The organism is Pseudomonas edaphica, assembly GCF_965277385.1.
Lineage (GTDB): Bacteria > Pseudomonadota > Gammaproteobacteria > Pseudomonadales > Pseudomonadaceae > Aquipseudomonas > Aquipseudomonas edaphica.
This window is the reverse complement of record NZ_OZ255725.1, coordinates 915,806-971,859: the sequence shown is the minus strand read 5'-3', so window position 1 is coordinate 971,859 and position 56,054 is coordinate 915,806. Positions and strand designations below refer to the sequence as shown.

53 protein-coding genes, 1 tRNA gene and 2 pseudogenes (2 of these 56 running past the window's edge) are annotated in these 56,054 nt (G+C 59.4%); 40 read left to right on the top strand and 16 right to left on the bottom strand.

The genetic code is table 11. The features are described 5' to 3' along the window. Nucleotides 1-1,456 carry the 5' portion of a GMC family oxidoreductase gene (locus ACQY47_RS03990; RefSeq protein ID WP_428555894.1) on the bottom strand. The gene continues 191 nt to the left of window position 1, outside the view, so only the first 1,456 of its 1,647 coding nucleotides appear in the window; the start codon lies at nucleotides 1,454-1,456; the stop codon falls past the left edge of the window. A gap of 215 nt (nucleotides 1,457-1,671) precedes the next feature. On the opposite strand from ACQY47_RS03990, the gene ACQY47_RS03985 reads away from it, so the two are divergent. Next, the gene (locus tag ACQY47_RS03985) at nucleotides 1,672-2,565 is read left to right on the top strand and encodes a LysR family transcriptional regulator (protein ID WP_428555891.1); all 894 of its coding nucleotides are present in this window, start codon (nucleotides 1,672-1,674) and stop codon (nucleotides 2,563-2,565) included. 135 nt (nucleotides 2,566-2,700) lie between these two features. On the opposite strand, the gene ACQY47_RS03980 is transcribed toward ACQY47_RS03985, so the two are convergent. The 4 genes from ACQY47_RS03980 to ACQY47_RS03965 form a co-directional block, all read right to left on the bottom strand. Continuing rightward, nucleotides 2,701-4,560: a DUF3857 domain-containing transglutaminase family protein gene (locus ACQY47_RS03980; protein ID WP_428557338.1), complete on the bottom strand. Its 1,860-nt coding sequence runs from the start codon at nucleotides 4,558-4,560 to the stop codon at nucleotides 2,701-2,703. Nucleotides 4,561-4,716: 156 nt separating this feature from the next. Beyond that, nucleotides 4,717-5,817, bottom strand: coding sequence for a DNA alkylation repair protein (locus ACQY47_RS03975; RefSeq protein ID WP_428555888.1), 1,101 nt, complete (start codon nucleotides 5,815-5,817; stop codon nucleotides 4,717-4,719). A 14-nt stretch (nucleotides 5,818-5,831) separates the two neighbouring features. After that, a complete protein-coding gene (locus ACQY47_RS03970) occupies nucleotides 5,832-7,178 on the bottom strand; it encodes a glutamine synthetase family protein (protein ID WP_428555885.1) in 1,347 nt (448 codons plus the stop codon). 11 nt (nucleotides 7,179-7,189) lie between these two features. After that, nucleotides 7,190-7,747 (bottom strand): helix-turn-helix domain-containing protein, encoded by a 558-nt coding sequence (locus tag ACQY47_RS03965; RefSeq protein ID WP_017135024.1) that lies wholly within the window; start codon nucleotides 7,745-7,747, stop codon nucleotides 7,190-7,192. A 741-nt stretch (nucleotides 7,748-8,488) separates the two neighbouring features. On the opposite strand from ACQY47_RS03965, the gene ACQY47_RS03960 reads away from it, so the two are divergent. After that, nucleotides 8,489-8,947 carry an REP-associated tyrosine transposase gene (locus tag ACQY47_RS03960; protein ID WP_428555880.1) on the top strand — a complete coding sequence of 153 codons (459 nt, stop codon included), beginning with the start codon at nucleotides 8,489-8,491 and terminating at the stop codon, nucleotides 8,945-8,947. A 119-nt stretch (nucleotides 8,948-9,066) separates the two neighbouring features. Continuing rightward, nucleotides 9,067-9,375: an RcnB family protein gene (locus tag ACQY47_RS03955; protein ID WP_017138987.1), complete on the top strand. Its 309-nt coding sequence runs from the start codon at nucleotides 9,067-9,069 to the stop codon at nucleotides 9,373-9,375. 119 nt (nucleotides 9,376-9,494) lie between these two features. Here the strand turns inward: ACQY47_RS03955 and ACQY47_RS03950 are convergent, their stop codons facing one another. The 3 genes from ACQY47_RS03950 to ACQY47_RS03940 all read right to left on the bottom strand — a co-directional run bounded on the left by ACQY47_RS03950 (nucleotide 9,495) and on the right by ACQY47_RS03940 (nucleotide 11,662). Then, complete coding sequence (locus ACQY47_RS03950) at nucleotides 9,495-9,767, bottom strand: DUF1652 domain-containing protein (RefSeq protein WP_017138988.1); 273 nt, start codon at nucleotides 9,765-9,767, stop codon at nucleotides 9,495-9,497. A gap of 14 nt (nucleotides 9,768-9,781) precedes the next feature. After that, nucleotides 9,782-10,033: a CsbD family protein gene (locus ACQY47_RS03945; RefSeq protein ID WP_064451786.1), complete on the bottom strand. Its 252-nt coding sequence runs from the start codon at nucleotides 10,031-10,033 to the stop codon at nucleotides 9,782-9,784. Nucleotides 10,034-10,165: 132 nt separating this feature from the next. After that, nucleotides 10,166-11,662, bottom strand: coding sequence for a PAS domain S-box protein (locus ACQY47_RS03940; protein ID WP_428555876.1), 1,497 nt, complete (start codon nucleotides 11,660-11,662; stop codon nucleotides 10,166-10,168). A 171-nt stretch (nucleotides 11,663-11,833) separates the two neighbouring features. Here ACQY47_RS03940 and ACQY47_RS03935 point away from each other — a divergent pair, with 171 nt between their 5' ends. From ACQY47_RS03935 to ACQY47_RS03900, 8 genes are all read left to right on the top strand, one after another. Beyond that, the gene (locus ACQY47_RS03935; RefSeq protein WP_428555873.1) at nucleotides 11,834-12,802 is read left to right on the top strand and encodes a hypothetical protein; all 969 of its coding nucleotides are present in this window, start codon (nucleotides 11,834-11,836) and stop codon (nucleotides 12,800-12,802) included. A 123-nt stretch (nucleotides 12,803-12,925) separates the two neighbouring features. Next, complete coding sequence (locus tag ACQY47_RS03930) at nucleotides 12,926-13,546, top strand: hypothetical protein (protein WP_017138992.1); 621 nt, start codon at nucleotides 12,926-12,928, stop codon at nucleotides 13,544-13,546. Between the two features lie 94 nt (nucleotides 13,547-13,640). Continuing rightward, nucleotides 13,641-13,985, top strand: a complete 345-nt coding sequence (locus ACQY47_RS03925) for an FKBP-type peptidyl-prolyl cis-trans isomerase (RefSeq protein ID WP_017138994.1) — start codon at nucleotides 13,641-13,643, stop codon at nucleotides 13,983-13,985. 13 nt (nucleotides 13,986-13,998) lie between these two features. Then, complete coding sequence (locus ACQY47_RS03920) at nucleotides 13,999-14,580, top strand: GNAT family N-acetyltransferase (protein WP_428555868.1); 582 nt, start codon at nucleotides 13,999-14,001, stop codon at nucleotides 14,578-14,580. Nucleotides 14,581-15,154: 574 nt separating this feature from the next. After that, on the top strand, nucleotides 15,155-15,871 hold the full coding sequence (locus ACQY47_RS03915) for an MgtC/SapB family protein (RefSeq protein ID WP_099547668.1): 717 nt from the start codon (nucleotides 15,155-15,157) through the stop codon (nucleotides 15,869-15,871). Between the two features lie 262 nt (nucleotides 15,872-16,133). After that, complete coding sequence (locus ACQY47_RS03910; RefSeq protein WP_026013841.1) at nucleotides 16,134-16,778, top strand: response regulator transcription factor; 645 nt, start codon at nucleotides 16,134-16,136, stop codon at nucleotides 16,776-16,778. A gap of 6 nt (nucleotides 16,779-16,784) precedes the next feature. Continuing rightward, entirely contained in the window at nucleotides 16,785-20,411 is a 3,627-nt protein-coding gene (locus ACQY47_RS03905; protein WP_428555864.1) for a transporter substrate-binding domain-containing protein, read from the top strand. A gap of 134 nt (nucleotides 20,412-20,545) precedes the next feature. Next, nucleotides 20,546-20,968: a hypothetical protein gene (locus ACQY47_RS03900; protein ID WP_017138999.1), complete on the top strand. Its 423-nt coding sequence runs from the start codon at nucleotides 20,546-20,548 to the stop codon at nucleotides 20,966-20,968. Here the strand turns inward: ACQY47_RS03900 and dkgB are convergent. Then, nucleotides 20,965-21,783, bottom strand: coding sequence for a 2,5-didehydrogluconate reductase DkgB (gene dkgB, locus ACQY47_RS03895; RefSeq protein WP_428555861.1), 819 nt, complete (start codon nucleotides 21,781-21,783; stop codon nucleotides 20,965-20,967). The two genes, ACQY47_RS03900 and dkgB, sit on opposite strands and share 4 nt — an antisense overlap. Before the next feature lie 275 nt (nucleotides 21,784-22,058). On the opposite strand from dkgB, the gene ACQY47_RS03890 reads away from it, so the two are divergent. Then, complete coding sequence (locus tag ACQY47_RS03890) at nucleotides 22,059-22,454, top strand: carboxymuconolactone decarboxylase family protein (protein ID WP_058420656.1); 396 nt, start codon at nucleotides 22,059-22,061, stop codon at nucleotides 22,452-22,454. A gap of 9 nt (nucleotides 22,455-22,463) precedes the next feature. Here ACQY47_RS03890 and ACQY47_RS03885 read toward each other — a convergent pair whose 3' ends face one another. The 3 genes from ACQY47_RS03885 to ACQY47_RS03875 form a co-directional block, all read right to left on the bottom strand. Then, a complete protein-coding gene (locus tag ACQY47_RS03885) occupies nucleotides 22,464-23,291 on the bottom strand; it encodes a hypothetical protein (protein WP_428555857.1) in 828 nt (275 codons plus the stop codon). A gap of 310 nt (nucleotides 23,292-23,601) precedes the next feature. Continuing rightward, nucleotides 23,602-24,180 carry a helix-turn-helix domain-containing protein gene (locus tag ACQY47_RS03880; RefSeq protein ID WP_138450335.1) on the bottom strand — a complete coding sequence of 193 codons (579 nt, stop codon included), beginning with the start codon at nucleotides 24,178-24,180 and terminating at the stop codon, nucleotides 23,602-23,604. Next, nucleotides 24,168-26,123: an FAD-dependent oxidoreductase gene (locus ACQY47_RS03875; RefSeq protein ID WP_428555853.1), complete on the bottom strand. Its 1,956-nt coding sequence runs from the start codon at nucleotides 26,121-26,123 to the stop codon at nucleotides 24,168-24,170. The genes ACQY47_RS03880 and ACQY47_RS03875 overlap by 13 nt, the downstream gene beginning before the upstream one ends. Before the next feature lie 132 nt (nucleotides 26,124-26,255). On the opposite strand from ACQY47_RS03875, the gene ACQY47_RS03870 reads away from it, so the two are divergent. From ACQY47_RS03870 to ACQY47_RS03820, 11 genes are all read left to right on the top strand, one after another. Continuing rightward, nucleotides 26,256-27,014: a class II aldolase/adducin family protein gene (locus ACQY47_RS03870; protein WP_428555850.1), complete on the top strand. Its 759-nt coding sequence runs from the start codon at nucleotides 26,256-26,258 to the stop codon at nucleotides 27,012-27,014. Between the two features lie 41 nt (nucleotides 27,015-27,055). Further along, nucleotides 27,056-27,694 carry a TetR family transcriptional regulator C-terminal domain-containing protein gene (locus tag ACQY47_RS03865; protein WP_058420659.1) on the top strand — a complete coding sequence of 213 codons (639 nt, stop codon included), beginning with the start codon at nucleotides 27,056-27,058 and terminating at the stop codon, nucleotides 27,692-27,694. Between the two features lie 150 nt (nucleotides 27,695-27,844). Continuing rightward, on the top strand, nucleotides 27,845-28,636 hold the full coding sequence (locus tag ACQY47_RS03860) for an enoyl-CoA hydratase/isomerase family protein (RefSeq protein ID WP_017139008.1): 792 nt from the start codon (nucleotides 27,845-27,847) through the stop codon (nucleotides 28,634-28,636). 31 nt (nucleotides 28,637-28,667) lie between these two features. Continuing rightward, entirely contained in the window at nucleotides 28,668-29,828 is a 1,161-nt protein-coding gene (locus ACQY47_RS03855; RefSeq protein ID WP_428555846.1) for an acyl-CoA dehydrogenase family protein, read from the top strand. A gap of 18 nt (nucleotides 29,829-29,846) precedes the next feature. After that, nucleotides 29,847-31,955: an acetate--CoA ligase family protein gene (locus ACQY47_RS03850; protein ID WP_428555843.1), complete on the top strand. Its 2,109-nt coding sequence runs from the start codon at nucleotides 29,847-29,849 to the stop codon at nucleotides 31,953-31,955. Continuing rightward, on the top strand, nucleotides 31,945-33,552 hold the full coding sequence (locus ACQY47_RS03845; protein WP_428555840.1) for a 5-guanidino-2-oxopentanoate decarboxylase: 1,608 nt from the start codon (nucleotides 31,945-31,947) through the stop codon (nucleotides 33,550-33,552). The genes ACQY47_RS03850 and ACQY47_RS03845 overlap by 11 nt, the downstream gene beginning before the upstream one ends. Nucleotides 33,553-33,571: 19 nt before the next feature. Further along, nucleotides 33,572-35,158, top strand: coding sequence for an ABC transporter substrate-binding protein (locus tag ACQY47_RS03840; protein ID WP_428555837.1), 1,587 nt, complete (start codon nucleotides 33,572-33,574; stop codon nucleotides 35,156-35,158). 149 nt (nucleotides 35,159-35,307) lie between these two features. Next, nucleotides 35,308-36,267, top strand: a complete 960-nt coding sequence (locus tag ACQY47_RS03835) for an ABC transporter permease (protein ID WP_428555834.1) — start codon at nucleotides 35,308-35,310, stop codon at nucleotides 36,265-36,267. 3 nt (nucleotides 36,268-36,270) lie between these two features. Beyond that, on the top strand, nucleotides 36,271-37,098 hold the full coding sequence (locus tag ACQY47_RS03830; protein ID WP_428555831.1) for an ABC transporter permease: 828 nt from the start codon (nucleotides 36,271-36,273) through the stop codon (nucleotides 37,096-37,098). Nucleotides 37,099-37,100: 2 nt separating this feature from the next. Beyond that, complete coding sequence (locus ACQY47_RS03825) at nucleotides 37,101-38,720, top strand: ABC transporter ATP-binding protein (RefSeq protein ID WP_428555829.1); 1,620 nt, start codon at nucleotides 37,101-37,103, stop codon at nucleotides 38,718-38,720. A gap of 9 nt (nucleotides 38,721-38,729) precedes the next feature. Further along, nucleotides 38,730-39,431 carry an NAD(P)H-dependent oxidoreductase gene (locus tag ACQY47_RS03820; protein WP_017139016.1) on the top strand — a complete coding sequence of 234 codons (702 nt, stop codon included), beginning with the start codon at nucleotides 38,730-38,732 and terminating at the stop codon, nucleotides 39,429-39,431. Nucleotides 39,432-39,551: 120 nt separating this feature from the next. Here ACQY47_RS03820 and ACQY47_RS03815 read toward each other — a convergent pair whose 3' ends face one another. Beyond that, nucleotides 39,552-40,631, bottom strand: coding sequence for a 3-deoxy-7-phosphoheptulonate synthase (locus tag ACQY47_RS03815; RefSeq protein WP_428555824.1), 1,080 nt, complete (start codon nucleotides 40,629-40,631; stop codon nucleotides 39,552-39,554). Between the two features lie 619 nt (nucleotides 40,632-41,250). On the opposite strand from ACQY47_RS03815, the gene ACQY47_RS03810 reads away from it, so the two are divergent. Continuing rightward, nucleotides 41,251-42,000, top strand: coding sequence for a carbon-nitrogen hydrolase family protein (locus tag ACQY47_RS03810; RefSeq protein WP_428555821.1), 750 nt, complete (start codon nucleotides 41,251-41,253; stop codon nucleotides 41,998-42,000). A gap of 1 nt (nucleotide 42,001) precedes the next feature. Further along, a complete protein-coding gene (locus ACQY47_RS03805; protein WP_099547684.1) occupies nucleotides 42,002-42,448 on the top strand; it encodes a GNAT family N-acetyltransferase in 447 nt (148 codons plus the stop codon). A gap of 35 nt (nucleotides 42,449-42,483) precedes the next feature. Here ACQY47_RS03805 and ACQY47_RS03800 read toward each other — a convergent pair whose 3' ends face one another. Beyond that, the gene (locus ACQY47_RS03800; protein WP_017139021.1) at nucleotides 42,484-42,723 is read right to left on the bottom strand and encodes a DNA-binding protein; all 240 of its coding nucleotides are present in this window, start codon (nucleotides 42,721-42,723) and stop codon (nucleotides 42,484-42,486) included. 81 nt (nucleotides 42,724-42,804) lie between these two features. Between ACQY47_RS03800 and ACQY47_RS03795 the strand changes: the two genes are divergently transcribed. The 10 genes and pseudogenes from ACQY47_RS03795 (at nucleotide 42,805) to ACQY47_RS03750 (ending at nucleotide 50,728) form a co-directional block, all read left to right on the top strand. Continuing rightward, on the top strand, nucleotides 42,805-43,170 hold the full coding sequence (locus ACQY47_RS03795) for a helix-turn-helix domain-containing protein (protein ID WP_099547685.1): 366 nt from the start codon (nucleotides 42,805-42,807) through the stop codon (nucleotides 43,168-43,170). 151 nt (nucleotides 43,171-43,321) lie between these two features. Next, a complete protein-coding gene (gene gacA, locus ACQY47_RS03790) occupies nucleotides 43,322-43,963 on the top strand; it encodes a response regulator transcription factor GacA (protein WP_003190387.1) in 642 nt (213 codons plus the stop codon). A 1-nt stretch (nucleotide 43,964) separates the two neighbouring features. Next, the gene (uvrC, locus tag ACQY47_RS03785) at nucleotides 43,965-45,788 is read left to right on the top strand and encodes an excinuclease ABC subunit UvrC (protein WP_428555816.1); all 1,824 of its coding nucleotides are present in this window, start codon (nucleotides 43,965-43,967) and stop codon (nucleotides 45,786-45,788) included. Nucleotides 45,789-45,820: 32 nt separating this feature from the next. Beyond that, nucleotides 45,821-46,381: a CDP-diacylglycerol--glycerol-3-phosphate 3-phosphatidyltransferase gene (gene pgsA / locus ACQY47_RS03780; RefSeq protein ID WP_099547687.1), complete on the top strand. Its 561-nt coding sequence runs from the start codon at nucleotides 45,821-45,823 to the stop codon at nucleotides 46,379-46,381. 63 nt (nucleotides 46,382-46,444) lie between these two features. After that, nucleotides 46,445-46,520 (top strand) — tRNA-Gly (locus ACQY47_RS03775). A 224-nt stretch (nucleotides 46,521-46,744) separates the two neighbouring features. Continuing rightward, a pseudogene (locus ACQY47_RS03770) lies at nucleotides 46,745-47,032 on the top strand (Arm DNA-binding domain-containing protein); the annotation flags it as partial. A 344-nt stretch (nucleotides 47,033-47,376) separates the two neighbouring features. Beyond that, nucleotides 47,377-48,048: a hypothetical protein gene (locus ACQY47_RS03765; protein ID WP_428555813.1), complete on the top strand. Its 672-nt coding sequence runs from the start codon at nucleotides 47,377-47,379 to the stop codon at nucleotides 48,046-48,048. Next, entirely contained in the window at nucleotides 48,041-48,748 is a 708-nt protein-coding gene (locus tag ACQY47_RS03760) for an RES family NAD+ phosphorylase (protein WP_428555810.1), read from the top strand. The genes ACQY47_RS03765 and ACQY47_RS03760 overlap by 8 nt, the downstream gene beginning before the upstream one ends. A gap of 536 nt (nucleotides 48,749-49,284) precedes the next feature. Continuing rightward, entirely contained in the window at nucleotides 49,285-50,274 is a 990-nt protein-coding gene (locus tag ACQY47_RS03755; protein ID WP_428555807.1) for a fimbrial protein, read from the top strand. Nucleotides 50,275-50,428: 154 nt separating this feature from the next. After that, a complete protein-coding gene (locus ACQY47_RS03750; RefSeq protein WP_428555804.1) occupies nucleotides 50,429-50,728 on the top strand; it encodes a hypothetical protein in 300 nt (99 codons plus the stop codon). A 70-nt stretch (nucleotides 50,729-50,798) separates the two neighbouring features. Here the strand turns inward: ACQY47_RS03750 and ACQY47_RS03745 are convergent. Further along, nucleotides 50,799-51,006, bottom strand: a pseudogene (locus ACQY47_RS03745) (hypothetical protein). A 741-nt stretch (nucleotides 51,007-51,747) separates the two neighbouring features. Between ACQY47_RS03745 and ACQY47_RS03740 the strand changes: the two are divergent. Both ACQY47_RS03740 and ACQY47_RS03735 read left to right on the top strand, forming a co-directional pair. Beyond that, on the top strand, nucleotides 51,748-52,104 hold the full coding sequence (locus ACQY47_RS03740) for a three component ABC system middle component (RefSeq protein WP_428555801.1): 357 nt from the start codon (nucleotides 51,748-51,750) through the stop codon (nucleotides 52,102-52,104). Between the two features lie 181 nt (nucleotides 52,105-52,285). After that, entirely contained in the window at nucleotides 52,286-52,630 is a 345-nt protein-coding gene (locus ACQY47_RS03735) for a hypothetical protein (RefSeq protein ID WP_428555798.1), read from the top strand. Nucleotides 52,631-52,703: 73 nt separating this feature from the next. Here ACQY47_RS03735 and ACQY47_RS03730 read toward each other — a convergent pair whose 3' ends face one another. Beyond that, the gene (locus tag ACQY47_RS03730) at nucleotides 52,704-53,459 is read right to left on the bottom strand and encodes a hypothetical protein (protein ID WP_428555795.1); all 756 of its coding nucleotides are present in this window, start codon (nucleotides 53,457-53,459) and stop codon (nucleotides 52,704-52,706) included. A gap of 241 nt (nucleotides 53,460-53,700) precedes the next feature. Here ACQY47_RS03730 and ACQY47_RS03725 point away from each other — a divergent pair, with 241 nt between their 5' ends. The 3 genes in view from ACQY47_RS03725 to ACQY47_RS03715 are tightly spaced (at most 4 nt apart) and all read left to right on the top strand, a layout consistent with a single transcriptional unit that may run on beyond the window. After that, on the top strand, nucleotides 53,701-54,624 hold the full coding sequence (locus ACQY47_RS03725) for an ABC transporter ATP-binding protein (protein WP_428555792.1): 924 nt from the start codon (nucleotides 53,701-53,703) through the stop codon (nucleotides 54,622-54,624). Then, the gene (locus ACQY47_RS03720) at nucleotides 54,621-55,355 is read left to right on the top strand and encodes a heme exporter protein CcmB (RefSeq protein WP_428555789.1); all 735 of its coding nucleotides are present in this window, start codon (nucleotides 54,621-54,623) and stop codon (nucleotides 55,353-55,355) included. The genes ACQY47_RS03725 and ACQY47_RS03720 overlap by 4 nt, the downstream gene beginning before the upstream one ends. Before the next feature lie 4 nt (nucleotides 55,356-55,359). Continuing rightward, nucleotides 55,360-56,054, top strand: partial view of a Gldg family protein gene (locus ACQY47_RS03715; protein WP_428555782.1) — the start only. It continues 1,135 nt past the right edge of the window; the window shows 695 of its 1,830 coding nt (coding positions 1-695); its start codon is at nucleotides 55,360-55,362; its stop codon lies beyond the right edge, outside the window.

Genomic DNA, 56,054 nt, shown 5'->3' with positions numbered 1-56,054 from the left:
CTGCATCTTGGTCATCGCCCATGCGGCAAGTGCCCACCGGGTGGAAAATCGTCGTGCCGATACGCGCGGCGGCTTCATGCAGTTGTTCTTCGGTTTGCAGCGCGTCGCCCGGCAGGTATTCCACCGGCTTGAACTGGCTCAAGGCCGGTGCGGCGACGATGCGGCGGGTCAGGCGGATCGCGTCGGCGGCCACGCGCAAATCTTCGGGATGGCTGAGGTAGTTGGGCCGTATCAGGGGTGCATCCGCCGGGTTGGCGGAGCGAATATCAATGCGGCCACGGCTTTGCGGGCGCAGGTCGCACACCGACGCGGTGAATGCCGGGAAGGCATGCAACGGCTCGCCAAAACGCTCCAGTGATAGCGGCTGCACGTGGTATTCAAGATTGGCCGTAGTCTGTTCCGGGCCGGAGCGGGCGAAGGCGCCAAGCTGGCTGGGCGCCATGGACAACGGGCCACTGCGGTCATACAGGTAGCGCAGGCCCATGCCCATTTTGCCCAACAGGGTGCCGGCGATCTGGTTCAAGGTGCGTGCGTTTTCCAGCTTGTAGATCAGGCGCAGTTGCAGGTGGTCCTGCAGGTTGCCACCGACACCCGGCAGTTCATGCAGCACGTTGATGCCCAATGGCTTGAGCACATGGGACGGGCCAATCCCCGAGCGTTGCAGGATACCCGGCGAGCCGACGGAACCGGCGCACAGGACGATTTCCTTGCGTGCCTTCCAGCTCAGTTGTAGCCCATGTTGACGCCCGACCACGGCCGAAGCGCGACCGTTTTCCAGCACTACACGGTCGACTTCCACTTCGGTCAGCACGGTGAGGTTGGGGCGCTGGCGGATCGGCTTGAGAAACGCCTTCGCCGCGTTCCAGCGCACCCCGGCCTTTTGGTTGACCTGGAAGTAGCCGCAGCCTTCATTGTCGCCCTGGTTGAAATCGCTGATCGGCGCGATACCACTCTGCGCCGCCGCATCGCGAAAGGCATCGAGGATCGGCCAGTGCAGGCGCTGTTGCTCCACGCGCCATTCACCGCCGTCGCTGTGAAATTCCGAGCCGCCGGCAAAATGGTTTTCGCTCTGTTTGAACAGTGGCAGCACGTCTTTCCAGGCCCAGCCGGGGTTGCCTGCGGCGGCCCAGCCGTCGTAATCCTGGGCTTGGCCGCGCATATAGATCATGCCGTTGATGGACGAGCAGCCGCCCAGCACTTTGCCGCGTGGGTAACTCAGTGCACGGCCTTGCAGGCCTTCCTGGGCTTCGGTCTTGAAGCACCAGTCGGTGCGTGGGTTGCCGATGCAGAACAGGTAACCGACGGGGATGTGGATCCAGGGGTAATTGTCGCGGCCACCGGCTTCGAGCAGCAGCACGCGGTGGGCGGGGTTGGCGGACAATCGATTAGCCAGCAGGCAGCCTGCGGGGCCGGCGCCTACGACGATGTAATCGTATTCAGCAGTTGCAATGGGCATCTGAGGTCTCGCTTGTTTTTCTTATTGGCCCCATCCTAGTTGTTAGTTTTCGTCTTAAAAATGTTAGTTTTTACCCAGCTGCTGTGCGTTTTTAAACAGCGGCACTTAAACCTCGAAGCAACGTTATGCCTGTGGCGAGCGAGCTTGCCACAGTAAGCGCCAGCCACAGGTGCCGGGCCAGGCATTAGAAGGTACATTTGTCCAAGGGAGGCGACATGTTCGACTGGAATGACCTGCGGTTTTTTCTTGAGTTGCAACGCAGCGGCCGCCTGCTCACCGCTGCACAGCGCCTGAAAACCACGCACGCTACCGTGGCCCGGCATATCGAGGCCATCGAGAAAAGCCTCGGCACCGCGCTGTTCGTGCAGCATGCCCAGGGTTACGAACTGACGCCTTCCGGTGAAGCCCTGCTCAAGCACGCCGAGGCCATGGAAAACGTCGCGTTGCTGGCCGAAGACGAACTCACCCATTCCGCTGCGCCGCTGGGCAAGATCCGCCTTGGCGTGGCTGAGGGGTTGGGCGTGATGTTCCTCGCCAGCCGCATGGGCGGGCTGTTCGAGCGTTATCCGGGGCTGGAAGTGGAACTGGTGGCGGTGCCGCGCTTTGTGAGCATTCTCAACCGCGAAGCGGAAATCAGCATCCACCTCGAACGCCCCAGCGTTGACCAACTCGTCACGCGCAAACTCACCGACTACCGCCTGGCGCTCTACGCCAGCCGGGCTTATCTTGAGCGCAACCCGCCGATTGAAAAACGCGAGGACCTCGCCGCCCATGCATGGATCGATTACGTGGATGACCTGCTGTTCAGCCAGGAACTCAAGTTCCTCAGCAGCTTTTGCCGCAACCCCAAAGTGGTGTTCCACAGCACCAGCGTGATTGCTCAACACCAGGCGGCGCGTTCGGGATTGGGCATTGCGGTGCTGCCGTGCTTTATGGCTGCTGGCGACCCGGACCTGGTGCCTTTGCTGCCGGCAGAAAGCATCCAGCGCAGCTACTGGATCAGCTCGCGCCGGGAGCTGCACAAGTCAGTGCGGTTGCGGGTGTTGTGGGATTATGTGATGGAGTTGTGTGCGCGCGAGCAAAGCTTGCTGTTAGGCGAAACCCACTGAAGAAACCGGATAAAAAAATGTGGGAGCTGGCTTGCCTGCGATGAGTCCCTGTCAGTCAACTTATTTGTTGAATGACACACTGCAATCGCAGGCAAGCCAGCTCCCACATTGGGTTTGTGTTGTGTCAGTGAGGGGTTAGAGCTTCACCACCTGATGCACCTGCTCAGCACACGCCCGCGCCTCGTCAATCATCTTGCCAAACGCTTCACTGGCGACTTCTGCATGGGGCAGCCAGCGTATCTTTTGGCTCAGGCGATAGTGATACTGCAGGCCGTTATCCATAAGCTTGCCGTCCAGATCCAGGTCATACCAGGGCGAGCGCACCTGGCAGCCGGGGATGGCTTTTTCCATCTGCCCACCGGTCAGCGTGAAACGGTAGTCGTAGGTTTCGGGGTTGCCCAGGTAAAGGTCGGCTTGTTGATCATGGCGACGGTAGTTGATGAAACCATCCCAACGGCCTTTGAGTGACTCGTCGGTGTAGACGTAGTCGTTCGCGAGCTTTTCCAGCGCGCGCTGGTCGTTCATGCTGGCGTTGACGGTGTAGCCGTCGTGCACCACGAAGGCGGTGGGTTGGCGGGTGATTTTACAGTCGCTGATTTCGTTGCCAAAGTTGCCGCAGATGTTCTGGTCGGTGGCGGTGGTGCCTTGCTGGCGGTCGGCGACGCTCATTTGCATCAGCGGCAGGCGGCTGAAGGTGATGGTGGCCTGGGTGGCGCCATTGCCTTGTTTGTCGAAGTGCACTTTTTTGTCCAGGCGCAGGGTAGTTTCCGGGCGTTCCAGCGGGATCTGTTCTTCGCGTACCTGGCCCTGAGCATCATTGACCAGCGCCCAGCGGTCTTGAATGTCGGGCATGGTCTGGCCGGGTGCGAACACCGGGTTGGTCGGGTCGAGCCACCAGACCTGGCCATCGACTTCGGCACGCACGATGGCGTGGTTCGCTGCATTGGTGCCGGGGATCAACAATGAGAACGCCACGTCGCCACGGCTGACCCAGGCGGTTTCGGCCTTGATGCCGCTGGCCTTGAGCATTGCGGTCAGCAGGATCGCCAGGTCTTTGCAGTCGCCATAACCATGCTGCTCGATTTCCGCCAGGTTGAACGGCACATAACCGCGCTCGGTAGCGCGCCAGTCGCCCAGGTAGCGGTAGTGGTCGTTGATGTGCTGCATCAGCGCTTCGACCTGTTGTGCCGGCGCCAGGTTGCGTGCGGCAGCTACGGCCGCGGCCGCTTGCGCCGGCAGGTTGGCGCCGAGGATCTGGTTGTAACGCTGGGCGAAATCACCGAAATACGCCTGGCGTTCCAGGGCGCTGCCCACTTCCAGGCGCGGGATGCGTTGCAGCGCGGCGCTGGAGGATTCGTTGATGTAATTGAGATAGGTCGGTTTTTTTTGCACCACGTCCAGGGTTTTGCCATTGGCAGATGCCGTTACTTTGAAACCGTCGAACAACTCACTGCGCCACTGGATCGGGCGCTCGGCGGTAAAGCGCGCCTTGACGTGGTCGCGCCGGAATGCGCTGGGGCCAAACATGATTGCGTAGTGAAACTGGGTCACCAACGGTTTGGCGGCGCGACGTTCGCGCACGGTGTAGCGAATTTGCGTGCCTACGCGCAGGTTCGGGAAGGCCAGCGAGGTTTGCTTGTAGCGGCTGAAGCCCTGGTCCGGGTTGGGCGCGGTGCGCGTGTCGATTTGCGCGGCGTCCAGCGCGACCGGCTTGGCGCCTGGTTGGGTGGATTGCGCGCTGATCACTTCAAAGGTGTCGCCTTCGGAGTAATCGAAGTCGATGCGCGAGAGCATTTCGCGGCCGCTGGGCTTGAGGATGGTGTAGTGCTGGGTTGTAGTGCAGTCGGTGCTGGCGTCGCGGTTGAAGTGGCAGTGCAGCTCGGTGTCGCTGGCCAGCGGGGCTTCGGCCATGGGTTGCAGGGCGGCACTGACACCGTGGGAAACCAGCCCCAGGCTCAGGGCAAGCAAGGGGCTTTGAAACGAAAAACGATACAAGCGGTACATTGGCGCCTCGGGTGACACAGTGGAACAACTACCCGATGGGTAGTGAGAAGGCGACAGATGATAATGGATCGCAACAACAAAAGCCAGGATTGTCTGACAATTAATGTGCCTGAAAGGCCCGTTCTAGAGCCTTTTAGTTGATTTTTGTCAGGGTTTTAGCAGTTCAAATTCGGCACTGGCGAGCTTTTCGCCGTTCACCAGCACATGCACCCAGTGCTTGCCTGCGTAATGCTTGCGCGTGGTCAACTCGCGAATATGTTGTTCGCGGCGGATGCTCTGATGTTCGCCCGCGCCCAGGGTAAATGCCTTGAGCTTGAACACTTTGGCCGCGCTGTGGCCGGCGCTTTTTACGTAGTCGATGGCGTAGTCGACCACCAGCTTCTGCGCGGCGGTGGCGGTGGATTCCAGACTGAACGACAGGTTGATCCGCTCGCCCAGGTTGATCACCGCCGGTGTGACTTTCAGGTGGTGAATGTTTACCTCGGCCTTGGTGCCGGCGCCCATGATCGTGAGTGCGCGGGTATTGCCTTGCTTGATCAGGCTGCGCAAGGCGTGCCGGGCGATCCAGGCCGTGTGCGGGTTGTCCAGGTTCCAGCCTTCGATCAGGCTGAGCACCCAGTCCGGGTGGTCCTTGGTGATGTCGTTGAGGTGGTTGGCCACCGACTTGCGCACATACAGGCTGCTGTCGGCCTTGAGGTTATCCAGGATCGAGGCGCACAGCTGCGGGTTGGCCTGCACCTGGGCCAAGCGAAAGGACCACGGCAGGCGAGGGCGCGAGCCTTCACTGGCGAGGCGACGCACGTGTTCGTTGGCGTCCAGCGACCACTGCTGCATCACGGCCAGGGTGCGTTCAAAGTCGTTCAACAAGAACGGGCGAATGGCGAACTCGGCCGAGCCAAACACGGTGAAATATTTGAGCGCGGCCATGGAGCGCTTGAAGTCACTTTGCCCGTAACTGGCCACGTAGTGCGGCAGAAACAGGCACACAAATGAACTGTTCAGTCGCGGAGCCAGCGCATGCAGCAGCTTGAGGGTTTGCGCGTAATCCAGTGGGATTACCGCATGCAGGCTCTCACTGACCCGCGCCATGCGCTGCATCACCGACAACTCGGCCAGCCCGGCTTTGGCGTGCTTTAGAAACCCTTTTGCATCAAAGGCCGGGTACACCGCTGTCATTTCACTGGCGATGTGTTGCAGGCGTTCGACGTTGAAGATTTCCTTGAGGGCCGGGGCGCTTTGGTCGGTCATCGGTGATTCCATGGCTAGAGAAACCAGCGGTATTCCCGCGCGTTGATCTCTTGTTGAAAGGCCAAGTGGTCCTGGCGTTTGTTTTCGCAGTACACGTCGACAAATTCGGCGCCCAGCTTATCGCGCAATACCGCTTGATGCTGCATGGCGCGCACGGCATCGAGCATTTCCAGGGGGAAGTCGGCGCCGCTGTTACGGTCCTCATTCAGCGGGGCGATGGGTTCTTGCCTGGCTTCAAGGCCATGCTCCAACCCTGCCAGGATCGCTGCCAGCACCAGGTAGGGGTTGGCATCGGCACTGGCCAGGCGGTGTTCGATGCGCAGGTTGCGCGGGTCGGAATCGGGAATACGCACGCACGCGTCGCGGTCTTCAAAGCCCCAGCTGGCACGCGTTGCCGCGTTCACGGTGCCACCCAAGCGGCGGAAGGCGTTGTGGTTGGGCGAGAAAATCGGCATGCAGTGCGGCAACAATTCCAGGCAACCGGCCACCGCGTGGCGCAGCGGTTGCTGCTGGTGCGCCGCGAGTAAATTATTGCCCGCGCCGTCATACAGGCTGACATGCACATGCATGCCGCTGCCGGGAAATTGCAGGTAAGGCTTGGCCATAAAGCTGGCGCGGTAGCCATGCTTGAGTGCCACGCCACGCGTGCTGCGGCAGAACAGCGCGGCCCAGTCGGCGGCGCGCAGGCCGTCGTCGCAGTGGCCGAAGTTGATCTCGAACTGGCCAGGGCCGAGTTCGGCGGTGATCACCGTGATGTCGATGCCTTGGGCCTGGGCGGTTTGCGCCATGTCGTCGAGCACTTCGCTGAAGCGCGACAACCGCTCGATGTGCAGGTTGGGCTGGTCGTCAGCGTCATCACTCAGCGGGTCGCGGGCAAATTGCGGCAGGCCGTCGTCGAGTTTTTTATCGAACAGGTAAAACTCCAGCTCAAACGCCACCACGGGGTGAATGCCCTTGTGCTGCAGGCGCTCCAGCACCTTGGCCAGGACTTCACGTGGTTCAAACTCGATGGGCGCTTCAGTGCCATCCGAGGTGATCAGCATCTGCCCCAGCGGTTGCGCTTCCCAGCTCACCGGCTTGAGCGTGCCCGGCACCAGGCGGCGATTGGCATCCGGGTCGCCGTCGTGAAAGCAGTAATCACCAATCTTGAACAGCCCGCCCTGGGCGCCCAGCAGCACGGCATTTTGCGGCAGCTTCAGCGGGCTGCCGGCGGCGACTTTTTCGAGCATCTCCACCGGGTAGCGCTTGCCGTAGAAGTGCCCGGGAATGTCCAGGGCGATCAGGTCGACGTAACGCACCTCGGGGTGGTTCTGGCGAAAGGTCCGTACTTCGGCCAGCAACGTGGAGGGTTGGCTTTTCACGGGTGTTGCTCCTAGTTGTAAACCCACAATACGCGGGCGGGCAGATCAGTCAGGTTGGCGTAGCGGCAATGGGCAAAACTGGCCAGGTGGAAGCTGTCGCCTTGGCCGAGGGTGACCGAATCGGCTTCACCTTCCACCCATAGCGTCAACTCGCCCTCCAGTACAAAACCGGCCTGTTCGGCGCGGTCGCTCATGGTGTGCTCGCCACTGTTGGCGCCGGGCGCCAACAGGCTGTCGAGCATCGAAAAGGCGCCGTGCATGCTTGGCGAAACCAGAATGTCGGTGATGCCATTGGCGTAATACACCGTGCGCCGCTCGTTGGGGCGTGTGACCCAGTCGACGGCCTTGGGTTTGGGCAGGCTGTAGAAGTAGGTGGTGGGCACATCCAGGGCGTGGCTGATGGCAGTCAGGTCGGCCACAGTAGGGCGTGACAGGCCGCGTTCGACTTGAGACAAAAAGCCCACCGAGCGCTCGATTTTTTGCGCGAGTTGGGCGAGCGTGAGTTTCTTGTGTTTGCGCAGATCGTGGATGAGCACAGCCAGGGCGTCGAGTTCTTGTTGTTGGTTCATGAAATTTATGTCGAGAAATTTCATGAAAAATTACACGGATTATTTCACGGTGGCAATGGGTGTGGCATAGCTTTTGTGGCGAGGGAGCTTGCTCCCGCTGGGCCGCGAAGCGGCCCCAATCGACCCACAGCGTTGGTTCAGGTATTACTCGGCCAGCCTTTTTGGGGCCGCTGCGCAGCCCAGCGGGAGCAAGCTCCCTCGCCACAGTGGGGGGCGTGACATAGTGGGAAACTGAATGGTCCGAGCCAGTTGCGGAGGGTGTTTTTTCAGCGCACACCTGCTGCCTAAGCTTTTGTGGCGAGGGAGCTTGCTCCCGCTGGGCAGCGAAGCGGCCCCAATCGATCCACCGCGTTGGTTCAGGCGGTACTCGGCCAGCCTTTTTGGGGCTGCTGCGCAGCCCAGCGGGAGCAAGCTCCCTCGCCACAGTGGGGGGCGTGACATAGTGGGAAACTGAATGGTCCAGGCCAGTGGTGGAGGGTGTTTTATCAGCGCACACCTGCTGCCTAAGCTTTTGTGGCGAGGGAGCTTGCTCCCGCTGGGCCGCGAAGCGGCCCCAATCGACCCACAGCGTTGGTTCAGGTATTACTCGGCCAGCCTTTTTGGGGCTGCTGCGCAGCCCAGCGGGAGCAAGCTCCCTCGCCACAGTGGGGGGCGTGACATATTGGGAAACTGAATTGAACGGAGGTATTGCCGTGGCTTGCTAGGGTGAATGGATCATTCATTCAATCGGAGAGCAAAGGATTGCTTCAGAAACCCAATTCTCACCTATTGCGACGTGGCCGTTATTCAGAGGCGGGTCGGGCTTACTTGGTAACTGCTGTGGTTTATCAGCGCCGCCCGGTGTTTGCCAATTTTCGCTTGGGGTGGTTGTTGGTGGCAGAGTTCAAACAGGCTCATGACCTTGAGATGGTTAACTCTTTGGCTTGGGTCATCATGCCAGACCATTTCCATTGGCTATTTGAACTCAGAGCCGCATCGTTGCCGCAAGTGATGAAAAGGGTGAAGTCGCGCAGCACATTGACCATCAATCGAGCCTGTCATGCACGGGGCGCGTTCTGGCAGTACGGGTACCATGATCGCGCAGCGCGCGCCGAGGAGGATCTTATAAAGATCGCACGCTACATAATTGGCAACCCATCGCGCGCTGGGTTGGCTGAACATATCGGCGATTATCCGCTCTGGGACGCAGCCTGGTTATAGACCCGGCGTCCTTGTGGCGAGGGAGCAAGCTCCCTTGCCACAGGAAGGGTGCAAACTTGAATGATTCCATGCGCCTGCGGTCGGAACCTGGGTACGCATCATTCATTGAAGGAGCACCCATGAAGTCCAAGACCCTAGCCGCTTGCCTGCTGCTCACCGCTGGCCTGTCCACCGTCAGCTTTGTCGTGCAGGCCGGTGATACACCCCAGGAAACCGTGCAGCCTTCCAGCATCAATACGCGGGATCTGAAAGAAGGTGATCGCGCCCCGGATATCCTGATGCGCAAGGAATCGGCGGTCAGCGACTGGAAAAAACGCGGCCTCAAGCAGCCTGAGGCAGACAGCCAATGGGCGCGGGTGGGTGACAAGTTTGTGCTGCTCAAAACCACCAACGGCACCATTCTTGAGATCACCCCCGTCAAGCGGTGATCGGTCTGTTTTCCTCGCTCTTGCGTTAAGGTAACCGGCCACACCGGTCGTGTTACCTCACCCATCACTTCGGCCTCGGCGTCACCCAGGTCGACCTGGAGATCAGCCTGCCTTCATTTTCATTGGGCCGTCGTTGAAGGCAGATCATCCAGTGTGAGCTTGCCGACGTTGTTGCTTTGCAGTTCGTAGCGCAACTCTTCAACCATCTTGGCCACTTCTTGCGCGGTTTGCAGCCGGTTGGTGCTGATGCCTGTCACCACCAGATCAACACGGCCGGTTTCGGCGTCGTAGACCTTGAGGGTCAGGGACGCGTCCCGGCACAGGGTGAACTCGCAGGTCAGCGGTGACAAACCTTCTTCGATGCAGTTGCGCAGTTGAGAGAGGGTAAACATGGGCCTCGGCCTCCTCAACGACGACGCAGCAACAGGCCCACAAGCAGGCCGATACCGGCGACGACAGCCACGGTAGCCAGGGGTTTGTTTTTGGCGAAATCACTGACAGTGTCCAGCGCGTCGCCGTACGTTTGCTGCAGTTGACCTGCGGCCTGACGCGCCACACCTTCAGCCTGCAATTGTTCATCGCCGGTGAGGTCGCCGATAAAGCCCTGGGCCTTGCCGGCAACCTTCTCTACGGCGCCTTTGACTTGTTCGCTTTTCATCGTGCTTTCCTTGGAAGAGATCAAACCATTACGGCACGGGACCAAAGGCCCTGTGCCCACCCTTCAAGGTTAAGCAGCGTACGCCAGCGCAATAAGGCGAATTTGCACTGGTCGCACTAGTGCATTTGCACTCTATGGTTTGCTTTTGACGCGCAGTTCGCCGGCAAACAAGCCGCGCTCCCTGGCCCATACAATGGCCGCGCTGCGGCTGTGCACACCGAGTTTGGAGTACACCGTGGCCACATGATTACGCACCGTGTTGGGTGCAAGCTTCAGGCGCGAGGCAATTTCCTTGTCGGCCAGGCCTTCGCAGATCAAACCCAGCACATCACGCTCACGGGCGGTGAGGTCGGTGAAGGCTACGTTCGGCAGGTTGGGGCTGTTGACGCTCTTGGCGTTGGCCAGTTTCTCGATCAGGGTCTGGCTGAACCAGGAGGCGTCTTGCATCACCTCCTCAATAGCCGCCACCAGCTCCAGCTCCGAACGTTTGCGTTCGGTGATGTTCATCAGCACCAACAGGTAGCAGGGCACGTCCTCGATAATCACTGTGTCGGCGGAGACCACGCAGTCGATCACCTCGTTGCCTTTCTTGCGCACCTTGAGGTCCTGGCCTTCGAGGTTGCCGGCTTTTTCCAGGGTGGCGAACAACTGCGCTCCAGCAGGGGCGCTGTCGATGAAGTTGATGTCCTCAACGTTCTTGCCGATCAGCTCTTCGCTGATGTAACCGGTGATGTTCATGAACGCTTCGTTGATGTCCACCACTTGCCGGTTGGCGGCGTTGCACACCAGGGTCGGCACCGGCGTGAGGCGAAAGGATTTGGCGAACCGTTCTTCGCTCTGGCGCAGGGCGATTTCTGCCTTGCGCCGTGGCTCCAGGTCGGTAAAGGAAAACAGCATGCAGTCTTCCTCGTTCATGTCCAACGGCTGGCCGGCGACGATCACCAGTTTGCTGCCGCCTTCGGGCAGGCGCAGTTCAGCCTGCATCTGCGGGATGGTCGCACCTTCGCTCAGGCGCTGAATGGCCAGGTCCTTGCGATCGGCGTGTTCCAGTACATCCAGTTCATAGACGGATTTGCCGATGACCTGATCGCGGTTGTAACCGGTCATCTCCAGGAAACCCTGGTTAACCTTGATGTAGCGCAGGTCGCTGAGACGGCAGATCACCGCGGGTGCCGGGTTGGCGTTGAAGGTTTTTTCGAAGCGCTGCTCGGCGCTGGCCCACTCGGTGGCGTCGCTGAGGATCAGCACCAGCAGTTCCGGTTCACCGTGGGCGTCCGTCAGCACCAGGCTGCGCAAGCGATGCACCCAACTGCGGTCCTCGTCGCCAACGGGGGTGACTTCCACCACCACATCGCTGAATTCTTCACCGGCTGCGATTCGGCTGAGCGGGTAGCTGTCCAGCGGCAAGGGGTGGTTGTTGCGATAGCGCAAGGCGAAGCGCTTGGCGTATTGCTCGGTATTGGCGCCGAGCTGCTCGACCTCACTGACCCCGTGCATGGCCAGCGCGGCTTCGTTGGCCCACAGAATAGTCTGGTCGACTTCGGCCAGGATCACACCGTCCGATAACCCGGAGATGATCTGCTGCAATTGGCGGCGGTTGGTTTCTTTGGCAAGAACGTCCTGGGTCATGGTCTCTCCGGGGATGGGCGCATGAAGGGTACGACACCCAGGCCTCAGGATAGTGCACACAGAGTGCCCGCTGCGGGGTGCGAATGCACCAGATGCTCTGGTGCATTTGAGCGGGGACGACCGGCAGCGGTCTCGCCAGACTGATACGGTCAACCACTCAAAGGATTAATCATGACAACTGTCTATGAAACCAACCGTTCACCGTTTCGCGTGTCCTGGAGCTCTGTGCTGGCCGGTAGTGCAATTGCCCTGGTGACCTACCTGGTGCTCAGCGTGCTGGGCACGGCCATCGGCGCCAGTGCCGTCAACCCGATGGAAGCGGGCAACCCCCTGAGCGGCTTCGGCACCGGCGCCGGGATCTGGCTGTTTGTCTCCACCCTGGTGGCTGTCGGCCTCGGCGCCTTTGTGGCCGGGCGCACTGCACCGGACCGTGGCGGCTTGCACGGCGTATTGACCTGGACCTTCACCACCTTGCTCACCACCTGGCTGCTGGCTGGCCTGGCCGCCAGCGTGGTCGGCACCGCCGGTAACGTAGTGGGTAAAGGTTTGTCCGCCGCCGGCAGTGGTATCGCCGCTGCTGCGCCTGGGATCGGCAACAGCATCAAGCAGCAGTTGAACGAGCAAGGCATCCAACTGGACTGGAACAGCCTGCAAGGCCAGCTCGACACCTTGCTCAAGCAAAGCGGCAAGCCTGAACTGGACCCGGCCAACGTCGAGCAGAAAACCGACCAGGCCGCCGCCGACGGCAAGCAATCGGCCAAGGACGCCGCGACCAACCCTGCCCAGGCCGGTGATGAGTTGAAGCAGTGGTTCGACCGCGTCAAAGCCTCCGGCGAGCCTGCGTTGAATGCTGCGGACAAAGACGCGCTGGTCAACATCGTGGCCGCCCGTACCGGCAAGAGCAAAGCCGAAGCCACGCAGATCGTCGACAACTATGCCCAGGCTTATCAGCAAGCCATGCAGAAGGTCGATGAGCTGAAACAGCAAGCCGAACAGAAAGCCCGTGAAGCCGGTGAAGTAGCGGCTAAGCAGCTGTCCCGCGCTGCATGGAGCACCTTGGCCATGTTGCTGCTGGGTGCAGCCTTGAGCTTCTTTGTGGGTCGTACCGCGCTGACCACGCGTCGCGTGCCGTTGGCTTAAGCTGAGCATGTGCGGCATGGATGCCGCCTGTGGAAGCTGGTTATGGAGTGAACTCGCTACCCCCTGCGCTCGAATGAATGCGTAAAATACCGGCTTTTTACGTGTATCACGCAAAGGTGCCCCTTGAGCGCAGGCAAAGCTGTCGGACTGTTATTACTCACCTCCCTGTTGGCGGCGTGCGGTACTTCGCCGCCACGCACGCCAAACGACATCTGCGGCATCTTCCGTGAAAAAGATGACTGGTACGACGCCGCCAAGGTCACGCAAAAGCGCTGGGGCGTGCCGATCCAGGTGCCGTTCGCGATCATGTATCAAGAGTCGGGCTTCCGCCAGGATGCCAAGACACCACGCAAATACCTGCTATGGATCATCCCCTGGGGGCGCGTGTCCACCGCCGAAGGCTATTCCCAGGCCAAGGATGAAGTGTGGAACGACTACCGCAAGAGCACCGGCCGCAGCGGTGCGAGCCGTCAGGATTTCGATGACTCCATCGACTTTGTGGGTTGGTACATGGACAAGACCTACACCATCAACGGCGTGTACAAATACGACGCCTACGGCCAATACCTGAACTACCACGAAGGCTGGGGCGGCTATCGCCAGCGCACCTATGCGGCCAAAGCCTGGCTGCCGCCGGTGGCGAGCAAGGTGCAGGCGCGCTCGCAGATGTACGCGGCGCAATATGCGCGCTGTAAGGATGATTTGGGCCGGGGTTTCTGGAGCCGGTTCTGGCATTGGCTGTAAGGAACGATCGGCATAAGGGTGTGGCGAGGGCGCACTTGCCAAGCTCATTTTATTCTGGGAAAACCCCAGTCTTAACTCATCCAACGAGAGCCCCATGAGCAACGATGAACTCCAGATCACCGACACCCGCCTGGGCACCGGCAAAGCCGTGGTCAAGGGGGCGCTGATCACCACCCAATACACCGGCACCCTCGAAGACGGCACCGTGTTCGATTCGTCCTGGGAGCGCGGCAAGCCGTTCCAGTGCGTGATCGGCACCGGGCGCGTAATCAAGGGCTGGGACCAGGGCTTGATGGGCATGCAGGTGGGTGGCGTGCGCACACTGTTTGTGCCGGCGCACCTGGCCTATGGCGAGCGTTCGATGGGCGCGCATATCACGCCCAACAGCAATCTGCGCTTTGAAATCGAGTTGTTGGAAGTGCTGACGCGCGACGATTGAAGGGGAAGTAAACATGGAGGTTGATTGCGCACTCGAAGGTATTCGAGTGGTTGAACTGTACGACGGCGACGTGGCCGAACTGCAGTGTTTTTTTGACCAGGCACCCGAGTATTTCATCGCGGTCAATGGTGAACCGGCCACACCGACCGAAGCGCACGAAGAGTTACAGGGTCAGTTGCCGGCAGGTTGGCGTTGCAGCCGGATGTACTGGCTGGGTTATCGCGATACGCAGGACCAACTGGCCGCCGTCGTGAACATCGCGGCCGACTTGCTGGCCGTCGGCGTGTGGCATATCGGTTTGCTGCTGGTGCATACGCGCCTGCATGGCACCGGGTTCGCGCGACAATTGCATGCCGATCTTGAAGCGTGGGCGGTGAGCAACGGTGCCCAGTGGCTGCGGTTGACGGTGGTGGTCGGCAATACCAAGGCAGAGCGCTTCTGGCCCAAGCTTGGGTATGTGCAGGTGCGCACGCGTGAAGGCATCAGGATGGGACGGCAGGTCAACAGGGTGTCTATTCAGGTCAAGCCGCTGGCAGGTGGGCAGATGGACGAGTACTTGAAACGGGTTGAGCGGGATCGGCCCGATATGCCGTAATAGCCTACGTACGCAGTCCTTGTGGGAGCTGGCTTGCCTGCGATGACGCAGTGTCAGGCAATAAACCTCCAGCAGACAGACCGCCATCGCAGGCAAGCCAGCTCCCACAGTTGATCTTCGGTGTGACCCAAAAAACAGTTGCTGAACTCACCCTGAACAATCCACCTAAACCCCTATAGTAAATTCTCCTACGGTTTACTCCCTCGAAAACGCGGCGTAAACTCCGCGCGTTTTCATCAATAGCGGAGACCCTCAGTGGGTACTTGTTCGAGCGACAGTCGTCGGCCGGTTTCGGTAACTGGCACATACTTGGCAAGGTAACGCGCATTTTTCCTGATGCCGTTGTCTCGCCTCAAAAAGCGAGAAGCGGCATTCCGGCAGCGGCCAGTCCTGGCACCTGCCTGCATCCCTCTCATCGACGCTGACCAGCACCTCAAATCACTTGGGATGCTACGGACGCGCCTGCCTTTTACGGCGGGCGGGCCAAGCTGACTGTGCCTTTAAACGGGGACGGTGCAGTCGGTCGTACCTGCACTAAGGTTTCTGGCATGCGCAGCAGTCATGGAGAATTTTTATGCAGGCAATCAACAACATCAACCTCAACTCGTTGGTCGATACCGTGGTCAGCCTTACCGCGGCGTTTATCCTCGGTGGCTTGATCGGTTTCGAACGCCAGTACCGCCAGCGCACGGCGGGCTTGCGCACTAATGTGCTGGTGGCAGTGGGCGCGGCGATCTTCGTCGACATGGCCAACCGCCTGGGTGGCGCGGAAGGCGCGGTGCGGGTGGTTGCGTACGTGGTCTCGGGCATCGGCTTTTTGGGCGCTGGCGTGATCATGCGTGAAGAAGGCAACGTGCGTGGGCTCAACACTGCTGCGACGTTGTGGGCTTCGGCAGCGGTGGGGGCGTGTGCGGGGGCTGACCTGATCCTCGAAGCACTGCTGGGCACGCTATTTGTGCTGGCGGCCAACACCTTGCTGCGGCCGATCGTCAATAACATCAACCGTCAGCCTTTGGACGTGGTGTCGGCGGAGGTCACCAACATCCTCTATGTCATCGCCCGGCGCAGCCAGCAGCAGGCAGTGATGGTGCTGCTGGAGGCCGAACTGGCGCGGTGCAACTACCCGGCCAGCGACGTCGATGTGCGGCCGTTCGGCAGCGAAGAAGTGGAGATCGAGGCCACCCTGGCCGCGACCTCGGTAGACGGCGACGAACTGGACGCGCTGGTGGCGCGAATTTCCACCTCGACACTGGTGGTGCAAGCGTTCTGGAGCCCGAGTACCACTGACTGACACGCGCTCAACGGATACTTTTGCGAAGAAAAATCCTACATCTGATTGGGATTGCCCCTTCGGTCAATACGTCATTTCGTTGTTAAGGTTGCGCACTTGCAGCTAGCCGGTGGTCACGGTTTGGCTATACGTGCTCGATGTGACTTCGATAGAAGCGGACCACCTGAGTGACGGCAGTACCGCTGGTCGAAACTGTCATTTCTCACAGGTAGTGGTGTCCCGTGTGATGTGTAAGGGTACTTATTCTTTTCAGGGTAGTGATATGAGCAAAGCGCTAAGTAGTGGGACCGTGTTAGTTGTGGACGATCATCCGTTTATACGGGCAACCGTCAAGCATTTGCTCAAGTGCGAAGGCTTCACTGACATCGAGGAAGCCGGTACGGGGGCGGACGCGCTTCAGAAGGTTAGAGAGAAGCGTCCAGTCTTGATTATTCTCGACCTGGCCATTCCAAAACTGGGTGGGCTGGAGGTGATCAGCCGGGTCAAGGCGCTGGGTGTGCCGTGCAAAATTCTGGTACTGACGTCGTATCTGCCGGAGTTTTTTTCCACGCGGTGCATGCGTGCCGGCGCCATGGGGTTTGTCGCCAAGACCGGAGAGCTGGAGGAGCTGCAAAAAGCCATTAAGGCGGTGATGTCCAACTACAACTGCTTCCCCAGTCTGCCGAGCAGTTCGGTGCGTCGTGATGATTTGCAGACCACCGAGCACGAGCTGGTGCACTCGCTTTCAGACCGCGAGCTGGCAGTGCTGAGGATGTTGGCGTTGGGCTTTACCAACAACAAAATTGCTGCAGATATGCTGCTGAGCCACAAGACCATCAGCACCTACAAGACCCGGCTCAAGGAGAAGCTGCGGATGACGTCTGTGGTGCACATGGCCAAGTTTGCCCAGCGTAATCATCTGATCTGAATCGACATGATCCTTGCCCAGGTCCGACGGTTGATCATGCTGGTGTTGATGAGCCTGCTGCCGTTGCTCGCTGCGGCCCTTGATGAGCCCCACACCTTGCGGTTGCTGGGGCATTCCAGCCTCGACGAGAATGGCCCGCCCGTGGTGCTGGGGGACGCTGACTGGCACTGGCTGCGTGAGCGCCGCACGCTGTGGATGGGGGTTTCCGCGCCCGATTACGGGCCTTTCGAACTGACCAACAATAACGATGAACTGGAAGGCGTCACCGCCGACTATGCCAAGTTGCTTGCCCAGGCGCTCAACGTCAGCGTTGAAGTGCGCCGCTATGACACCCGTGATGAAGTGATTGAGGCGCTCAAGCAGGGCTCTATCGATTTCTTGGGGTCGGCCAACGGGTTTGAAGCGGGGGACCCGCAACTCGTCCTTTCGCGCTCCTATGCCAATGATCAGCCCATCCTGGTCACCCGTACCGGAGACACCCAGTCCCTGAGTGTCGACCTGGCCGGCAAGCGTGTGGCGATGCTTTATCACTATATGCCGCCCGATGTGGTCGAGGCGTTTTACCCCAAGGCCCATGTGGAACTGTTTGCGTCGGTCTTCGAAGCCATCGGCGCCGTGGCTTTTGGCCGTGCCGATGTCTACCTCGGAGACGCCATCACCGCCCACTACCAGATCAACCGCAACCACCTCAACAATGTACAGCTGGCGGACTTTTCCACTTTGGAGTCCAACGCCTTTGCGTTCGCGCTGGCCCGGGACAATATTCGCTTGCTGCGCATCATCAACAGCGCGCTGAGGTCGATTCCGGCTAACCAGCAGCTGGATATTTTGCGCCGTTGGAGTGCTGGCAATCTTGGTGTTCTGGGGACCGAGCGCCTGCGCTTAAGCACCAGCGAGCAACGCTGGCTGGAAAAACACCCACGGGTGAGGGTGGTAGCGTCCGACCAGATGTTGCCGTTGGCATCCTTCACGGCACAAGGGCAATCAGAGGGCTTGAGTGCAGACGTTCTATCCCGGATCAGCTTGCGCACCGGCTTGAAGTTCGATGTGGTCCCGGGCGGCTCAATGCCTCAGCAAATAGAGGCGGTCCGTTCCGGCCGGGCGGACATGATGGCGGTGGTCACGCCCAGCCTCGAAGGCTCTGACCAGGTGCGTTTTACGCGGCCCTACTTGACCAATCCACTGGTGCTGGTCACCCGTACCGACACGCCTGGCACCATGACACTGGAAAATATGCTGGGTAAACGCCTGGTAATACCCAGCGGCAATGCGCTGCGTGACGTCATCAATCGCGACTATCCCGGTATCCAGTTTGTGGAGGCGAAAAATCCTACGGATGCCATGGCTCTGGTGGCCAATGGCAGCGCCGAGGGTGCCGTCAGTTCACTGATCTATGCGCGTTACCTGATCGCCTTTGAGTACCGCGATCGCTTGCACGTGACCAGCACCGTCGGCTCTGAACCTGTGCGTATGACGTTCGGGGTCAACCGGGGGCAGTTGGAGCTGTACTCGATACTGGACAAGGCGTTGCTGAGCATCCCGCCTCAGGAAATGGATGAACTGATCAGCCAATGGCGCACCGATGTCATCATCGAAGACCATTGGCTACGCCATCGCCGCACGATTATCCAAGGGTTCGGCCTGGCGGCGGTATTGCTGCTGATCACCCTGGGATGGGCGATTTACCTGCGCAGCCTGATACGCAAGCGCGCTCAGGCCGAACGCGCGTTAAGTGACCAGATGCGCTTTATGGGCGTGCTGATCGACGGTACGCCCCACCCGATCTACGTGCGTGATCGCCAGGGTCGGCTGATGGCCTGCAACAGTGCCTACCTGGACGTGTTTGGCTTCAAGCTTGAAGCGGTGATCGGCAAGACGGTGATCGAGACCGACACTGGCAACCCGCCGCAGGCCCAGTCATTCCATGAGGACTATCTGCGGTTGATGGAGCGGGGCGAACCGCAGATTCATGATCGGGTGCTCAGGTTGCCTGCGGGAAAGGTGTTGACCATTTACCACTGGATGCTGCCGTACCGTGATGGCGACGAAAATGTCGTGGGCATGATTGCCGGTTGGGTCGATGTGAGCGAGCGCCAGCGGCTGCTGGGCCAGTTGCAGGAAGCCAAGGAGGACGCTGACGCCGCCAACCGTGCCAAAACCACGTTCCTGGCGACCATGAGCCACGAAATTCGCACCCCCATGAACGCGGTGATCGGCATGATCGAGCTGGCGCTGGCCAACGCTGAACAAGGGCGTGCCGACCGTGACGCCCTGGAAGTCGCTTCGGTGGCCTCCCACGGCATGCTGGACCTGATCGGCGACATTTTGGATATTGCCCGAATTGAGTCCGGCCATTTGTCTTTGTCCCTTGAACCGGCCAACCTGCATGAGCTATTGAAGTCGGTGGCGCGGGTATTCGAAGGGTTGGCGCGCGCGAAAGGCCTGGCGCTGCAAGTAGAGCTTGATCCGCAGATGGATTGCGCGGTGTTGATCGACCCGTTGCGATTCAAGCAGGTGGTGTCCAACCTGCTGAGCAATGCCATCAAGTTTACCGACCACGGCCGGGTGCGCTTGGGCGGCCGCTGTGGGTTGGCATCGGACCCCGGCCAATTGAACCTCACCTTGTGGGTAGAAGACACCGGCATAGGCATCAGTGCCGAGGACCAGCAGCGGCTGTTCAACCCGTTTATCCAGGGCAGCAATACCGAGCAGTCGGCGCGCAGCGGCTCGGGCCTGGGGTTGGTGATCAGCCGCACACTATGCGAAATGATGGCGGGGAAACTGCAGTTGAGCAGTAGGCTGGGGCAGGGGACACGGGTGGACGTAGCACTCACGTTGGCCACCACAGCAGCAATAGCGGCAGAGGTCTCGTCTACGCCGGAACCTACCCGTCCCGTGCGTGTTTTGGACATTCTGGTGGTGGATGACTACCCGGCCAATCGCCTGCTGCTGGCCCGGCAGCTGAGCTTTCTGGGGCATCGCATCAGCACCGCCGAAGACGGCGTCCAGGGCTTGGAACGCTGGAAAACCCAGCGGCCGGATGTGGTAATCACCGATTGCAACATGCCCCTCAAGGATGGCTATGCCTTGGCGCGTGAAATCCGTGCGCAAGAGCGTGAGCATGGCTTGCCCGCCTGCCTGCTGCTGGGGTTTACCGCCAATGCCCAGCCGGAAGAAACCGAGCGCTGCCGGCAGGCGGGCATGGATGGTTGCCTGTTCAAGCCTGCCGGGCTTGAGGACTTGCGCTCTGCGCTGAGCGTCTATGCGCTCGGCCCTGAGTCACCCGACGCTGGTCCAGGGTTTGATTTAAAGGCTTTGAAGGTCGTCACGGGAGACGATCACGCCGCGCTCAATGAGCTTTTGAGCGCCTTGCTCGACAGTTTGGAGGCAGACCGCGCGATGCTGGCGTTGCTGGCGCGTCAGCATAGTTTTAGTGGGCTGCATGACCTCGCACACCGCGTCAAAGGTGGGGCGCGAATGGTCAAGGCCGAGCCATTGATAGCCAGTTGCGAAATGCTGGAGGCGGTGTGTGAGCGACAGGAGCGCAGCACATTAGGCGCGGCTGTTGCAACAATTGACACGGCAATTGCTGATTTGCACCAGCGCATGGGTGACTATTGCAAGCAGGCCTGACTGCAGTTGAGGGGCATTCGGTGAATTTGGGAGAACTCCTACATGAAGGGGGAACATGCCTGATTTTGTCTTCGGTATATGTCTGGAGAATGGGGCACGCTCACTGACGAGCGCTGCCAGCCCAGGGGTTCGCCATGCCGAACAAAGCACTGACCATCCTGATTGCCGATGAACAACACCTGCAACGACTGTACATAGAAAAAATGCTCAATCAGTTGGGTTACCACCGCATTGTGCCGGTGCAAACCTACCAGGAAGTCCAGATACTCACCGCGATCCCTGCCGAGCCCTTCGACGTATTGATCATTAATGCGGGGCTGGCGCTGCAGGCTTGCGGGCCGCAGCCTCAGGTGCGGCATGTGCTGCTCTATGACCATCAGGAACTGGGCGAACCGGCTGATACTCAGCCTGCGGTGCTGGTGCGGTTGCCGGGTGTGCCGGACAGCGTCAACCTCGAACACTTCATGGACATCATCGACCCACCCGCAGCCACGGCGGGCCTGCGGGTGTTGCCATGGCTGCGGGAGTTATCGCGCAAACCGCTGGCCGGGGTTTAGTCCCACTTTGGCGCAATGCCCTTGGGGCTGGTCAAGCGGTGGCCTCGCTCCAGGGCGGCAATCTGCGCCATGTCGGCAGCGCTCAAGGTCAGGTGCAGTGCCTTGAGATTGCTTTGCAGGTTGGCGCGTTTGGTCGACGACGGGATCACCGCGTAACCCAACTGCATGGCCCAGGCCAGCGTGACCTGCGCCGGTGTGGCTTGATGGCGCTCGGCGATCTGCTGGATAACCGGGTCTTTGAGCACTTCGCCATAGGCCAGGGTCATGTACGAGGTGATCTGGATACCCTGGGCGGTGGCAAAATCCACAACCTTCTGGTTTTGCAGGTAGGGGTGCAGCTCGATCTGGTTGGTGGCGATGTTCTCGGCACCCACCGCAGCGATTGCCTGCTTCATCAGGTCAATGGTGAAGTTGGAAATGCCGATCTGGCGGGTCAGGCCCAGGCGCTTGGCTTCCAGCAACTGGCCCATGAATTCGGCGACCGGCACCTGGTTTTCCGGCGATGGCCAGTGGATCAGCGTCAGGTCGAGATAATCGGTTTTGAGTTTGCGCAGGCTTTCGCGCAGGCTCGCAATCAACTGGCCTTCGGCGAAATTGGCGATCCAGATCTTGCTGGTGATAAACAGTTCATCACGCGCTATGCCGCTGTCGGCAATGGCTTGGCCGACATCGGCTTCGTTCTCGTAGATCTGCGCAGTGTCGATGACGCGGTAGCCCAGTTCCAGGCCGGTGCTCACCGAGTCGATCACCACCTGGCCTTGCAGGCGGAAGGTGCCGAGGCCGAAGGCGGGGACGTTTGGGGTTGGGGTAGACATCAGTAACTCCAGAAGGGGTGTGAACAATGGAGTCGAGTATCCGCCCGTCGTTCACTCGGAAAAACCGCCCATTGCGAAAAGGACTCTTAACCACAAGTCACGAATACCCGCGGCCTTGTCAGGGTGAGCAGGCTGTGCCCAGCACGCTGATTCACAACAGCACGGGTTCGCATGACCGCTGGTCAACTTTGTCACCCGATGCTTACCGGCTTCACTTGCCAGCCATGGGTGTGGCGCGGTATTCCAGAATGCTTTATGCCAGCCTTGGAAAGACCATGACCCAACACCTCACCGAATACGCCGACGCCAGCCCTGAAGTGCGTGCGGTTTACGACGACATCATGCAAACACGCAAGGTCGACCAGGTGAACAACTTCTGGAAATGCCTGGCCGCCCACCCGCCGACGTTGCGCCGCACCTGGGAAAGCCTCAAGGAAATCATGGCACCAGGAGCTCTCGACCCGCTGACCAAGGAGTTGCTATATGTGGCGGTCAGCGTGACCAACAATTGCCCGTATTGCATCGCCTCCCACACCGCCGCCGCACGCAAGGCCGGCATGACCGACGAGATGTTTGGCGAATTGCAGGCCGTGGTCGGCATGGCCAACGAGACCAACCGCCTGGCGACCGGCTACCGTGTACCAGTGGACGATATGTTCAAGTGGCCGTGATACCCAGCTTCATGCGCAGATGCGCGAGGCTTCTGCCGGGCGCGCAGGGCGGTGGTGATAGAACTGCCCCTGCTGCGCCTTTCGGCTTCTGCGGGACTGGGAACGGGTCCATGTGGTGAAGTCAAAACGAGTGGCCGACACGACGTTTTCCTGAACCAGCAGAATCGGCCTGGGGCGGTTTATAGGGGCGTGGTGAGTGTGGAGCGTGACCTCCAATGTGTCCTTGTCCCGGTACCCGCTGAGTATGGGCACCAGGCTGAACCCCTGACCAATGCCTTCGGACTCCGTGGGGGTGCCTGCGAATACTACAATCCCGACATAGACCTTCCTGTCGCTCAAACTGAACATGCACGGCACACACTTGACGATGGACTCTCTCAATAAAAGCTTGAATGGCGTGCCCTCAAGAATACCCAGCGAAAGCACGTGGTAGAGCTGCGTGTCGGTTTCCAGCTTCAGCATTTTCTTCTTCGCGCGTACATATAGCCTTGCCCAGAAAAAAGGAATCGCCAGAGTGGTCATACCCGCCTGCAACATGAAAACCCATAGCGTGCAGTTTTTCTCATTGGCAATGTCGAGTTGTACCAATAGCGTACCCAGTTTTTGGCTGTAGTCCGCCGCAACTTCATGCCCGGCGATAAAGGCTGCTTGTTTTGATAACGTCAGCAGGGCAGCACTCAAAAACGTGGCAACGATTAGGCAGAGCATTCCGAGCCTTGCTACCTGCAGGTAAAGCAACTGTCCCTGGAATCGGTGCAATCGCAAGTAGAAAAACGGGTGCCTGAGGCAGACCAGATAGCCACTGACCAGTAACGGCACAATGATCAGCAGGCCCATGAGTCGTCTGACTCCATTTTTTGCACTTGGCGCAGAGCGTCCTTGTAACCCTCTGACGCGATAACCTCATCGATGTCCAGGCCGATGCCTCCACGTACGACCTTCCAGGTTTTACGGGATTTGACATCCCTTACTCGATCCCAATCGTCCTGAGTCGGTTTCCCAAACAACAAATGCAATAAAGACATGGCGACAACCTCGAAAAGAAGTAGCCATTTTTATAGCAAGCGACTGGGTGCCTCACCACTGATGGCAAGCCGCGCCACTGTCGCCAGTTCCCGTAGGAAACGTCTGCATTTGCTACTGCGGCCTAAAATGTCGGGGGTGTAATCACCCAGATCACCACTGTATCCACCTTGCCCGGGTTGCCATACCGGTGCGGCTCGCTGCTGGCAAAGCTGAAACTGTCGCCTTCAGCCAGCAGAAAATGCCGCTCACCGACCCACAGCTCAAAGGTGCCGCTCAACACATAGCCCGCTTCTTCGCCTTCATGGCTGTAGCTTTGATGGCTGTAGGTGCCGGGTGGGAAGCATGAGTGCAGGATCTCCAGTTGGTGGTTGGGCAATGGCGTCAGCAGTTGGTCGACGATGCCATCTTCATAACGGATGCTTTGACGATTGTTTTTACGTACCACATAGCCTTCATCCGCTGGGGCAGGGGCGGCCTCGCTGGCAAAAAACCACTGGATAGTCACGCCCAGGCTGCGGGCGATATTGAACAGCGCCGGGATCGATGGGTACGCCAGGTTGCGCTCCAACTGGCTGAGATAGCCGGCGGTCAGTTCACTCAGTTGCGCCAGTTCGGTCAGCGTCAGGCCGCGTGCCTTGCGCAGGCCGCGAATGCGGGTGCCGAGAAACAGTGGCTGCGGTTCGTCGTTCAGAGTTTCCACGCTACCTTGAGTCCTTCGTAGATCGCCTCTTCGGCGGTGCGCGGCGCCAGGCAGTCGCCGATGCGTTCAAACGGCACCAGCCCGGCAAGCGCCGTGCCCAGAGTGTCCACTGGCTGATGGCCCTGGCACAACACCAGGCTGTCGACGTTCTCCAGCAGCATCGGTTCGCCGCTGGCGCTGTGTTGCAAGTAAACCGTGCTGTCGTCGCAGCCGTAGAGGCGGGCATAAGGGATGATGGGGATGCCCAGGCGGTGCAGCTCGCCCGCCAGTTGATCGCGTACATAGAGCGGCAGGTTTTCCCCGCAATGCGTGCCATTGACCGCCAGTTGCACCTGATGGCCGGCGCGCACCAGACGCTCGGCGATACCGGGGCCGATCCAGTCGCAGCGCCAGTCGACCACCACCACCGAACGGCCCAAGGTGACCTGATCGCGTAACACCTGCCAGGCATCGACTACTTGCAGATCGCCGCCGCGCTCGAACGCCGGCCAATAGGGTTCGGCGCCGGTGGCGATGATGACGTGATCAGGTCGCTGTTGTTCCACCAGGGCGCGGTCGACGCGGGTATTGCGCAGCACACGCACGCCTGCCAGCGTCATCTCTCGTTGCAGGTTGGTACTGGCGCCGCCGAATTCGCTGCGCCGTGGCAGCAACTGCGCCAACAGCACTTGCCCGCCCAATTGCCCGCTGGCTTCAAACAAGGTCACGTCGTGGCCGCGTTGCGCGGCCACAGCGGCAGCTTTCATGCCGGCCGGGCCACCGCCGACCACCATGATGCGGCGTCGCTTCAACGTCGGTTGCAGGTTACCGTAGTGCAGCTCGCGCCCCGTCTCGGGGTGCTGGATGCAGGAGATTGGCAAGCCCTTGTGAAAGTGCCCGATACAGGCCTGATTGCAGGCGATGCACGCGCGCACGTCTTCAGCGCGGCCGTCGAGGGTTTTGGCCGGCATCAGCGGGTCGCAGATCAGTGCGCGGGTCATGCCGCACACATCGGCCTGGCCGCGCGCCAGGATCAGCTCGGCCTCCTGCGGCTGGTTGATCCGCCCGGTGACAAACAGGGGTATCGACAGGCTGGCTTTGAACGTCGCGGCCGCATCGGCCAGGTACGCGGCGGCGATGGCCATGGGCGGCACGATATGCACTGCGCCGCCCGTGGACGCCGAGGTGCCGGCGACGATATGCACATAATCCAGCTGCGTTTGCAGGTGTTGCACGGCCTCCAGGGATTCGCTTTCGGTAAGGCCTTCGCTGTCGCGCTCATCGGCAGAAATGCGCAGGCCGATGATGAACTGCGCGTCGGTCGCGGCCCGCACTGCGGCAATAATTTCCCGCAGGAATCTCAGGCGCTGTTCAAGCGCGCCGTTGTAGTCATCGGTGCGCCGGTTAACCCGCGGGTTGAGAAACTGCGCGGGCAGGTAGCCGTGGCTGGCGACCACTTCCACGCCGTCAATTCCCGCCTGATGCAAGCGCCTGGCCGCCGCTGCGTAACCGCTGACGATCTCATCGATCATCGCCTGGTCGAGCGCCCGTGGCATCACCCGAAACCGCTCATTAGGCACTCCCGACGCCGAGTACGCCACCGCCAGCAACCCGTCTGCCGACTCCATGATCTCGCGGCCCGGGTGGAATATTTGCGACAGCACCACAGTGCCCTGAGCGTGGCAAATATCGGCCAACTCGCGATAGCCGTCGAGGCATTCGTCGTCGGTGGCCATCAGCACATGGGAGGTGTACCGCGCACTGTCATGCACGCCCGCCACCTGCAACACAATCAGCCCCACACCGCCTTCGGCGCGCGCACGGTGATAAGCGATCAATTGCGCATTGACCCGGTTATCCGTCGGCATCGAGGTGTCATGCCCGCTGGACATGATGCGGTTCTTCAGACGTTTGCCACGCAGTACCAAGGGTTCGAACAGATGCGGGAAGGCAGCGTGCGACATGGTGCGGATACTCCAGGCGCTGTTATTGTTATTTTTCTAGTAAGAGGCGAGCGCCAGTAAAAAATCAACTTGTTTTTTTACTGGCGGCTGGCTTAGCGTCGCCTTTACCAACCCCGTGCCTGGAGAATAAAAATGACTCACTCCACCGAGCAGCAACTGCGCGAAGAGCTCGCGGCCTGCTATCGATTGATCGCGCACTACCGCATGAGCGACCTGATCTTCACGCATATTTCGGTGCGTATTCCCGGGCCGGAACATCACTTTCTGATCAATCCTTATGGGCTGATGTTCGATGAAATCACCGCCTCCAACCTGGTCAAGATCGGCCTGGACGGGCAGGCGGTCGAACCTTCTGCTTATGCCGTAAACCCGGCTGGTTTTGTCATTCACAGCGCCATTCATGGCGCTCGCGAAGACGCCCAGTGCGTGCTGCATACCCACACCCGCGCCGGCTGTGCGGTGGCGGCGCTGGAGTGCGGTTTGTTGCCGGTCAATCAGATCTCAATGGAGTTCTACGGCAAGGTTGCCTACCACGACTATGAAGGCGTCGCCCTGGACATGCACGAGCAACGCCGGCTGGTGCAGGACCTTGGCGACAAGCCGGTGCTGATGCTGCGCAACCATGGTTTGTTGACGGTGGGCGAGACGGTTGGTGAGGCGTTTCTGCGCATGTATTACCTGGACAAGGCCTGCGATATCCAGATCGCCGCGCTGGCCTGCGGCAAGCTGATCCTGCCGCCGGCTGAGGTTTGCGCTTACACCGAGCAGCAATTCAATAACCCCAACCGAGCGCTGGAGGAGGGCGAGCTGACCGATGTGAATGCCATGCAGCTGGCATGGGCGGCGTTGCTGCGGATGCTGGATCGGGTGTCGCCCGGTTACCGCGACTGAGGTAGAGTCGTGCAGCCGACTCAACCGAAGGACACCGCCCCATGACTCAGGAATCGCGTTTCTCCCGCATGGAGCCGCAATTGCGCAAGGCCAACCTGGTTCAGGCGACGCTGACGTGCCTCAAGCGCGATGGCTTCCAGGGCGCTTCGATCCGCAAGATCAGCGCTGAGGCCGGGGTGTCGGTAGGGCTGATCAGCCATCACTATTCGGGCAAGGATGAGTTGGTGGCCGAGGCCTATCGCACCATCACCGCCCAAGTCATGAGCCTGTTGCGCGAGACCATGGCCAAGGCGCCGCCGCAGCCGCGTGAGCGTTTATCGGCGCTGTTCCGTGGCTCCTTTTCAGCTGAACTGCTCGACCCACAGCTGCTGGACGCCTGGCTGGTGTTCTGGGGCGCGGTCAAGACCGCGCCGGCGATCAACCAGGCCCACGAGCATTCCTATGGCGAGTACCGCACCATCATGCGTTCGGCGTTGGCGGACATGGCCAGGGAGGAAGGCTGGGAGCAATTCGACGCTGATTTGGCCGCCATCGGCTTGAGCGCGTTGCTCGATGGCTTGTGGCTGGAGTCGGGGCTCAACCCCGGCACGTTCACGCCGCAGCAGGGCATCCAGATCTGCGAAGCCTGGGTGGACGGCCTGCAAGGCGGCGGTCGCGCGCGCTACCAGCTCAAAGCCTGAACCTTCCCTTCAGCGCCTGAACGCTCTATTCGGGCGTTTTTTTTCGCCCTGAAAATATTTGCAGTTTGCCGATTGCCTCCTTGCTGAACACTCGTTTAGTATCTCGCCATGTCGCACCCCTCACGCCAATTAAAATAATTCGAGGAAGCCATGACTACCGATTCGCCCGTGCTCACTCAGGTGCAAGCTGGCGTTGCCTGGATCACGCTCAACCGTGGCCCGCAGCGCAATGCACTCGACATCCCGACCCTCAACTACCTGCATGCGGTGCTCGACGCGTTCAACACCGACCCCAGCGTGCGGGTGGTGGTGCTCACCGGCAGCGGCCGTAGTTTCTGCGCCGGTGCCGACCTGGCTGAGTGGGCCGACGCCGAGTCCCGTGGCTCCCTGGAAACCTACGGCTGGACCGAAACCGCTCACGCCCTGATGACCCGTCTGCATACCCTCGACAAACCTACGATTGCTGCGATCAACGGCACCGCCGTCGGCGCGGGCATGGACCTGACCCTGTGCTGCGACCTGCGCATCGCCGCCCAGTCGGCGCGGTTCAAGGCCGGCTACACCAGCATGGCGTATTCGCCGGACGCTGGCGCCAGTTGGCACTTGCCGCGCTTGATCGGCAGCGAGCAGGCCAAGCGCCTGCTGTTCCTCGATGAGCTGTGGAGCGCCGAGCGTGCACTGGCCGCCGGGCTGGTGGGCGAAGTGGTCGCCGATGAGCAGCTGCATGCCCACGCAAGCGAGCTGGCCACGCGCCTGGCCAACGGGCCGACCTTCGCTTTCGCCCAGACTAAAACCCTGATCCGCGAAGGCGCCGGGCGCAGCTTGCCTGAACAGCTTGAGGCCGAACTGGCCGCCGGGCTGCTGTGCGGGCGCAGCGACGACGGCGCCGAAGCGCTGCGTGCCTCGATGGAAAAACGCCTGCCGGTTTTCTCCGGTCGCTAAGCCCACACAGGAAGCACACACAGGTAGCGCCATGAATTTCCAACTCAGCCAAGAACAAGACATGTTGGTGGACGCGGTACGCAGCTTTGTTGCCAGGGAATTGCTGCCCCATGAGGACGCGGTGGACCGTGCCGACGCGGTTTCGCCCGAGCTGGCCGCGCAGATTCGCGACAAGGCTGTCGCTGCCGGCTTCTATGCTTTCAACATGCCCGAAGAGGTGGGCGGTGGTGGCCTGGATTACCTGTCCCAGGCGTTGATCGAACGCGAGTTGTCCAAAGTCTCGTGGGCGCTGCATGTGTTTGTCGCGCGCCCGTCCAAGATTCTCATGGCTTGCACTGGCGCGCAGGTCGAGGACTACCTGTTGCCGTGCGTGCAAGGCAAGAAAGTTGACTGTTTCGCGCTGACCGAACCCGGCGCCGGCTCCGACGCCAATGCGATCAAGACCCGCGCCGTACGCAGCGGCGATGACTTCGTGATCAATGGCAGCAAGCACTTCATCAGCCACGCTGGCCACGCCGATTTTGCCATCGTGTTTGCCGTCACCGACACCTACGAACACAACGGTCGCCAGCGCAATGCGGTGACTGCATTCCTGGTCGATCGCGGCACGCCCGGCATGACCATCCGCCGTGGCCCCAAGTGTGTGAGCAACCGCGGTTATCACACCTATGAAATGTTCTTCGACGACTGCAGCGTGCCAGCCTCCAAAGTGCTGGGCGAAGTCGGCAAGGGGTGGGAGGTCGCCAACGCCTGGCTCACCGCTGGCCGGGTGATGGTCGCTGCCAACTGCGTCGGCCAGGCCCAGCGTGCGCTGGAGGTGTCGCTGCAATGGGCGGCGGACCGCAAGCAGTTCGGCCAGCCTATCGGCACCTACCAGGGCGTGAGTTTCAAGCTGGCCGACATGGCCACGCAGATTCGCGCCGCCGAGCTTCTGACCCTGCACACCGCCTGGAAGATGGACCAGGGCAGCATGACCGATGGCGAGGCCGGCATGGCCAAGCTGTTTGCCAGTGAAACCCTGGGCAAGGTAGCCGATGAAGCCGTGCAGATCTTTGGCGGTATGGGCTTGATGGATGAAGGGCCGGTGGAGCGCATCTGGCGTAATGCGCGGATCGAACGGATCTGGGAAGGCACGTCGGAAATCCAGCGGCACATTATTGCCCGTGAACTGTTGCGGCCGTTGTTGCGCTGATCGGCGCGGAGAACGCTTATGTCCCAGGCTATTCGCGACAACCTCAAGCGCCTGCTGGCGCCCCGGCACCTGGCTTTTGTCGGCGGGCGCAGCATGGCCCGCGCCCTCAAGCGCTGCGCCGACGGCGGTTTTACCGGGCCGATGTGGCTGGTCAACCCGCAGCATGACAGCCTCGACGGCATCCCGTGTGTACGTCGGGTTGCCGATTTGCCTTACGGCCCGGATGCGGTGTTTATCGCCACCAACCGGGAGCTGACCTTGGCTTGTGTAGCCGAACTCGCCGCCCTCGGCACTGGCGGCGCCATTTGCTATGCCTCCGGGTTTGCCGAGACCGGTGCCATTGGTGCGGCCTTGCAACACCAGCTTATTTCAGCGGCGGGCGACATGGCCTTGCTCGGCCCCAACTGCTACGGCTTGTTGGACTATTTGCACAGCGCCGCGCTGTGGCCGGTGGCCCACGGCGGCAAGGCGGTAGAGAAGGGCGTGGCGGTGCTCACCCAGAGCGGCAACTTTGCCTACAACCTGTCGATGAGCGACCGCTCGCTGCCCATTGCTTATATGGCGTCGGTGGGCAACCAGGCGCAGTTGGGGGTTGCCGAGTTGATGGACGTGCTGCTCGATGAGCCGCGCGTGACCGCCATCGGCCTGCACCTGGAAGGCTTGAAGAATGTGCCGGGGTTTGCCCGCGCGGCGCACAAGGCGCTGGAAAAAGGCATCCCGATTATCGCGCTGAAAACCGGCGTGTCGCAGATCGGCGCCGAGTTGGCCCTGAGTCACACCAGTTCGCTGTCTGGTTCCGATGCGCTGTACGACAGCCTGTTTGCGCGCCTTGGCGTGATCCGCGTGAGTGGGCCGGTGAGTTTTGTCGAAACTTTGAAAGCGGCGGCCTGCGGCAATCTACCTGGCGGCAATTGCCTGATCGCACTGGCCTGTTCCGGTGGCGACGCGGGGCTGATTGCCGACTACGCCGAGCGCAACCAGCTGGCCTTGCCGAAGCTCGACGCAGGCCAGCGCGCCGAGCTGGCGCAGGTGCTGCCCAGCTATGCCAACCTGGTTAACCCATTGGACTTCACCACCGCCATCTGGGGCGACCGCGAGGCGCTCGAACGCATGCTCGAAACGGCCCTGCGCACCGATGCCGATGCGGCGATGCTGGTGCTGGATTACCCGGCCGAATTCACTGGCGAGCGCAAGGAGTGCGACCTGTTGCTGGCGCTGTTTTGCGCTGCGCTCAGTCGTCATGGCAAAACCGGATTCGTCACCTCGGCCTTTCCCGAATTGCTGCCGGCCCATGCCCGCGAACGCCTGCATGCCCACGGCATTGCCGCGCTGCAAGGGGTGGAAGATGCACTGGCTGCCTGGGGGCGGATTGCCGACTATCAAAACCATCGCCGTGTGTTGTTGGAGCGCGGCGAGTCGATCCTTGCACCGCTGTGCCCTCAACCTCTTGCGGGCCATGGCCTGGCGCTGGATGAATGGGCGTCCAAACAAGCCTTGCGCGCCTTTGGCTTGAGCACGCCAGCGGCGGTGCTGAGCACGCCAGGGCGCGCCATCGCAGACGCCAAACTCTTGGGCTATCCGTTGGTGCTCAAGGCCGTCAGCACCGACCTGCCGCACAAAACCGAAGCCGGTGCAGTGGCGCTCAACCTGAAAGACGGTGTCGCACTGACCGCCGCGCTGGAGCAGATGCGCGAGCAAATCGGCGCTTATGCGCCGGGCATTGTCTTTGATCAATTGCTGTTGGAAAGCATGGCTACAAAGCCCTTGGCCGAGTTGATCGTGGGCATCAAACGTGAAAATGACTTTGGCCTGGCCCTGGTGATTGGCGCTGGCGGGATCCTCGTGGAGTTGCTCAAAGACAGCCGCAGCCTGCTGCTGCCGACCACCGATGAGGCGATTCGCAACGCCGTGCTCAGCCTGCGCAGCGCGGCCTTGCTGCAAGGTTTTCGCGGGCGTGAAGTGGCGGATATGGATGCGTTGGTGGCGGCCATTCGCGCGGTGGCCGACTACGCCTGCGCCAACGCCGGGCGGTTGCTGGAACTGGATGTGAACCCATTGTTGGTCAATGCCCACGGCACGCTGGCGGTGGATGCGTTGATTCGCCTAGGAGATGAACATGCAAGATAAGACCCTGACCGGCGGCCAGGCTCTGGTGCGGTTGCTGGCTAATTATGGCGTCGACACCGTGTTCGGCATTCCCGGCGTGCACACCCTGGAACTGTATCGAGGCTTGCCCGGCAGCGGCATTCGCCACGTGCTGACACGCCACGAGCAGGGCGCCGGTTTTATGGCCGACGGCTATGCGCGGGTCAGCGGCAAACCGGGCGTGTGCTTTGTGATCACCGGGCCTGGCGTGACCAACGCCGCCACCGCCATCGGCCAGGCTTACGCCGACTCGATTCCGATGTTGGTGATCTCCAGCGTCAACCACACCGCCAGCCTCGGCAAAGGCTGGGGCAGCCTGCACGAAACCCAGGACCAGCGCGCCATCACCGCGCCGATCACCGCGTTTTCGGCGCTGGCCTTGAGTGCCGAGGATTTGCCCGAATTGATCGCCCGCGCCTATGCGGTGTTCGACAGCGAGCGGCCACGGCCGGTGCATATTTCGGTGCCGCTGGATGTGCTGGCAGCGCCGATCAAACGCGACTGGAGCCATGAAGTCGTGCGGCGCCCGGGACGCGGCCTGCCATCGGCCGAGGCGCTGGAGCTGGCCGTAGCCAAGCTCGCGGCGGCCAAGCAACCCATGATCATTGCCGGTGGCGGCGCGCTGGCGACGGGTGATGCGTTGCAACGCTTGAGCACGTTGTTGGCGGCGCCGTTTTTCAGCAGTGTGGCCGGCAAGGGTTTACTGCCGGTCAATGACCCGCTGAATGCCGGTGCCACCCTGTGCGTGGAACCCGGCTGGCAACTGATCAGCCAGGCGGATGTGGTGCTGGCCGTCGGCACGGAAATGGCCGACACCGATTACTGGCGCGAGCGCTTGCCCATCACCGGCGAACTGCTGCGCATCGATATCGACCCGCGCAAGTTCAACGATTTCTACCCTTGCGCCGTGGCGCTCAAAGGCGATGCCCAACAGACCTTGCTGGCCGTGCTCGAACGTCTGCCGCCTGCACCGCGTAACGCCGATGCGGCAAGCCAACAGGTCGCGACATTGCTTGAGGCGGTCGAGCTGGGGCACGGCCCTTTGCAGACCATTCACCAAGGCATTCTTGAGCGTATCGAGGCCGAGCTGCCCGCCAACGCATTTATCAGCAGCGACATGACCCAGTTGGCCTACACCGGCAACTACGCCTACCGCAGCCGCGCCCCGCGCAGTTGGCTGCACCCTACCGGCTACGGCACCTTGGGCTATGGCTTGCCTGCCGGCATTGGCGCCAAGTTCGGTGCGCCGCTGCGTCCGGGCCTGGTGTTGGTGGGCGATGGTGGCTTCCTCTACACCGCCCAGGAACTGGCGACCGCGGTCGAGGAACTGCACAGCCCGTTGGTGGTGCTGCTGTGGAACAACGACGCCCTCGGCCAGATCCGCGACGACATGCTCAGCCTGGACATCGAGCCCATCGGCGTGCTGCCACGCAACCCGGACTTTGCGCTGTTCGCCCAGGCGTTCGGCTGCACCGTGAACCAACCCAAAAACCTGGATGAGTTGCAGACGGACTTGCGCAACGGTTTCAAACGCAATGGCGTGACCTTGATCGAGCTCAAACATGCCTGTGCCTGTTGACCTTTAGAGGAGCAAGACCATGAGCGAAAACAACAACAAAATGACTCAAGCGATGCACCGAAGGGACTTTCTCAAACACAGCGCCGTGGCGGGTGCGGTGGCGGCAGCGTTTTCCATGGGCCTGCCGTTGCACGCGTTTGCCGAAGAGGCGACACCCAAAGCCGGCGGCGTGCTGCGCCTGGGCCTGGCCGGCGGCAGCACCACCGATTCGCGCGACCCCGGCTCCTGGGTCGACACCTTCACGTTCGTCGGCTTCTCGGCGGTGTACAACACGCTGACTGAAATCGCCGTCGACGGCAGCGCGATCCCCGAATTGGCCGAGCGTTTTGAGTTCACCCCGGATGCGCGGGTGTGGACCTTTCACTTGCGTCAGGGCGTGACCTTCCACAACGGCAAAAGCCTCGGCGCCGACGATGTGGTGGCGTCGATCAATCACCACCTGAGCAAAGACTCCACGTCGGCGGCCAAAACCGTACTGGGCGACGTCGCCAGTGTCAGCGCCAAGGGCAATGATACGGTGGTGTTCGAGCTGCATTCCGGCAATGCCGACTTTGCTTATGTAGTCGCCGATTACCATTTGGTGATCATGCCCGCCAAAGACGGCGGCGCCGATTGGCAGGCCGGTGTGGGCACCAGCGGTTACCGCCTGAAAAGCTTTGAACCCGGCGTGCGCATGGACCTGGAACGCAACCCCGATTACTGGAAAACCGGCCGCGCGCACTTCGCCAGCGCAGAACTGCTGGCCATCGCCGACGGCGCGGCGCGGGTCAATGCGCTGGTGACCGGGCAAGTGGATGTGATCAACAAGGTCGACCTGAAAACCGTGGCCTTGCTCAAGCGCAATCCAAATCTTGTGATCGAGGAAACCAAGGGCGCCCAGCACTACACCTTCCCGATGCTGTGCGACAGCAACGAGTTCAAGAACAACGACATCCGCCTGGCGATGAAGCACGCGATCAACCGCGAAACCTTGCTGGCCTCAGTACTGCATGGCTATGGCCTGGTTGGCAACGACCACCCGATCCAGCCCGGCAGCCGCTTTATCAACGCGGCGCTGGAGCAGCGCACTTACGACCCGGACAAGTCACGCTTTTACCTGCGCAAAGCCGGTGTGGAGTCACTCAAGGTGCGCCTGCAAGCCTCCGACGCCGCCTACACCGGCGCGGTGGACGCCTCGGTGCTGTTCAAGGAGCAGGCGCGCCAGGCCGGTATCGACATTGACGTGGTACGCGAACCGGCTGACGGGTTCTTCTCCAATGTGTGGATGAAGCAGCCGTTCACCACCTCGTTCTGGTACAGCAGCCTGACCGCCGACCGCATGTTCAGTATCGGCTATGCCAAAGGTGCAGCCTGGAACGAAACCCACTGGGACAACCCACGCTTCAACCAACTGCTCACCGCCGCCCGTGGCGAGATGAACGCGCCGCTGCGCCAAGAGATGTACAACGAAATGCAGGCCCTGTGCCGCGATGACGGCGGCGCGATTGTGCCGCTGTTCGCCAGCTCCGTGGCGGCGCGCTCGAACCGCGTAAGTCATGGCCCGCTGACAGCGCCCTACGGCGAACTGGATGGGTTGCGGTTGATTGAGCGGTGGTGGCAGGCATAGAAACCCTCCAAACAATGAAGACTCAATGTGGGAGCTGGCTTGCCTGCGATGGCGGTGTGTCAGGCTAAAAATCTATCGCTGATGTACCGCTATCGCAGGCAAGCCAGCTCCCACACTGGATTTGTGGTGGCTTAGGAGTCAACACACACATGAATAGTCTGTTGAAACTGGTCCTCCAGAGATTGGCCCTCGGCCTACTGTCGCTGTTCGCCGTCTCGGTGATCATCTTCCTGGCCGTGGGTCTGCTGCCCGGCGATATTGCCCAGGCCATGCTCGGCCAGTCGGCCACGCCGGAAACCATCGCCGCTTTCCGCGCGCAGTTGGGCCTGGATCTGCCGCCGCTGACGCGCTTTGCGCACTGGCTGTTGCGGCTGTTACAGGGTGATCTGGGCGCGTCGCTGGCCAACCAGCGGCCCATCGCCGAGTTGATCGGTGCGCGGCTGGGTAACACCTTGAGCCTGGCCGCCCTGGCGGCATTGGTGTCGGTGCCTACCGCGCTGGTACTGGGCATGCTTGCGGCGCTGTACCGCAACAGCTGGTTCGATCGCCTGCTCAACACCACGGCGTTGAGCGCAGTGTCGTTCCCGGAGTTCTTTGTCGCGTACCTGCTGATCCTGGTGTTCTCGGTGAAGCTGGGCTGGTTTCCCAGCCTGTCCAACCTGGCGCCAGATGCCACGTTCGGCACGCTCCTGGAGCGCTCGGTGCTGCCGGTTGCCACCCTGAGTCTGGTGGTGATCGCGCAGATGATGCGCATGACCCGCGCGTCCCTGATCAACCTGTTGGCCAGCCCGTATATCGAGATGGCCCGGCTCAAGGGCATCAGCCAATCGCGGATTATCTGGAAGCACGCGTTGCCCAATGCACTGGCGCCGATCGTCAACGTGGTGGCGCTGAACCTGGCGTACCTGGTGGTTGGGGTGGTGGTGGTCGAGGTGGTGTTTGTCTATCCAGGTCTCGGCCAGTTGCTGGTGGACTCGGTGTCCAAGCGTGACATCCCGGTGGTGCAGGCGTGCAGCCTGATTTTTGCCGCCACTTACATCCTGCTCAATACCGGGGCGGATGTGCTGTCCATCGCCAGCAACCCACGCCTGATGCATCCCAAGGGGTAAGCCATGAGCCTGTTGAACCAAGTGGCCCGGGCGCCGTTGAGCGCCAAGTTCGGCCTGCTGATTATCCTGTTATACGTCGCGCTGGCGCTGTTGGCGCCGCTGCTGGCGCCCTATGGCGAAACCCAGGTGGTGGGTGAAGGCTTCGCGCCGTGGAACGGCCAGTTTTTGCTGGGCACCGATAACCTGGGGCGCGATATGTTCAGCCGCCTGGTGTACGGCGCGCGCAATACCTTGGGCATTGCCTTCCTGACGACGACGCTGGCGTTTCTGCTCGGTGGTTTGAGCGGTTTGGTCGCGGCGATCAAGGGCGGTTGGGTCGACCAGGGGTTGTCGCGGGTGGTGGATATCCTCATGGCGATCCCGCAGCTGATTTTTGCCTTGTTGATTCTCAGCGTGGTCGGCACCAACGCCACCTCGCTGGTGCTGGTGATTGCGCTGCTGGATTCGACGCGGGTGTTTCGCTTGTCCCGCGCGGTGGCGATGACCGTGGTGGTGCAGGATTTTGTCGAAGCCGCGCGCCTGCGCGGTGAAGGCTTGTGGTGGCTGGTCACCCGCGAAGTGCTGCCCAACGCCGCGGCGCCGCTGATCGCCGAGTTCGGCCTGCGTTTTTGCTTCGTGTTCCTGTTTATCAGCGCGCTGTCGTTCCTCGGCCTGGGCATCCAACCGCCCACCGCCGACTGGGGCAGCATGGTGCGCGACAACGCGGTGTTGATTACCTTCGGCGATATCAGCCCATTGTTGCCCGCGTTGGCGGTGGCGTTGATCACCGTCAGTGTGAATTTTGTCGTCGACTGGATGCTGCACAAATCCAGCGGCCTGAAGGAGGGTTGAGGATGGACAGGCCATTGCTGGAAATCCACAACCTGCAGGTCGAAGGGCATTACGAGGATGCCTGGCACCCGTTGATCAAGGGCATTGACCTGACCTTGCAGCGCGGTGAAGTGTTGGGGCTGATCGGTGAGTCCGGGGCGGGTAAATCCACCCTCGGGCTGGCAGCGATGGGCTATGCGCGCGACGGTTGCCGCATCATCGGCGGCTCGGTGTGTTTTGATGGCATTGAGTTGCTGCAGGCCAAGCCCGAAGCCTTGCGCAAGCTGCGCGGCTTGCGCATCGCGTATGTGGCGCAGAGCGCGGCGGCGTCCTTCAACCCGGCGCACCGCCTGATCGACCAGCATGTGGAAACGGCGATGATCAACGGCGGCATCAGCCGCGCCCAGGCCGAGCACGAGGCGGTGGAGCTGTACCGCGTACTGCGTTTGCCCAACCCCGAGACCATTGGCCAACGCTACCCGCATCAAGTCTCGGGCGGGCAGTTGCAGCGGGTGATGACGGCCATGGCCATGGCCTGCCATCCGGACCTGATTATCTTCGACGAACCCACCACCGCCCTCGACGTCACCACCCAGATCGAAGTGCTGGCGGCGATCCGTGACGCGGTGAAAACCTTCGGCAGCGCCGCCTTGTACATCAGCCACGATCTAGCCGTGGTCGCGCAGATGGCCGACCGCATCATGGTGCTGCGCCACGGCAAGTTGGTGGAGGAGGCCGACACTCGCAGCATGCTCAGCCAGCCGCAGCAGGACTACACCAAATCGTTGTGGGCAGTGCGCAGCTTTCGCACCGAGCCCAAGGCATGCCCGGTGGCGCAGGTGCCGTTGCTGGAAGTGCGTCAGGCCTGCGCCAGCTATGGGCAGCAGCCGGTACTGCATGGGGTGTCGATGCAGCTGTATCGCGGCCAGACCCTGGCGGTGATCGGCGAGTCCGGCAGTGGTAAAAGCTCCACCGCGCGCTTGATTACCGGGCTGCTGCCGGCCACGGCGGGGCAGGTGCTGTATGACGGCGAGGCGCTGCCGGTGGATTTTCGGCGGCGCAGCAAGGAGCAATTGCGGCGCATCCAGATGATCTACCAGATCCCCGACACGGCGCTGAACCCGCGTCAGCGCATCGTCGACATCATCGGCCGGCCACTCACGTTTTACCTGGGCCTCAAAGGCAAGGCGATGCGCGCGCGGGTCGCCGAGTTGCTGGAGATGATTGAACTGGACCCGGCGGTGTTCATGGAGCGCCAGCCCCGTGAATTATCGGGCGGGCAAAAACAACGTATCTGTATCGCCCGCGCGCTGGCGGCCGACCCGCAACTGATCATCTGCGATGAAGTCACCTCGGCGCTTGATCAACTGGTGGCCGAGGGCGTGCTGAAACTGCTCAACCGCCTGCAGCAACAACTGGGCGTGGCCTACCTGTTTATCACCCACGACGTGGCCACCGTGCGGGCGATTGCCGACGAGGTGCTGGTGATGCAGCGGGGCAGGGTAGTGGACCAAGGCAGCCGCAATGCGATTTTTACTCCGCCGTACCAGGCTTACACCGGCCTGTTGTTTTCATCGGAGCCGGAAATGGACCCGGACTGGCTCGACCATTTGCTGGCCCAACGGGCGGCGCCCACTGTTTGAGGAATGCACATGAAGGTGTTGATTGTTCACGCTCACCCTGAGCCTCAGTCGTTTACCGCGGCGTTGCGCGACCAGGCGCTGGCTACGTTACAAGGCCAGGGCCATGAAGTGCAGGTGAGTGACTTGTATGCCATGCAATGGAACCCTGTGGCGTCTGCCGCTGACTTTGCCACGCGGGAGAATCCGGATTATCTGGTGTATGCCCTGGAGCAGCGCCTGGGCGTAAAAAATCAGTCGATCGCGGCGGACATCCAGGGCGAACTGGACAAGCTGCTGTGGGCCGACCTGCTGATCCTCAACTTCCCGATCTTCTGGTTCTCGGCACCGGCCATGCTCAAGGGCTGGATCGACCGGGTGCTGGTGTCCGGCGTGTGTTACGGCGGCAAGCGTTTTTACGATCAGGGCGGGCTGGCAGGCAAGCGCGCGCTGGTCGCCGTGACCTTGGGCGGGCGTGAGCATATGTTTGGTGAGGGCACGATTCACGGGCCGTTGGAGGAGATGCTGCGGCCGATTCTGCGCGGCACCCTGGCGTATGTCGGGTATGACGTGCTGGCGCCATTTGTGGCCTGGCATGTGCCGTATATCAGTGCCGAGGCGCGGCAGGATTTTCTGCTGGGGTATGAACAGCGGCTGCAAGGGCTTGCGGATGAGCAGCCCTTGGTATTTCCGAAGCTGGCGCAGTTTGATGAGGCGTTGTATCCACTGTCCTGAACGCAACGATATTCAAATGTGGGAGCTGGCTTGCCTGCGATAGCATCAACTCGGTGTACCTGACACACCGGGGTGTCTGCATCGCAGGCAAGCCAGCTCCCACATTTTGATCTGCATTGATCAGTTGGCTGTGTGTTGCTGGCGGAGGCGCTCAGCCGCACTGCGCAGCAATTGCTCGGTGCCGTTCCAGCCCAGGCAACCATCGGTCACCGACACCCCGTACTTCATCGACGCGCTCAACGGTTGGCAGCCTTCGAACAGGTGGCTTTCGAGCATCATGCCGATCAGCGACGTATCGCCTTGCAGGCGCTGTTGCAGCACGTCGTTGAACACTGCCGGTTGACGCAGCGGGTCTTTGCCGCTGTTGGCGTGGCTGCAATCGACCATGATGCGCGCCGCGACCTTGGACTTGGCCAGGTCGTGTTTCACCTGCGCCACGCTTTGCGCATCGTAGTTCGGCCCACGATGACCGCCGCGCAGTACCAGGTGCGTATCGGGGTTGCCGGGTGTCTGGATGATCGCCGGATGGCCTTGGCTGTCCACGCCGAAGTGACGATGCGGGTGGGAGGCTGAGCGCATCGCATCACAGGCAATCGCGACGCCGCCGTCGGTGCCATTCTTGAAGCCGACCGGCATGCCCAGGCCGCTGGCCATTTCGCGGTGGATCTGCGATTCGGTGGTGCGTGCGCCGATGGCGACCCAACTGAGCAGGTCATCGAAGTAACCGGCGGCCATGGGTTGCAGCAGCTCGGTGGCGACCGGCAAACCCAGGCGCAGCATCTCGCGCATCAGTTGGCGCGACAGCGTGAGGCCGGCGGCCATGTCGTCGCTGCCATCCAGGTGCGGGTCGTAGGCCAGGCCTTTCCAGCCGATGGTGGTGCGCGGTTTTTCGACGTAGGCACGGATCACCAGCAGCATCTGGTCGCTGACTTCCAGCGCGAGCTTCTTGAGGTTGCGCGCGTATTCCATGGCCGACTCGGGGTCGTGGATCGAACACGGGCCGACAATCACCAGCAAACGCGAGTCTTCGCCATTGAGGATGGCGCGCACGGCTTGGCGATGGGCGTGGATCTGTTCGTTGAGAAACGGGCTGAGGGGCAACTGGTGCTTGAGTTCAAGGGAACTGGGCAGGCGCTGGGTCAGGGCTTCATTGGCGCTGGACAGGTTGGCAACAGGCAAGGCGGCAGTGGCAGAGTTCATATTCAAGGCTTCCTGGGCAAGCGGCGGGCTGTTCCCGCACGCTCTGCCCTACTGGGGTGTTCGACAATTGGCCGTATTGGCTACGTGTGTTGGCTTGCCACCAATAGGTGACCGATCGGAGGCGGCAGGCTGTCCCGAACGGAGCTTGCTAAATCGCCATGCAGTCGAAGTGTCGTAACGGTAATAAGTGGCGTAGTTCATGTCGTGAGTCCTTTTAGTGTTCGGTGTGAAGCAAAATTATTAGGGCCTTGAAAAACAAAACCCCCGGTCGGGGAGCCGACCGGGGGTTAGATTTCTCTGGTAGGCGACCCCTTGAGTAGTGGGCGCCGATTTCAGGTATCAGGCGCGCCAGTGGCTAAACCAATACCCAAAATAAAAGCTGACCAGTGCGCTCAAACCGCTCACACGGGTAGCCGACACCAAGCGCGTGGCGCTGGCAGCAGGGCAAACCTGAGAGTGGGTGAGTTGCAACATGGTGTGTCTCCAAATGATGGGGGGAGCTTACTAGAGGCACGCGGGTTGATTCAATCAGTAATTTCTATCGCATGACCTACTTACGGCTATGGGGTAAGTGCCGATATGCTGGTAACACGTTAATAATGATTGCCAGGACGCGACCATGACTGCCTTGACCCTCGCCGCTGCTCAAACCACTTCCATCGCCGGCGACGTGCCGGGCAACATCCAGGGGCACCTGAGGTTCATGCAGGCGGCGGCGGAGCAGGGCGTGCAATTGTTGGTGTTTCCGGAATTGTCGTTGACCGGCTATGAACCCGCTTTGGCCGCCCAACTGGCAATTACGCCCGAGGACGTGCTGCTGGCGCCGCTACGTGAGATGGCGCAAGAGCTGCGAATGACCGCAGTGGTGGGCATGCCGATTCGCTTGGCACCCGGGTCCGGTGTGTTTATTGGCGCCCTGGTGTTGGGCGCAGATGGCTCGCTGGCGGTCTACACCAAGCAGCATTTGCACCCGGGCGAAGAGGTGGCGTTTGTCGCAGGGCAGGGCGGTGCAGCACTCGAATGGGCGAATGAGCGGATTGCGCTGGCGGTCTGTGCGGACTTTTCCCACGCCAGCCATCCGCGTCTGGCAGCAGAGGCTGGCGCTACGGTGTACGCCGCCGGTGTGCTGATCAGCGAAGGCGGGTACGCGACCGACAGCGCGCTGCTTCAGGGGTATGCCGCAGAGCATCGCATGCTGGTACTGATGGCCAACCATGGTGGCCCGTCCGGCGGTTATACCTGTGCGGGGCGCAGCGCTATCTGGAGCGCTGATGGAACCCTGCTTGCCGACGTACCGGGCATTGGCGAGGCCTTGGTGATTGCTCGCCGCAACGGTGAGCAATGGACTGGCCAAGTGGTAGCCTTCTGAAATGGCTTTTCACCTGCGCGCGGCGACGGACCGCGACCTGCCATTCGCACGAACGCTGACCCATGAAGCCATGAACCGCTATTACCTGCAGTACGATTTGTTGTGGTCTGACCATGGCTTTGACGTCGCCTGGGCTTCGCGTGAAAACTGGCTGATTTGCCAGAATGAAACCGTGATGGGGTTTATCAGCGTGAATCGTGACAGCCAGGCACTCTATATTCGCGAATTACACCTGCTCGAGCGCTGCCGCAAACAGGGCGCTGGCAGTTGGGTGTTACAGCAGATGGTGCTTAAGACGTGTGCGCAGGGCTTGGGCCTTTTACGCTTGACCGTGTTCAAGACCAACCCGGCGAGACGCCTGTATCAGCGCCAAGGGTTGAGTATTGTCGGGGAGGAGGACTGCTTTTGGCGCATGGAGCGCGAGTGTCGGGCGGCTGTCGTGGACTAAATCAGGCACGCTGTAGGAATAAGCGCATACTGCGCTCAGGACACACTGCTTGGATTAAGGTGTTGAGCGACGCGTTCATCCACGATAATCCCTTCTTTCATGCCCAGCAGCACCGCTACTTTATGGGCTTCCCCACGCCGTCCCTTTTTACGCCCAGCAAGCACTTGATACGTGGTGGCCGGATCAACGCCATGTTCACGTGCGAACGCTTGAACTGACTTTCCTTGATATTCCAGCCAGGCCTTGGCTTGTGCAGCGGTACGGATTCCGGGCATAGTTCAAAACCGTTCAAGTTTGTGTAATACGAGATGAATGTGTCACCTCTTGGGGTGTGCCAGATAGGATCATACATCCAAATGAGTGGAATCGGTTCGCGTTTGCGGCAAGAAAGAGAGCGACTTGGCTTGTCGCAAAAAGCATTTGGTGAAATTGGAGGGGTTGAGGCCAATGCCCAGGGTAAATATGAAAATGGGGGCCGGGCGCCTAAAGCCGACTACCTGTCACGGGTAGCCGAAAAAGGTGTGGACATCCTGTATGTGTTAACCGGCAACGCCACCCCGATTCAATTGGAAAACCTCAGCCAGATAGAAGAAAAGGTCCTCGGTGATTACCGCGCCATGTTCAAGGAAGACCAGGATGCAATCCGCCGCCTGACGTCTACCCTGGCCGAACATTCGGCTGCGTCGAATGGGAAAAGCAAACCGCAACCCCAGGATTCCTGACCTTTTACCCAGGAAATAGCGCTGCTTGTCATCCGACGGGCCGCCGCATCGCGTTGAAACTCTATATATATGACGCTAGCAGCTAGGTCTGCGCCTTGGTTTTTTGCTAAGGTGTTCAGCAACCTATAAGACCATATCGCGAGGTGTCTGCTTGATTAGGGTGCTAGTAGTCGATGACCATGATCTCGTTCGTACGGGCATTACACGAATGCTGGCTGACATCGATGGCCTGCAAGTAGTCGGCCAGGCTGAATCGGGGGAGGAATCCCTGATCAAGGCTCGGGAGTTGAAACCCGATGTGGTTTTGATGGACGTCAAGATGCCTGGGATTGGCGGTCTTGGTGCCACCACCAAATTGTTGCGCAGCCATCCGGACATCAAGGTCGTAGTGGTCACTGTGTGCGAGGAAGATCCGTTTCCTACACGGCTTCTGCAAGCTGGGGCAGCCGGTTACCTGACCAAGGGCGCAGGCCTGGCCGAGATGGTGCAAGCCATACGCCTGGTATTTGCCGGCCAGCGCTATATCAGCCCGCAGATTGCCCAGCAGTTGGCGATCAAATCGTTCCAGCCTACCAGCGACTCGCCGTTTGATGCGCTGTCGGAGCGGGAAATCCAGATCGCCTTGATGATCGTCGGCTGCCAGAAAGTACAGACGATCTCCGACAAGCTGTGCCTGTCGCCCAAAACCGTCAACACCTACCGCTATCGTATTTTCGAGAAGCTCGCCATCAGCAGTGATGTTGAGTTGACCCTGCTCGCGGTACGCCACGGCATGGTGGACGCCAGCGCCTGACATGACCACACCGTTTGATCCAAGTGCCTTTCTCTCAACCTGCAGTGGCCGCCCCGGCGTGTACTGCATGTTCGACAGCGAGGCACGCCTGCTTTATGTGGGCAAAGCCAAGAACCTGAAGAACCGCCTGGCGAGCTACTTTCGCAAGGCCGGGCTGGCGCCGAAAACCGCCGCGCTGGTGGCGCGTATCGCCCAGGTTGAAACCACCATCACCGCCAATGAAACCGAGGCGCTGCTGCTGGAGCAGACGCTGATCAAGGAGTGGCGGCCGCCCTACAACATCCTGCTGCGTGACGACAAATCCTACCCCTATGTGTATTTGTCCGACGGCAACTTCCCGCGCCTGAGCATTCACCGAGGCGCAAAGAAGGCCAAAGGCAAGTATTTCGGCCCGTACCCGAGCGCCGGTGCGATCCGCGAAAGCCTGAGCCTGCTGCAAAAGACCTTTTTTGTGCGCCAGTGCGAAGACAGCTTCTACAAAAACCGCACGCGGCCGTGCCTGCAATACCAGATCAAACGTTGCAAGGCACCCTGTGTCGGCTTGGTTGAACCTGCTGAGTACGCCGAAGACGTGCGCCATTCGGTGATGTTCCTCGAAGGACGCAGCAATGCCCTCACCGATGAACTCTCCGGCGCCATGGAGCAGGCCGCCAGCACCCTGGATTTCGAACGGGCCGCTGAGTTGCGCGACCAGATTTCGCTGTTGCGCCGCGTGCAGGACCAGCAAAGCATGGAGGGTGGCAACGGCGACGTCGATGTGATCGCTGCATTCGTCAACCCGGGCGGCGCCTGTGTGCACCTGATCAGCGTGCGTGGCGGGCGAGTGTTGGGCAGCAAGAACTTCTTCCCGCAGACCGGTATCGACGAGGAAGTGGCCGAAGTCATGGCCGCCTTCCTTGGCCAGTACTACGTCAGTAGCCCCGAGCGCGACTTGCCGTCCGAACTGATCGTCAACGTGGTGCATGAGGACTTCCCCACGCTGATCGAGGCGATCCACGAGCTGCGCGGGCGCGAGCTGGACATCAGCCACCGTGTACGCGGTACCCGCGCGCGCTGGCAGCAACTGGCGGTGACCAACGCCGAACAGGCCCTGGGCGCGCGTCTGGCCAATCGTCAGCACGTTGCCGCACGTTTCGATGCCCTGGCCGAGGTCCTCAACCTCGACGAGCCGCCCCAGCGCCTGGAGTGCTACGACATCAGCCACTCCAGCGGCGAAGCCACCGTGGCCTCCTGCGTGGTATTCGGGCCGGAAGGGCCGATCAAGTCCGATTACCGGCGCTACAATATCGAAGGCGTCACCGCCGGCGATGACTACGCCGCCATGCACCAGGCGCTCACGCGGCGCTTCAGTAAGCTCAAGGACGGCGAGGGCAAGCTCCCCGATATCCTGCTGGTAGACGGCGGCAAGGGCCAGTTGTCCATGGCCCGTGACGTGCTCAACGAACTGGCCGTGCCCGACCTGATCCTGCTCGGCGTGGCCAAGGGCGCCACGCGCAAGGCCGGTTTCGAGACGTTGTACTTGAATGATGCCGCCCATGAGTTCACTTTGAAGGGCGACTCACCCGCATTGCACCTGATCCAACAGATTCGTGACGAAGCCCACCGTTTTGCCATTACCGGCCACCGCGCCCGCCGTGGCAAAACCCGGCGAACCTCAACCCTGGAAGGGGTGGCGGGCGTTGGCCCGACGCGCCGTCGCGACTTGCTTAAACATTTTGGTGGCTTGCAGGAGCTATCCCGTGCCAGCATTGACGAAATAGCCAAAGCCCCCGGTATCAGTAAAAAGCTCGCAGAATTGATTTATGCAAGTCTGCACAGCGAATAGAATGCCTTCTCACCTCGTAGCCAGTTGTGCCGATGAATATCCCTAATCTGATCACCGTTCTACGCGTCCTGCTTATCCCGATTTTCATTTTGTTGTTCTATTTGCCCTACGAATGGAGCTACGCCGCCTCCAGTTCGGTGTTTGCCTTCGCTGCCGCAACCGACTGGCTCGACGGCTACCTGGCGCGCCGCCTGGAGCAGAGCACGCCATTCGGCGCGTTCCTTGACCCTGTGGCCGACAAACTCATGGTCGCCGTCGCCCTGGTCCTGCTGGTGCAGGAACATGGCAACCTGTGGCTGACCCTGCCGGCCGCCGTGATCATCGGCCGCGAGATCGTTGTCTCGGCCCTGCGCGAGTGGATGGCCGAAATCGGCGCCCGCGCCCACGTGGCCGTCTCCAACATGGGCAAATGGAAAACCGCCGCGCAAATGCTTGCGCTGGTGATTTTGCTGGCCAACCCATCGGACTTCTCGATTTGGGTTCTTATCGGTTACGCCTTGCTGCTCATCGCCGCCGGCCTGACCCTGTGGTCCATGCTTCAGTATTTGCGCGCCGCCTGGCCGCATCTGCGTACCACCGTTGAAAAGAAATAAAACTTTTTTGAATCAAGGGGTTGACGGGGGTTCTGGATTCTATAGAATGCACACCACCAAGACGCGGGAATAGCTCAGTTGGTAGAGCACGACCTTGCCAAGGTCGGGGTCGCGAGTTCGAGTCTCGTTTCCCGCTCCAATTATTTTTCTATAGACTTCCATTGAAGTATGTAGAAACTAAAAAAAGAGGCTTCGGCCTCCTTTTTAGTTCCAGTAAAGTCTATTCTGGTACATCAATATCCACGAATTTTTAGTACATTTTTTAGTACATCAATTCGACGCTTGGTAAATCAGTTTTTAGAGCTGCTTGGCACCCCGAAAACGGTACAACCCTCCTTCATTCATATGAGTGGAGTTAGTACAATGGTCCTTACCAATACGGCGGTCCGACACGCCAGGCCTCGCGCCAAAAACTACACCCTTCCTGACTTTGATGGCCTTGCGCTTTTCGTGAATACTAAAGGCACCAAGAGCTGGCACTTCCGTTTTTCTTGGGCGGGCAAACAGCCTCGTATTTCGCTCGGTACTTATCCTGAAATAGGTCTACGCGATGCTCGCGCTCTGCGCAATATCGCCAGGGCGCTGGTCGCGAAGGGTCTCGATCCCCGCGATCAGCGACGCCTTGAGCGCAATGCCAAACTGTTGGCCGAGAGAACACCTTCTTAGGACGATGTGATGCAGATCTTCAGCCCTAGGGGGGTAGGGGCGGGATCGCCCGATCTGACGTCGTGGACTGCTGGGAATTCAAGCAGTGCTGAACTGGTTTATGCCAACTCTCGGTCCACCATTGCTGGTCTTGAGCTCGCTCGCATAACTGAAAAAGCCAAGATCGTATCCTTAGGCTTTTCGTCCCAGAGTCACCGTGCTGATCGACGGTATGGTGTGCTCCACTCAAACCTACCTATGCATCCGGATGAATGGAGCTAAGGCTAGAGCTAGGGTTATCACGACTATGCTAGGATTAGATAACGTAGATAACTGGAGAGGAGATTTCCATGAGCGTTACAGAGCAGTCGGGCGTCTCCACCTTGGTCGGTACGCCGAAGGAGGCTCGGGCTAGCTTGAGCCGCTCCCATGCGGATCGAGTGCTGGTCGTGTCTTTCGATCAGGTCAACCTCAATGTATTTGAGGCCTTGGCGGAAAACTTCGCCAATGTGGCTTCGTCGATGTATGAGGTGCTGCAGGAGCGTCAGGACCCTAAGTCGCTCGAGCGCCTGGCCGAGGTGTTTGTGACGCGAAAGCCGCCTTCGCCTCGACTGCTCAAGGAAGCGGCAATGCTGGTCCAAGCCCGCAAAGCGGTATTGGAAAGCGGTGATTGGCTGACCGCCGCGGATATCGCGCAGGTGGCCCAGTTGAGTACCCGAAACCCGAGTGCCCAGCCCAACAAATGGAAAAAGCAGGGGCAGATATTTGCCATCAATCACGGTGGGGTCGACTATTTCCCTGGTTACGGCTTGAATCCGGATGCGGGTTATCGGCCGTTCAAGGCATTAGCCAAAGTCATTGAGGCTTTTGCTGGCCACAAGGACGGCTGGGGTATGGCTTACTGGTTCCGCTCAGATAACAGTTTTCTGGGCGGCAAAAGGCCCCAGGACTTGCTGGCGCCGGAGCCTGATCGGGTGATTGCTGCCGCACAGGATGAAATCCAGGGCGTTGTCCATGGCTAAGCAGCGTACCGATTCCAGTAAGGGTAGGGCGACGCCTCCCACGGATTTGGCGGCGTCCGTTACCCCAGTGCCTGCGGCTACGTTGCACGTCACTTTCACCGTGATCGCCAAAGGCGATGTGCTTCATCGTGTGCACCAGGATAAGTATCAGCCTGATCAATTCAATCCTGGCGTGCACGGCAACGCACGCTTCAGCCCGATCCAGGATGATCAGGGGCGGGCGATTCCCACGTTGTATGGAGGCACGACAGTCGAGTGCGCCTTGATGGAGACCGTCTTCCATGACGTTCCCCATACGGCGGGGTTCAAGAGCTTCGACAAAGGCAAGCTGGCTGGACAGGTGCATTCTGCCGTCCAGGTTAGCCAACCGCTGCACCTAGTGGACCTGTCCAGCGTGCCCCTGCGGAAACTGGGCATCACGCGCAAACAACTGATCGACACTGAGAAAGATCAATATCCTGCGACACGCAAATGGGCAGAGGCAATCCACCGTCAGTGTCCAGATGCCCAAGGGCTGTCTTGGGTGTCGCGACAAGATGATTCGGCACGGGCGGTGGTGCTCTTTGGTGACCGGGTTCCTGACGGCGCACTCCATCCGCAGGGGGTGTCACGCAGCTTGACCGGCGACTCGAATGCATTCGACACGGTGCTAGATCTGGCAGAGCGGATTGGGGTCGTTATCATCGCGGGAAAACGCTGAGTCAAAATGACCGAACAGTGACCCCTGGAATCCGCTCTTGAAAACCGGAGGACGTTAATGGCGTCTCCAGGATTCGAATCCTTGGTTTCCCGCCAAGATTTACACGAAAGCCCCGCACTTGCGGGGCTTTTGTGTTTCTGAGGCTTGGATAGATAACGCCGGTTTTGAATAGGTGTTCCGAAACTTTCGAGTATGAGTTCCGAAACTCTGTCTATTTTTATGGTTGAGCAGTGGCGACAATCCTCCTGTAAACCCGCTTGGTGATCTCCTGTTTACTATGGCCCACAGTAGATTTACGTCGCCGGTATCGACGATTTCCAATGCGGCCTTGGGCCGAATGTCACGAAACTGAAGCCTTTCAATTTTTGATGCGAGCATAGGGTCCCCAAGATCCAGTGCGTTCTACTTTGACCGATCCTTCGATAATTTCCGTAGGATAAATCAACAAATTTATACGATTGTTCCGATTTTATTGCGTGTAGCGATCAGTTTATGCTGGGGCATGAATTTATTTTTCTGATTGCGGGATACTGGCAATGCGTTATGCACTTATATGTTTTTTGTTGTGCCTGATCGGTGCGAGGTCTGCATGTGCTGTCGATTACTCTCCCCAAACGCTGTCGATAGCGTTGCCGTCCACGATCAATGTCACCGGGAATAGTTTGAAGGGAGATGTTTTATGGACTTCAAAGAAGTTTGTAACAAATGTATCTTCGAATGCTGGAAGTGGTGGCTGGAGCGCTCCTGTTTATTCGATGGTCTCGAACGGTGTACAAGCGAGTTTGCCAGGCTGTGTGTTTGAAACTAATATTTCTGGTATCGGGGTGAAATGGTGGTTTGAAACGACAGGTGAAGGGCTTATATCTAAAGCAATTAATGTGTGTACCTTTACGCAAACGGATCAAACTACTTTCGTTGACGGCAAAGTTTATCCTCGAAAATTTTGGATTGAGCTTGTTAGAACTGGAGCGATCAAGGCCGGGGTCTTAAATGTCGGTTCTAATTTGAGTTCATATAGCCATATTCAGATATTAAAAGATGTTTCAGTAAGTGTGGTGAGTTCTACATCCATTCGAATAGGGCCTACCTGCCTTGTATCAACGCCGGTTATCCCCGTTAGGTTTGGAATAAATTCAGCCAGTTCTTTCCGGCGGTTGGGCGATACCTCCAGCCCTGTCTCATTTTCAATTGGACTATCATGCAGTGGCGGTGATGCAGGTATTTCCGTCGCTTCCTACGTCACGCTAACAGATGCTTCTAAGTCGACCAATATCTCCGATGTTTTATCATTAAGTGCATCCTCGACAGCCTCGGGCTTAGGCATTCAAATCTTGAACGGAGATACAGTTCTGAAATATGGGCCCAGCTCCAGTATGGGGAGCGCTCAGCAGTGGAAGGCTGGTGATATTCGTCCTGGCATAAGTGCATTTCAAATTCCTTTACGCGCGCGCTATATACAAATGGGTGAAAAAGTGACGCCAGGAAGTGCTAATGGTCAAGCGACATTTACACTAACTTATCAGTAGGTCTTAACCAATCGTGTGGCTCCGTTGCAGTGAGGAGCAAATTAGAAACCTCGTGAGCTTTTTGGGATTATAGCTACATTTGATCACCGGTGAATAAGCCGGATAGTATAGATCTGGATCCTGCTTGGGGGGAAAAATGGGACTGGGTGGGCTGGTGTTGCTGATACTGGTGCTGAAGGCCAGTGCCGCCGGCGCTACCTGGCTGGCTCAAGACTGGCGCTTCGGTAAGAAACTGGCGGTAATGGGCGAGGCCCAGGCGCTGATTCTCCCTGAGCGGTGGCCAACAGGTCGCACATCTGCACCATCCGGCAATGTTCCGGCGCGCCTCTGTCAGCCGCTTCTGGGTCGCTGTCAGCTCTTCCTCGAGCAGGGCGCACTGGTGCTGGTACATTTCCAGGGGCGTAGGGCATCCAAGTCAATCGCAGGTGTCTTCGTCGAGGTTCATTGCGAGTAAATCAGAATACTGGATGCGCATACAGTAATTGAGCTGCCGCCGTGGCGCGATTCGAGGCGACGAGAGGCAGTTAGTCTTGCGCCATAAGGACGGCCAGGGTCATCTTGGTGAACTCTTCTTTCATCGATGGTGTGCAAGGCGCCGCACACATTCTCAGCCATGTCGGCAGAGCCGCGCTGCTCTACCCAGCTTGCTATTTCCACGATGGAAGCTTCAAGGGCCAACTAGTTTTCGTAAAGCTTTGAGAGCAGAGAAGGGAGTAGGTCTGAGTTTGGCATTGGTTCCTCTGGTGGAGTCAACAGCTTAGCCGTCAGTGTTATTTCGGGAGGGTTGTGTTCGTTCGGCAGGACGCCGAGGGGGGGGGAACAGTTCCAAAACTAAAACCGCACCCCCTGCAGAATGCGGCTCTCAGGTCGGTTGATTCTGTTGAGTAATGGAACTCCTTAGGTATTCAAAGCCGCAGCCCGCCTGCATTTGCATAGCGGTCTTTGAGACTGGATTGCCATTACTCAGTCATTAGGATCCAGGCGGAGCTGGGGCACTATTGGGCCGCTTACTCCGAGCGTACTCGACTGCTGAAATCCAACCGGATCCTGCCCAGCTACCTGTGTGAGGTTGAGTCAGAATTGAGTGACAGGTGGAAGGCGAGTTGCGACGCACATTGCATTATGTCAGGCAAAGAACCTGAAGAGTTTGCAGAGGACGACTTCAAGGCGATTTACCTGCAGACATAAACCCCGCCAAGCTTTGCCTTGAGAATCGGTCGCGTCAAATCAAGCTTTCGTTATTTGTTCATGGGCACCTACCACCGTCGGGCAAATGGAGTCGACACGGATCACCCGATTCTTTGGCATTCAGCTAAGGTGAGTGATGAATGAGATTCCCCTATATGGATCGACACCTGATCCACAACGGCTCCCTCGCCTGTTTTTGCTCGCTTACTTCATATCGGAATACGAATCATCTGGGAACGATCATCCTATCGAACTACCCAAACTTTTGCTGGTGCTCCCTATAGTTTGGAACCCTGCAAGCAGTGCTGCCCTTTCCAAACGAAAACTAGCTCGGCCATCGACAACGTCCTTCGTGACACCCCGATTCTGAAGATTGATCTGGAACTTCGTGTCCAGGAATACGCCGCCTCAACCCTGCAGGGGCTGAACCCGGGAGTCGCGACCAAACTGATAGAGAAGGAGCCAGGCGAAGACGGTGATGTGTTCACCAGTCTAGTCATCCGATGGCCGAAGGGTACCAAAGCGTCGATACCTGCTGAGATGCTCAAAACCACCAAGCAGCTATCCAGCTGGCTAGCAAGTGTCTCTACACCTCAAATCTATAAGCTACTGTTCGGAATCCCAAATGAAATTCGAGATTAATGCCGTCCTGCTGTGGCCACAGAGCCAAACGAATCCCATTCGGGAAATCGAATTCGAGCCCGGCAATCATCAATATGGGGGACGGTGGTGGGTTGATTGAAATTCCCAATACGTACAACGCGGAAACCTACGAGATCTTACGTGAGCAGTGGGGCGCTTAAGTGTAAACGATTTTCCGCAAGTGAGTTCGACCTCAACACCGTTCCACTTTGCCATCGAGTTGAGCCGATGCGCGGCCAATGCCAAGCCAGTGATTGCTTTTAATGGCAAGTACGGACCGTCTACAATCCCCACCATACTGACTCTTGAACCATCTGCGACCAGTGCTCAGGTTTTTGGGGCAGTCATGAACAATGAGTTGACGTATCAGGTGATTCGTTATGACGCCGGTGCGTATTCGATTAGCCGGGTGGGCGATGGAGCCAAGATACCGTTGAGCGTGTATTACGTTCGCCAAGGGCATGGTGAGGCATTGAAAGCTGGTGCCGCGAATGGAGCGGCGGAGTTTACCTTCACTTTTCCTTGATAGAATAAAGCACGCGACGTATGTCGATTTTTTAGATAACCAATAATTTTCTTTTTTCTTGTTGGATTTTTTTTCATCTGTCGAGAAGTGCGTCGAGTTGTTCTTCAGCTGCCTGTAAAGAACTGATGCTGGCCTGTAATTCATCTTCACGCTGATTTAATGCCTGTTCACGGATTAGTAACTGCTGCGCTCGCTGTTCGAGTTCGCGCTGAAGCTCATCCAGTTTTACATATTTGCCCAGTAATATTTCCTTATGGTGGGTAATGCTGGCGACAAGTGACTTTAGGTTCGCGTCAATTTTTGACGAAGTTGTCTGTACGTTGCATGTTGCCACCGACTCAACCGTCACACTGCTCGTCTCGCGGATTGCACGGGGCGCGCAGCTGCTAGTGTGTTGTGATTGCAGGGGCAGGGTACCGGCATCGGACGGTGGGTCGTAATGCAAGAGATTCATGAGCCACGCGTCACTGATTTTTAGACTGTAGTGAGTACTTACAGCGCTGCACTCAATGTCGGTGTCGGTCAGGTCCACCAACGCATAAGTATTTTCGGTTTGTCTTGGGACGCTCGCGCAGGCATCGCGCAAAATATCCTTAAGTACTTGAACCGCCGCCGTAAGTGTCTCGGGCGGGGCATCACACATGCGCAGCTTTTGGTCCTCGCCTTCAAGATATGTCAGGTAAATCTTAACTAGTTCATCGCCCGATTTTTCATTGAGGCTATAAACCAGAAACTGCCGATTGAGGCCGGCGGCGGTAAAAGCGCACAGGACCACGGCGTTGAGCAATTGACCATGGACATCGGGTATTTCAAGCGTACGCAATAACATGAGCAATCCGGCTCCGTGAGGCTGAAGGGGTAGCGGTGAGGTGAGCAGAATAGCCAGCTGGACCCGATAGCGTTGTCAGATAAATCTTACTCGCTGATGGAAGTTTCGATTTGCGCCAAGGACCAATCGGATTCACCACAGATGAGGTTTCAGGATCCGTACCCTACCGATAAGGTGCGTCGCGAAACGAAGCGTGCACTCTCAGACGCTTCGCCGCGTCTGAGCAGGTAACTGGGCAACCATGATCGATATAACGCATTTGACCAAACGTTTCGGCAAAGTCCTGGCAGTAGACGATGTGTCTTTCAAGGCCACCTCGGGTGAGGTACTAGGGATGCTCGGCCCCAACGGCGCGGGAAAGTCCACTACCCTGCGTATGCTCACCGGGTTCATGTCGCCCACCTCAGGCACCGCCAACCTCTGTGGTTTTGATATACGCCGTCAGACGCGCCACGCTCAACGTCTGATCGGCTACGTTCCTGAAACAGCTGCTTGCTATAACGAAATGTCCATCGCGAGTTTTTTGGGTTTTATTGCTCAAGTGCGTGGCTTGCGTGGACGAGAAAAGACGGCGCGAGTCACGGTCATGCTTGAGCAATTCGAGCTGATGGAGGCACGTGGCCAGACCATCGATACACTTTCTAAGGGTTTCCAGCGCCGCGTCGGATTGGCGCAAGCGATAATGCATGATCCAAAGATACTGATTCTTGATGAGCCCACCGATGGTCTGGATCCGAATCAGAAGTACCGCGTGCGCGAGCAAATCAAAGAGCTAGCCCGCGACAAAATCGTCATCATTTCTACCCACATCCTTGAAGAGATCACCGCGTTGTGCAGCCGCGTGCTGGTTATGGATAAAGGTCGGCTGTTGATCGACAGCACCCCGCTGGAGTTGGAAAGTCGTTCGCGCTATCACCAGGCTGTGACGTTGTACGCCACCCGGCCTCTGGATGTAATGACGCTTGGCATGCTGCCAGGCGTTGCAGGCATCGAGGCGGGGCCTGAACCCTATAGCGTTCGGGTGCTGGCGCGCACTGGAGCGGTGATATTACCGGCTATCAATTCGCTGATTCTGAGTCGCGGCTGGGATGTACCACGTCAGGAAGTGGAGCGGGGCTCACTGGGGGAAGTCTTCCGACTGCTGACCCGGGAGCAACAACCATGAGGACGTTCTGGCCGGTGTTCAAGCGCGAGCTGTGCAGCTATTTCGTCACTCCCGTCGCGTATGTGTTCACCCTTTTGCTACTGCTGCTCAGCGGTATCAGCACGTTTTATCTGGGCGACTTCTACCAGCGTAACCAAGCCGACCTGGCCCCTTTTTTCGACTATCTGCCGTGGCTATATGCGTTGCTGCTGCCGACCCTTGCCATGCGCATGTGGTCCATAGAGCGGCAGAGCGGATCAATTGAGTTGTTGATGTGCCTGGCGGTGGGTACGGCTGAGGCGGTTGTAGCCAAGTTCCTCGCCGCCTGGGTGGTCAGCGGGTTGGCGCTTGCGTTGACGTTTCCACTGGTGATCACTGTCAACTACCTGGGGGCGTCGGACAACGGCGTCATCCTTTGTGGCTATCTGGCCAGTTGGCTGCTGGCCGGCAGTTGCCTGGCCATTGGCGGGTGCCTGTCGGCACTGACCAAGAACCCACTGATTGCCTTCCTTACCACAATGGCGCTATGTCTGGTATTCATGGCCTGCGGCTTCCCAGTGATGTTGGATGTCTTGCGTGGTTGGTCAAGTTTGCCGTGGCTCGATGGCGTGGCTTCGTTGAGTTTCCTCACACATTTCGAGGGACTATGCCGAGGTGTGGTAGACCCGCAGGACGTGCTGTATTTTTTCAGCCAGATCATTGGCTGGCTCGCCGCCACCGTGATTGTGGTTGAATTGAAAAAGGCAGTGTGACGCCATGTCATTCAAATCGGTGACACGTACCTGCTTGCGCCTCGTGGTCATTATCGCCGGGTTCGTGGCGGTCAACTTCGAGTTGGCGCCGCGTTTGGCGTCGATGCGGTTGGACCTTACCGAGCAGCAGCTTTACACCCTGAGCCCGGGGTCGCGCCAGATTATTCAAGCCGTGGCGGAGCCCACCGATCTGTACTTTTACTTTTCCAGCCAGGCCGCCAGGGACCTTACGGTCATGCGCAGTTACGCGGTGCGCATCCAGGCACTGCTGCGTGAATATGAGCGTGTGTCAAATGGCCGACTACGGGTGCACATTATTGATCCTGCGCCGTTTTCAGCGGACGAAGCCCGCGCAGTCGAGCTCGGACTGCAACCGGCTCCCATCGGCAAGGCGGGTACTGCCGTTTACTTTGGCTTGGCCATCGTTGACGCCCAGGCGCACCACGCCAGTATCGGTTTCTTTGCGCTTGAACAACAAACGTTCCTTGAGTACGACATCAGCCGCACATTGCAGACGTTGACTCGGCCTGCGCGGCCCGTGATTGGCTTGATGTCTTCGCTGCCGTTGGCAGGTGGCTTCGATGTGCAGTCGGGCCGAACCCGACAGCCTTGGCGGATCATGCAGGAGATCGACAATGCGTTTGAAGTGCGCGAACTGGCGTCCGATGTCGACACCATCGACAGTGGACTCAATGTCCT

Excerpts from the sequence above, each read along its gene's own strand:
- ACQY47_RS03985 (WP_428555891.1), top strand. The coding sequence starts at position 1,672 with ATGTTCGACTGGAATGACCTGCGGTTTTTTCTTGAGTTGCAACGCAGC.
- ACQY47_RS03850 (WP_428555843.1), top strand. The coding sequence starts at position 29,847 with ATGTCCCAGGCTATTCGCGACAACCTCAAGCGCCTGCTGGCGCCCCGG.
- ACQY47_RS03950 (WP_017138988.1), bottom strand. The coding sequence starts at position 9,767 with ATGTTTACCCTCTCTCAACTGCGCAACTGCATCGAAGAAGGTTTGTCA.
- ACQY47_RS03810 (WP_428555821.1), top strand. The coding sequence starts at position 41,251 with ATGACTGCCTTGACCCTCGCCGCTGCTCAAACCACTTCCATCGCCGGC.
- ACQY47_RS03890 (WP_058420656.1), top strand. The coding sequence starts at position 22,059 with ATGACCCAACACCTCACCGAATACGCCGACGCCAGCCCTGAAGTGCGT.
- ACQY47_RS03755 (WP_428555807.1), top strand. The coding sequence starts at position 49,285 with ATGCGTTATGCACTTATATGTTTTTTGTTGTGCCTGATCGGTGCGAGG.
- pgsA (WP_099547687.1), top strand. The coding sequence starts at position 45,821 with ATGAATATCCCTAATCTGATCACCGTTCTACGCGTCCTGCTTATCCCG.
- ACQY47_RS03955 (WP_017138987.1), top strand. The coding sequence starts at position 9,067 with ATGAAGTCCAAGACCCTAGCCGCTTGCCTGCTGCTCACCGCTGGCCTG.
- ACQY47_RS03965 (WP_017135024.1), bottom strand. The coding sequence starts at position 7,747 with ATGAACCAACAACAAGAACTCGACGCCCTGGCTGTGCTCATCCACGAT.
- ACQY47_RS03815 (WP_428555824.1), bottom strand. The coding sequence starts at position 40,631 with ATGAACTCTGCCACTGCCGCCTTGCCTGTTGCCAACCTGTCCAGCGCC.
- ACQY47_RS03800 (WP_017139021.1), bottom strand. The coding sequence starts at position 42,723 with ATGCCCGGAATCCGTACCGCTGCACAAGCCAAGGCCTGGCTGGAATAT.
- ACQY47_RS03860 (WP_017139008.1), top strand. The coding sequence starts at position 27,845 with ATGACTACCGATTCGCCCGTGCTCACTCAGGTGCAAGCTGGCGTTGCC.
- ACQY47_RS03915 (WP_099547668.1), top strand. The coding sequence starts at position 15,155 with ATGCAGGCAATCAACAACATCAACCTCAACTCGTTGGTCGATACCGTG.
- ACQY47_RS03925 (WP_017138994.1), top strand. The coding sequence starts at position 13,641 with ATGAGCAACGATGAACTCCAGATCACCGACACCCGCCTGGGCACCGGC.
- ACQY47_RS03935 (WP_428555873.1), top strand. The coding sequence starts at position 11,834 with ATGACAACTGTCTATGAAACCAACCGTTCACCGTTTCGCGTGTCCTGG.
- ACQY47_RS03945 (WP_064451786.1), bottom strand. The coding sequence starts at position 10,033 with ATGAAAAGCGAACAAGTCAAAGGCGCCGTAGAGAAGGTTGCCGGCAAG.
- ACQY47_RS03975 (WP_428555888.1), bottom strand. The coding sequence starts at position 5,817 with ATGACCGACCAAAGCGCCCCGGCCCTCAAGGAAATCTTCAACGTCGAA.
- ACQY47_RS03910 (WP_026013841.1), top strand. The coding sequence starts at position 16,134 with ATGAGCAAAGCGCTAAGTAGTGGGACCGTGTTAGTTGTGGACGATCAT.
- ACQY47_RS03900 (WP_017138999.1), top strand. The coding sequence starts at position 20,546 with ATGCCGAACAAAGCACTGACCATCCTGATTGCCGATGAACAACACCTG.
- ACQY47_RS03920 (WP_428555868.1), top strand. The coding sequence starts at position 13,999 with ATGGAGGTTGATTGCGCACTCGAAGGTATTCGAGTGGTTGAACTGTAC.
- ACQY47_RS03905 (WP_428555864.1), top strand. The coding sequence starts at position 16,785 with ATGATCCTTGCCCAGGTCCGACGGTTGATCATGCTGGTGTTGATGAGC.
- ACQY47_RS03765 (WP_428555813.1), top strand. The coding sequence starts at position 47,377 with ATGAGCGTTACAGAGCAGTCGGGCGTCTCCACCTTGGTCGGTACGCCG.
- ACQY47_RS03940 (WP_428555876.1), bottom strand. The coding sequence starts at position 11,662 with ATGACCCAGGACGTTCTTGCCAAAGAAACCAACCGCCGCCAATTGCAG.
- ACQY47_RS03805 (WP_099547684.1), top strand. The coding sequence starts at position 42,002 with ATGGCTTTTCACCTGCGCGCGGCGACGGACCGCGACCTGCCATTCGCA.
- dkgB (WP_428555861.1), bottom strand. The coding sequence starts at position 21,783 with ATGTCTACCCCAACCCCAAACGTCCCCGCCTTCGGCCTCGGCACCTTC.
- ACQY47_RS03870 (WP_428555850.1), top strand. The coding sequence starts at position 26,256 with ATGACTCACTCCACCGAGCAGCAACTGCGCGAAGAGCTCGCGGCCTGC.
- ACQY47_RS03885 (WP_428555857.1), bottom strand. The coding sequence starts at position 23,291 with ATGGGCCTGCTGATCATTGTGCCGTTACTGGTCAGTGGCTATCTGGTC.
- ACQY47_RS03720 (WP_428555789.1), top strand. The coding sequence starts at position 54,621 with ATGAGGACGTTCTGGCCGGTGTTCAAGCGCGAGCTGTGCAGCTATTTC.
- ACQY47_RS03825 (WP_428555829.1), top strand. The coding sequence starts at position 37,101 with ATGGACAGGCCATTGCTGGAAATCCACAACCTGCAGGTCGAAGGGCAT.
- ACQY47_RS03865 (WP_058420659.1), top strand. The coding sequence starts at position 27,056 with ATGACTCAGGAATCGCGTTTCTCCCGCATGGAGCCGCAATTGCGCAAG.
- ACQY47_RS03845 (WP_428555840.1), top strand. The coding sequence starts at position 31,945 with ATGCAAGATAAGACCCTGACCGGCGGCCAGGCTCTGGTGCGGTTGCTG.
- ACQY47_RS03795 (WP_099547685.1), top strand. The coding sequence starts at position 42,805 with ATGAGTGGAATCGGTTCGCGTTTGCGGCAAGAAAGAGAGCGACTTGGC.
- ACQY47_RS03730 (WP_428555795.1), bottom strand. The coding sequence starts at position 53,459 with ATGTTATTGCGTACGCTTGAAATACCCGATGTCCATGGTCAATTGCTC.
- ACQY47_RS03835 (WP_428555834.1), top strand. The coding sequence starts at position 35,308 with ATGAATAGTCTGTTGAAACTGGTCCTCCAGAGATTGGCCCTCGGCCTA.
- ACQY47_RS03725 (WP_428555792.1), top strand. The coding sequence starts at position 53,701 with ATGATCGATATAACGCATTTGACCAAACGTTTCGGCAAAGTCCTGGCA.
- ACQY47_RS03840 (WP_428555837.1), top strand. The coding sequence starts at position 33,572 with ATGAGCGAAAACAACAACAAAATGACTCAAGCGATGCACCGAAGGGAC.
- ACQY47_RS03855 (WP_428555846.1), top strand. The coding sequence starts at position 28,668 with ATGAATTTCCAACTCAGCCAAGAACAAGACATGTTGGTGGACGCGGTA.
- ACQY47_RS03820 (WP_017139016.1), top strand. The coding sequence starts at position 38,730 with ATGAAGGTGTTGATTGTTCACGCTCACCCTGAGCCTCAGTCGTTTACC.
- ACQY47_RS03830 (WP_428555831.1), top strand. The coding sequence starts at position 36,271 with ATGAGCCTGTTGAACCAAGTGGCCCGGGCGCCGTTGAGCGCCAAGTTC.
- uvrC (WP_428555816.1), top strand. The coding sequence starts at position 43,965 with ATGACCACACCGTTTGATCCAAGTGCCTTTCTCTCAACCTGCAGTGGC.
- ACQY47_RS03875 (WP_428555853.1), bottom strand. The coding sequence starts at position 26,123 with ATGTCGCACGCTGCCTTCCCGCATCTGTTCGAACCCTTGGTACTGCGT.
- ACQY47_RS03760 (WP_428555810.1), top strand. The coding sequence starts at position 48,041 with ATGGCTAAGCAGCGTACCGATTCCAGTAAGGGTAGGGCGACGCCTCCC.